Annotated in this window: 39 protein-coding genes (1 of these 39 only partly in view); 31 read left to right on the forward strand and 8 right to left on the reverse strand. The window is 62.5% G+C overall.

Annotated elements, in window-relative coordinates; genetic code table 11:
- The 9 genes from Q7J44_RS18650 to Q7J44_RS18690 form a co-directional block, all read left to right on the forward strand.
- Nucleotides 1–525, forward strand: the 3' portion of a protein-coding gene (locus Q7J44_RS18650; protein ID WP_304882497.1) for a glucokinase. Its footprint begins 444 nt before the window's first position; only the last 525 of its 969 coding nucleotides appear in the window; its start codon lies off the left edge, out of view; it ends in the stop codon at nt 523–525.
- Nucleotides 526–651: 126 nt separating this feature from the next.
- Nucleotides 652–1,380 (forward strand): response regulator, encoded by a 729-nt coding sequence (locus Q7J44_RS18655; RefSeq protein WP_304882499.1) that lies wholly within the window; start codon nt 652–654, stop codon nt 1,378–1,380.
- Nucleotides 1,381–1,423: 43 nt separating this feature from the next.
- Nucleotides 1,424–2,818: an ATP-binding protein gene (locus Q7J44_RS18660; protein ID WP_304882501.1), complete on the forward strand. Its 1,395-nt coding sequence runs from the start codon at nt 1,424–1,426 to the stop codon at nt 2,816–2,818.
- A gap of 221 nt (nt 2,819–3,039) precedes the next feature.
- Complete coding sequence (locus Q7J44_RS18665) at nt 3,040–4,293, forward strand: ABC transporter substrate-binding protein (protein ID WP_304882503.1); 1,254 nt, start codon at nt 3,040–3,042, stop codon at nt 4,291–4,293.
- A gap of 137 nt (nt 4,294–4,430) precedes the next feature.
- Entirely contained in the window at nt 4,431–5,339 is a 909-nt protein-coding gene (locus tag Q7J44_RS18670) for a carbohydrate ABC transporter permease (protein ID WP_304882505.1), read from the forward strand.
- Entirely contained in the window at nt 5,332–6,165 is an 834-nt protein-coding gene (locus Q7J44_RS18675; protein WP_304882507.1) for a carbohydrate ABC transporter permease, read from the forward strand. The genes Q7J44_RS18670 and Q7J44_RS18675 overlap by 8 nt, the downstream gene beginning before the upstream one ends.
- 9 nt (nt 6,166–6,174) lie before the next feature.
- The gene (locus Q7J44_RS18680) at nt 6,175–7,326 is read left to right on the forward strand and encodes an ABC transporter ATP-binding protein (RefSeq protein ID WP_304882509.1); all 1,152 of its coding nucleotides are present in this window, start codon (nt 6,175–6,177) and stop codon (nt 7,324–7,326) included.
- Nucleotides 7,327–7,425: 99 nt separating this feature from the next.
- A complete protein-coding gene (locus Q7J44_RS18685; protein WP_304882511.1) occupies nt 7,426–8,676 on the forward strand; it encodes a carbohydrate porin in 1,251 nt (416 codons plus the stop codon).
- Between the two features lie 159 nt (nt 8,677–8,835).
- Nucleotides 8,836–9,603, forward strand: a complete 768-nt coding sequence (locus Q7J44_RS18690; RefSeq protein WP_304882513.1) for a D-hexose-6-phosphate mutarotase — start codon at nt 8,836–8,838, stop codon at nt 9,601–9,603.
- A 219-nt stretch (nt 9,604–9,822) separates the two neighbouring features.
- Here the strand turns inward: Q7J44_RS18690 and Q7J44_RS18695 are convergent, their stop codons facing one another.
- Complete coding sequence (locus tag Q7J44_RS18695) at nt 9,823–10,692, reverse strand: MurR/RpiR family transcriptional regulator (protein ID WP_370693038.1); 870 nt, start codon at nt 10,690–10,692, stop codon at nt 9,823–9,825.
- A gap of 171 nt (nt 10,693–10,863) precedes the next feature.
- On the opposite strand from Q7J44_RS18695, the gene zwf reads away from it, so the two are divergent.
- The 4 genes from zwf (at nt 10,864) to Q7J44_RS18715 (ending at nt 14,735) form a co-directional block, all read left to right on the forward strand.
- A complete protein-coding gene (gene zwf, locus Q7J44_RS18700; RefSeq protein ID WP_304882515.1) occupies nt 10,864–12,333 on the forward strand; it encodes a glucose-6-phosphate dehydrogenase in 1,470 nt (489 codons plus the stop codon).
- Nucleotides 12,320–13,033, forward strand: a complete 714-nt coding sequence (gene pgl, locus Q7J44_RS18705; protein ID WP_304882517.1) for a 6-phosphogluconolactonase — start codon at nt 12,320–12,322, stop codon at nt 13,031–13,033. Before zwf ends, pgl begins: the two co-directional genes overlap by 14 nt.
- A 19-nt stretch (nt 13,034–13,052) precedes the next feature.
- Complete coding sequence (locus tag Q7J44_RS18710) at nt 13,053–13,724, forward strand: bifunctional 4-hydroxy-2-oxoglutarate aldolase/2-dehydro-3-deoxy-phosphogluconate aldolase (RefSeq protein WP_304882519.1); 672 nt, start codon at nt 13,053–13,055, stop codon at nt 13,722–13,724.
- A 147-nt stretch (nt 13,725–13,871) separates the two neighbouring features.
- On the forward strand, nt 13,872–14,735 hold the full coding sequence (locus Q7J44_RS18715) for an aldo/keto reductase family oxidoreductase (RefSeq protein ID WP_304882521.1): 864 nt from the start codon (nt 13,872–13,874) through the stop codon (nt 14,733–14,735).
- Nucleotides 14,736–14,928: 193 nt separating this feature from the next.
- Here Q7J44_RS18715 and Q7J44_RS18720 read toward each other — a convergent pair whose 3' ends face one another.
- Nucleotides 14,929–15,879 carry an arsenic resistance protein gene (locus Q7J44_RS18720; RefSeq protein ID WP_304882523.1) on the reverse strand — a complete coding sequence of 317 codons (951 nt, stop codon included), beginning with the start codon at nt 15,877–15,879 and terminating at the stop codon, nt 14,929–14,931.
- 123 nt (nt 15,880–16,002) lie between these two features.
- A complete protein-coding gene (locus tag Q7J44_RS18725) occupies nt 16,003–16,857 on the reverse strand; it encodes a hypothetical protein (protein WP_304882525.1) in 855 nt (284 codons plus the stop codon).
- Between the two features lie 515 nt (nt 16,858–17,372).
- Here Q7J44_RS18725 and Q7J44_RS18730 point away from each other — a divergent pair.
- Nucleotides 17,373–17,525 carry a DUF3309 family protein gene (locus Q7J44_RS18730; protein ID WP_370693040.1) on the forward strand — a complete coding sequence of 51 codons (153 nt, stop codon included), beginning with the start codon at nt 17,373–17,375 and terminating at the stop codon, nt 17,523–17,525.
- 392 nt (nt 17,526–17,917) lie between these two features.
- On the opposite strand, the gene Q7J44_RS18735 is transcribed toward Q7J44_RS18730, so the two are convergent.
- Together Q7J44_RS18735 and Q7J44_RS18740 are read right to left on the reverse strand one after the other, a co-directional pair.
- Nucleotides 17,918–20,014, reverse strand: a complete 2,097-nt coding sequence (locus Q7J44_RS18735) for a bifunctional diguanylate cyclase/phosphodiesterase (protein WP_304882528.1) — start codon at nt 20,012–20,014, stop codon at nt 17,918–17,920.
- 194 nt (nt 20,015–20,208) lie between these two features.
- A complete protein-coding gene (locus Q7J44_RS18740; protein ID WP_304882530.1) occupies nt 20,209–20,787 on the reverse strand; it encodes a BON domain-containing protein in 579 nt (192 codons plus the stop codon).
- A 461-nt stretch (nt 20,788–21,248) separates the two neighbouring features.
- Between Q7J44_RS18740 and Q7J44_RS18745 the strand changes: the two genes are divergently transcribed.
- Together Q7J44_RS18745 and pgm are read left to right on the forward strand one after the other, a co-directional pair.
- Nucleotides 21,249–23,639, forward strand: coding sequence for a phosphoketolase (locus Q7J44_RS18745; protein ID WP_304882532.1), 2,391 nt, complete (start codon nt 21,249–21,251; stop codon nt 23,637–23,639).
- 48 nt (nt 23,640–23,687) lie between these two features.
- Complete coding sequence (pgm, locus tag Q7J44_RS18750; RefSeq protein ID WP_304882534.1) at nt 23,688–25,340, forward strand: phosphoglucomutase (alpha-D-glucose-1,6-bisphosphate-dependent); 1,653 nt, start codon at nt 23,688–23,690, stop codon at nt 25,338–25,340.
- A gap of 86 nt (nt 25,341–25,426) precedes the next feature.
- On the opposite strand, the gene Q7J44_RS18755 is transcribed toward pgm, so the two are convergent.
- On the reverse strand, nt 25,427–26,755 hold the full coding sequence (locus tag Q7J44_RS18755; RefSeq protein ID WP_304882536.1) for a HAMP domain-containing sensor histidine kinase: 1,329 nt from the start codon (nt 26,753–26,755) through the stop codon (nt 25,427–25,429).
- Nucleotides 26,752–27,411 (reverse strand): response regulator transcription factor, encoded by a 660-nt coding sequence (locus tag Q7J44_RS18760; protein ID WP_304882538.1) that lies wholly within the window; start codon nt 27,409–27,411, stop codon nt 26,752–26,754. The genes Q7J44_RS18755 and Q7J44_RS18760 overlap by 4 nt, the downstream gene beginning before the upstream one ends.
- Before the next feature lie 137 nt (nt 27,412–27,548).
- Here Q7J44_RS18760 and Q7J44_RS18765 point away from each other — a divergent pair, with 137 nt between their 5' ends.
- From Q7J44_RS18765 to Q7J44_RS18780, 4 genes are all read left to right on the forward strand, one after another.
- Complete coding sequence (locus tag Q7J44_RS18765) at nt 27,549–27,863, forward strand: PepSY domain-containing protein (protein ID WP_304882540.1); 315 nt, start codon at nt 27,549–27,551, stop codon at nt 27,861–27,863.
- Nucleotides 27,864–27,977: 114 nt separating this feature from the next.
- Nucleotides 27,978–28,448, forward strand: coding sequence for a DUF2271 domain-containing protein (locus tag Q7J44_RS18770; protein ID WP_304882585.1), 471 nt, complete (start codon nt 27,978–27,980; stop codon nt 28,446–28,448).
- A 23-nt stretch (nt 28,449–28,471) separates the two neighbouring features.
- Complete coding sequence (locus tag Q7J44_RS18775) at nt 28,472–30,697, forward strand: PepSY domain-containing protein (RefSeq protein ID WP_304882542.1); 2,226 nt, start codon at nt 28,472–28,474, stop codon at nt 30,695–30,697.
- On the forward strand, nt 30,687–31,634 hold the full coding sequence (locus Q7J44_RS18780) for an FAD:protein FMN transferase (protein WP_304882587.1): 948 nt from the start codon (nt 30,687–30,689) through the stop codon (nt 31,632–31,634). Before Q7J44_RS18775 ends, Q7J44_RS18780 begins: the two co-directional genes overlap by 11 nt.
- Nucleotides 31,635–31,660: 26 nt before the next feature.
- Here Q7J44_RS18780 and Q7J44_RS18785 read toward each other — a convergent pair whose 3' ends face one another.
- Nucleotides 31,661–32,398, reverse strand: a complete 738-nt coding sequence (locus Q7J44_RS18785; RefSeq protein ID WP_304882544.1) for a serine protease — start codon at nt 32,396–32,398, stop codon at nt 31,661–31,663.
- Between the two features lie 363 nt (nt 32,399–32,761).
- On the opposite strand from Q7J44_RS18785, the gene Q7J44_RS18790 reads away from it, so the two are divergent.
- From Q7J44_RS18790 to Q7J44_RS18840, 11 genes are all read left to right on the forward strand, one after another.
- The gene (locus tag Q7J44_RS18790) at nt 32,762–33,829 is read left to right on the forward strand and encodes an ArsO family NAD(P)H-dependent flavin-containing monooxygenase (protein WP_304882546.1); all 1,068 of its coding nucleotides are present in this window, start codon (nt 32,762–32,764) and stop codon (nt 33,827–33,829) included.
- Nucleotides 33,830–33,996: 167 nt separating this feature from the next.
- On the forward strand, nt 33,997–35,001 hold the full coding sequence (locus Q7J44_RS18795) for a permease (RefSeq protein ID WP_304882547.1): 1,005 nt from the start codon (nt 33,997–33,999) through the stop codon (nt 34,999–35,001).
- Between the two features lie 18 nt (nt 35,002–35,019).
- Nucleotides 35,020–35,256 (forward strand): thioredoxin family protein, encoded by a 237-nt coding sequence (locus Q7J44_RS18800; protein ID WP_304882549.1) that lies wholly within the window; start codon nt 35,020–35,022, stop codon nt 35,254–35,256.
- Nucleotides 35,257–35,322: 66 nt separating this feature from the next.
- Complete coding sequence (locus Q7J44_RS18805; RefSeq protein WP_304882551.1) at nt 35,323–36,252, forward strand: DnaJ C-terminal domain-containing protein; 930 nt, start codon at nt 35,323–35,325, stop codon at nt 36,250–36,252.
- A 3-nt stretch (nt 36,253–36,255) separates the two neighbouring features.
- Nucleotides 36,256–36,555: a chaperone modulator CbpM gene (locus Q7J44_RS18810; protein WP_304882553.1), complete on the forward strand. Its 300-nt coding sequence runs from the start codon at nt 36,256–36,258 to the stop codon at nt 36,553–36,555.
- Nucleotides 36,556–36,779: 224 nt separating this feature from the next.
- Nucleotides 36,780–37,133 (forward strand): helix-turn-helix transcriptional regulator, encoded by a 354-nt coding sequence (locus Q7J44_RS18815; RefSeq protein WP_304882555.1) that lies wholly within the window; start codon nt 36,780–36,782, stop codon nt 37,131–37,133.
- A gap of 71 nt (nt 37,134–37,204) precedes the next feature.
- Nucleotides 37,205–37,561, forward strand: coding sequence for an arsenite efflux transporter metallochaperone ArsD (gene arsD / locus Q7J44_RS18820; protein WP_304882589.1), 357 nt, complete (start codon nt 37,205–37,207; stop codon nt 37,559–37,561).
- A 15-nt stretch (nt 37,562–37,576) separates the two neighbouring features.
- Nucleotides 37,577–39,343 carry an arsenical pump-driving ATPase gene (gene arsA, locus Q7J44_RS18825; RefSeq protein WP_304882557.1) on the forward strand — a complete coding sequence of 589 codons (1,767 nt, stop codon included), beginning with the start codon at nt 37,577–37,579 and terminating at the stop codon, nt 39,341–39,343.
- Nucleotides 39,344–39,345: 2 nt separating this feature from the next.
- Nucleotides 39,346–40,461: an ACR3 family arsenite efflux transporter gene (arsB, locus tag Q7J44_RS18830; protein WP_304882559.1), complete on the forward strand. Its 1,116-nt coding sequence runs from the start codon at nt 39,346–39,348 to the stop codon at nt 40,459–40,461.
- 158 nt (nt 40,462–40,619) lie between these two features.
- Nucleotides 40,620–41,492 (forward strand): VOC family protein, encoded by an 873-nt coding sequence (locus Q7J44_RS18835; RefSeq protein ID WP_304882561.1) that lies wholly within the window; start codon nt 40,620–40,622, stop codon nt 41,490–41,492.
- Between the two features lie 373 nt (nt 41,493–41,865).
- On the forward strand, nt 41,866–42,275 hold a 410-nt coding region (locus Q7J44_RS18840; protein WP_304882563.1), incomplete at its 3' end, for a hypothetical protein.

Consider the following 42,275-nt stretch of genomic DNA (forward strand, 5'->3'; position numbering starts at 1 on the left):
GACGGCAGCTGGCTGGCTTTACCCGGCGAGGGCGGGCATGTCGATTTGCCGATCGGCAGCCCGCGCGAGGCCCAATTGTGGCAGCAACTGTACAAGCAACTTGGTCATGTACGGGCCGAAGATGTCCTCAGCGGCAGCGGCTTGCTGTTGCTCTACCAGGCCATCTGCGCCCTGGATGGGCACGCGCTGCGTTTGAGTTCGCCGGCTGAGGTCACGGCGGCGGCGCTGGCCGGCGATGCAGTGGCGCTGGCGGTGCTGGAGCAGTTCTGCTGTTGGCTGGGGCGCGCCGCCGGTAATAACGTGCTGAGCCTGGGTGCGCGCGGCGGGGTGTATATCGTCGGCGGCGTGGTGCCGCGCTTTGCCGAATTCTTTCTGGCCAGCGGGTTTGCCAAAAGCTTCAGTGACAAAGGCTGCATGAGTGATTACTTTGCCGGCATCCCGGTGTGGTTGGTGACCGCCGAATACCCGGGGTTGATGGGCGCGGGCGTGGCTTTGCAGCAAGAGCATTGCCGTAGGATGGGGTGAGCGTAGCGATACCCATCGCTCGGACTTTTCCACCGTTGCCCGCCGGAATGGCGGACAAGCCTGCGGCATGTTCGCCCTATGATCTGGTGCGCACGGCGCACCCTACAACAATGAGGAAGGCCCGCTGTGAGCCAGCCCGGTAAATCGATTCTGCTGGTCGACGATGACCAGGAAATTCGCGAACTGCTGCACACCTACCTGAGCCGTGCCGGTTTTCAGGTGCGTACCGTCGGTGATGGCGCGGGCTTTCGCCAAGGGCTGTGCGCCGAGTCGGCCGACCTGGTGATTCTCGATGTGATGCTGCCCGATGAGGATGGTTTCAGCCTGTGTCGCTGGGTGCGCGAGCATCAGCGTTTTGCCCAGGTGCCGATCATCATGCTCACCGCCAGCTCGGATGAGACCGATCGGGTCATCGGCTTGGAACTGGGCGCCGACGACTACCTGGGCAAGCCGTTCAGCCCGCGTGAGTTGCTGGCGCGGATCAAGGCGCTGCTGCGCCGTGCGCATTTCACCCAGGAGCGTGGCAGCGAGGTGCTGGCTTTCGACGACTGGCGCCTGGACATGGTCAGCCACCGCCTGTTCCATACCGATGGCGAGGAGGTGATCCTCTCCGGTGCCGACTTCGCCCTGCTCAAGCTGTTTCTCGATCACCCGCAGCAGATCCTCGACCGCGACACCATCGGCAACGCCACCCGCGGGCGCGAGGTGATGCCGCTGGAGCGCATCGTCGACATGGCGGTCAGCCGTTTGCGCCAGCGCCTGCGCGATACCGGCAAGCCGGCGCGGCTGATCCGCACCGTGCGCGGCAGCGGTTACCAGCTGGCCGCGACGGTCGCGCCGCATAACCATGTCTAGCCTGCGCAAGTGGTTGTCGCTGCCACGCTCGCTGCTCGGGCGCATGCTGCTGCTGACCCTGCTGGTGGTGTTGCTGGCCCAGGCCTTGTCCAGCGTGATCTGGGTGTCGCAGTTGCGCGCCAGTCAGATGGAGGGCCTGCTCACCAGTTCGCGCAGCCTGGCCCAGTCGATGGCCGCCAGCGTCGGCTACTTCCGCTCGTTACCGCTGGGCTACCGGCCCATGGTGCTCGATCAACTGCGCAATATGGGCGGTACGCGCTTCTTCGTCTCGCTTAATGACAGCCCCTTGAGCATGCAGGTGTTGCCGGAAACCCCGCGCAAGCGCGCGGTGTTGAATGCGGTCGATGCGACCCTGCGCGAGCGTCTGGGCAATGATCTGGATCTGCTGGTGCAGTTCGTCAGCCCGGATGATCTGCGCATCTTCAATAGCGCATTGAAACTGGACGAGCTACCGCGCTCCTGGGCGCATTACGCCCTGAGTCTGGAGCCACTCAACCCGCCGGTGCTGGTGACCCAGATTCAGATCGCCCCGGGCGAATGGCTGTACCTCGCCTCCTTGATGCCCGAACCCTATGTCGGCCTGGAACAGCAGGGGCTGCCGGCACAGCAGCTGTGGTTCATCATCCTCACCAGCAGTTTTTTGCTGCTGTTCATCGGCATTCTGGTGCACTGGCAGAGCCGTCCGCTCAAGCGCCTGGCGCTGGCGGCGCGGGAAATGTCGCTGGGCAGCGAGGTCGAGCCGCTGGCCGAGGCGGGCGGCAGCGAGGTGGTCGAGGTCAGTCGCGCGTTCAACGCCATGCGCGAACGCATCGGTCGTTACCTGCGCGAGCGCAGCCAGCTGTTCAGTGCCATTTCCCATGACCTGCGCACGCCCATTACTCGCCTGCGTTTGCGTGTCGAGTTGCTTGACGACGAAGCCGTGCAGGCCAAGTTCGGCCGTGACCTGGATGAGCTGGAGATGCTGGTCAAAGGCGCCTTGCAGTGCGTCAAGGACACCGACATCCATGAAAATATCGAGCCGGTCGACCTTAATCAGTTACTTAACTGCGTAATCGAGCCCTACCTGGCGCCGGCCGGTAATGGTCGGGTGACCCTGGATGGCCAGGCATGCGCGGCTTATCCCGGCAAACCCCTGGCGCTCAAGCGCTGCATCGGCAACCTGGTGGACAACGCGCTGAAGTACGGGCAGAACGCCCACCTGCACATCGCGGACGATGGCCAGGCTTTTGTCCTGCATGTCGACGACGAGGGCCCGGGCGTGCCCGAACAGCGCCTGGAACAGGTGTTCGAGCCACATTTCCGCCTGGCCGGACAGCAGCAAGGCTACGGCCTGGGCCTGGGCATCGCGCGCAACATCGCCCACAGTCACGGCGGTGAGGTGAGCCTGCGCAACCTGCGTGAGGGCGGCTTGCGGGTGACCCTGAGTTTGCCGCGTTGATCGCCGTAGGCTGTGCGCTCCGCTTATATAGGGATGCCCGGGGCAATGGTGCGCACGGCCTAGGCGGCTTCGCACACCCTACGGTGCTCCTGCTTTGTAACCAGCCGGTGACCTTTGCGCATCCCTTCGTTACCCGCAGCGGCGCCGACCCTGTTTAGACTCAACCACAGCGCAAGCACCAGACTTGCCGGTGAATAACAACAAGAAAGGAACCTGCTCATATGAATGCGATTTCTCGCCTGTCCACCGCTGTTTCCCTCGCCGCCCTGATGCCGCTGACCGCCCTTGCCGGCGAAGTCGAAGTGCTGCACTGGTGGACCTCCGGTGGCGAAAAACGCGCCGCCGATACCCTGCAAAAACTGGTCGAAGACCAGGGCCACACCTGGAAGGACTTCGCCGTCGCCGGTGGTGGTGGTGAAGCGGCCATGACCGTGCTGAAGACCCGTGCCGTCTCTGGTAATCCGCCTGCCGCGGCGCAGATCAAGGGCCCGGACATCCAGGAATGGGGCGAGCTGGGCCTGCTTGCCGACCTTAATCAGGTGGCCGAGCAGAACGGCTGGAATGAGCTGTTGCCATCTCAGGTGATCGAGACGATGCAGTTCGGTGGCGACTACGTGGCGGTACCGGTCAACGTGCACCGGGTCAACTGGCTGTGGATCAACCCCGAGGTATTTGCCAAGGCCGGCGCCACGCCGCCAACCACCCTCGATGAATTCTTCACCGCCGCGGAAAAGCTCAAAGCCGCCGGCTTCATGCCTCTGGCCCACGGTGGTCAGCCTTGGCAGGACAGTACCGTATTCGAAGACCTGGCCCTGGCGGTACTGGGTCCGGATGACTTTCACAAGGCCTTCGTCGACCTGGACGAGTCGGTGTTGACCGGTGCCAAGATGGTCGAGGTATTCGCCGCCCTGCAGAAACTGCGCGGTTATGTCGATGCCAATGCCGCCGGACGTGACTGGAACAGCGCCACCGCCATGGTCATCAATGGCAAGGCCGGCATGCAGATCATGGGCGACTGGGCCAAAAGCGAATGGACCGCTGCCGGCAAGGTTGCCGGCAGCGACTATGAGTGCCTGCCGTTCCCCGGCACCCAGGGCAGCTTCGCCTACAACATCGATTCGCTGGCCATGTTCAAGCTGAGCAATGCGGACAACCGCAAGGCCCAGGAAGACCTGGCGCGCACCGTGATGGAACCGGAGTTCCAGCAGTTCTTCAACCAGAATAAAGGCTCGATTCCGGTGCGTATGGATCAGGACATGAGCAGCTTCGATGCCTGCGCGCAGAAGTCCATGATCGACTTCAAGGAAGCCGCCGCCAATGGTGGTCTGCAGCCGAGCCTGGCCCACGGCATGGCCGCCTCCAGCTATGTGCAGGGCGCGGTGTTCGATGTGGTGACCAACTTCTTCAATAGCACCAAGGCCGATCCGCAGAAGGCTGCCCAGCAGTTGGCTGCAGCCATCCGCGCCGTGCAGTAAAGCCAGCCCGGCCGCCGGTACGCCGGCGGCTAACCCACTACGTTTGACCTGCTTATCCCTGGCCCATGCCCTCCGGCGCGCGCCACGGGATCGGCCGTGCCGGATTTTTGTGGCGCAACACGCAACGGAGTCATTCCATGAGTTCAATCGCAGTTTTCACCAAAGCTTCACCATTGGATGCGCTGCAACGCTGGCTGCCCAAGCTGGTGCTGGCACCGACGATGCTGGTCGTGCTGGTCGGTTTCTATGGCTACATCCTCTGGACCTTTGCTCTTTCGTTCACCAGTTCGCGCTTTATGCCCAGCTATTCCTGGGTTGGCCTGCAGCAGTACGCACGCCTGTGGGACAACGACCGCTGGTGGGTGGCGAGCCAGAATCTGTTGCTCTTTGGCGGCCTGTTCATCGGCATCAGTCTGGTGATCGGCGTGCTGTTGGCGGTGCTGCTGGATCAGCGGATTCGCCGCGAAGGCTTTATTCGCACTATTTTTCTCTATCCCATGGCGCTGTCGATGATCGTCACCGGCACCGCCTGGAAGTGGCTGCTCAATCCCGGCCTGGGCATTGACAAGATGCTCCGCGACTGGGGCTGGGAAGGCTTTCGTTTCGACTGGCTGGTGGACCCTGATCGGGTGGTCTACTGCCTGGTGATCGCCGCGGTCTGGCAGTCTTCCGGCTTCGTCATGGCGCTGTTCCTCGCCGGCTTGAGGGGTGTCGATCAGTCGATCATCCGCGCCGCCCAGGTCGATGGCGCCAGCCTGCCGAACATCTACTTGCGCATCGTTTTGCCGAGCCTGGGGCCGGTGTTCTTCAGTGCCCTGATGATCCTCTCGCACATCGCGATCAAGAGCTTCGACCTGGTCGCCTCGATGACCGCTGGCGGCCCCGGTTACGCCTCTGATCTCCCGGCGATGTTCATGTACGCCCACACCTTTACCCGCGGCCAGATGGGCCTCGGCGCCGCCAGTGCGATCCTCATGCTCGGTGCGGTGCTGGCGATCCTGGTGCCTTACCTGTACTCCGAGTTGCGAGGCAAGCGTCATGACTAAGCCCGCTTTTAGCCTGAGCCGCGTGGCGATCTACGCCACCTTGCTGGCCGCCTGCGCGGTCTACCTGGTCCCGCTGGTGATCATGCTGTTGACCAGCTTCAAGAGCCCGGAAGATATCCGTACCGGCAACCTGTTGTCCTGGCCCGAGGTGTTCACCGCCATCGGCTGGCTGAAGGCCTGGGACGGGGTCGGCGGCTACTTCTGGAATTCGGTGAAGATCACCATTCCAGCGGTGCTGATCTCCACCGTGATCGGCGCGCTGAACGGTTATGTGCTGGCCATGTGGCGCTTTCGCGGCTCGCAGCTGTTCTTCGGTCTGCTGTTATTCGGCTGTTTCCTGCCGTTCCAGGTGGTGCTGCTGCCGGCGTCCTTCACCATCGGTCAGCTCGGCCTGGCCAACACCACCAGCGGTCTGGTGCTGATCCATGTGGTCTACGGCATGGCCTTCACCACGCTGTTCTTTCGCAACTACTACGTGAGCATTCCGGAGGCCCTGGTACGGGCGGCGCGGCTCGATGGTGCAGGCTTCTTCACCATCTTCGGACGCATCCTGCTGCCCATGTCGACCCCGATCATCATGGTCTGCCTGATCTGGCAGTTCACCCAGATCTGGAACGACTTCCTGTTCGGTGTGGTGTTCGCCAGCGGCGATACCCAGCCGATCACCGTGGCCCTGAACAACCTGGTCAACACCAGCACCGGGGCCAAGGAATACAACGTCGACATGGCCGCAGCGATGATCGCCGGGCTACCGACCCTGGTGGTCTATGTGCTGGCCGGTAAGTACTTCCTGCGTGGGCTCACAGCCGGCGCAGTCAAAGGTTAGGAGAACGATATGGCAACCCTCGAACTGCGTAACGTCAACAAGTCCTACGGCAGCGGCCTGGTGGACACCCTGAAGAACATCGAGATATCGATCGAGTCCGGCGAGTTCCTGATCCTGGTCGGTCCGTCCGGTTGTGGCAAATCGACCCTGATGAACTGCATCGCCGGCCTGGAAGATATCAGTGGCGGGGCGATCCTGGTCGACGGTCAGGACATCAGCGGCAAGAGCCCCAAGGACCGTGACATCGCCATGGTCTTTCAGTCCTATGCGCTGTACCCGACCATGACCGTGCACGGCAACATCGCCTTCGGCCTGAAGATGCGCAAGATGGCCCCGGCCGACATCGAGGCGGAAGTGGCGCGGGTCGCCAAGTTGCTGCAAATCGAACACCTGCTGGCGCGCAAACCCGGCCAACTGTCCGGCGGCCAGCAGCAGCGTGTGGCCATGGGTCGGGCGCTGGCGCGGCGGCCGAAGATCTACCTGTTCGATGAGCCGCTATCGAACCTCGACGCCAAGCTGCGCGTCGAGATGCGCACCGAAATCAAGCTGATGCACCAGCGCCTGAAGACCACCACGGTCTACGTCACCCACGACCAGATCGAGGCCATGACCCTGGGCGACAAGGTGGCGGTGATGAAGGACGGCATCATCCAGCAGTTCGGCACCCCCAAGCAGATCTACAACGACCCGGCCAATCTGTTCGTGGCGAGCTTTATCGGTTCGCCGCCGATGAACTTCATTCCCCTGCGTCTGCAGCGTCGCGATGGTCAGTTGCTGGCCCTGCTCGACAGCGGTCAGGCGCGTTGCGAACTGCCGCTGGGGGCGATGGAGGAGGGCTTCGAGAGTCGTGAGGTGATCCTCGGCATTCGCCCCGAGCAGATCCTCCTGGCCACCGCCGAGAGCCGCAATCAGTCGTCGATCCGCGCCGAGGTCGAGGTTGTCGAGCCCACCGGGCCGGACACCCTGGTGTTCGTCGAACTCAACCAGACCAAGGTCTGCTGCCGCCTGGCCCCGGACGATGCGCCGCAGGTGGGGCAGACCCTGGAGCTGCAGTTCGACCCGAGCAAGGTGCTGCTGTTCGACGCCAAAAGCGGCGAGCGCCTGCTGCCGGGAAAGCCGCAACCGCTTGAGCGCAAGGTGGCTCAATTCAAGGTCGGTTAGGTCGGTAGGGTGCGCTATGCGCACCAATAGCCCCACAGAATCCGCCGCTTCGGCGGTTACCCGCAGCACTTCACACAATAAAAACAATCAGGAGCAGCCATGAAGATCAGTTTCAATCCCCGGTCATTGCGTGTCGCCCGTGGTGCGCGCGGCGCACCCTACCTGCTGGCCTTGGCCCTGGCAGTGCCCCAGGCCCAGGCGCTGGAGTTCAGCGGCTATGTGCGCAGCGGTGCGGGCAGTACGGAGAACGGCGGAAGCCAGTCGTGCTTCCAGTTGCCCGGCGCGCAGTCGAAATACCGTCTGGGTAACGAGTGCGAGCAGTACATGGAGCTGGATCTGCGTCAGGATCTGCTGACCCTGGACGACGGCTCGGTGCTCAGCGTCGAGGGCATGGCCCAGCTGTACAACGCCTATGGCCACACGCCGAAATTCAGTGGCGACTATGGCTTCGCCAGGATGAACCAGATGTACGCCGAGTGGAGCAAGGTGCCAGCGCTCAATGGCGGCTCGCTGTGGGCCGGGCGGCGCTTCTACAAGCGTAACGATATCCATATCAGCGATTTCTTCTACTGGAACCAGAGCGCCACCGGCGCCGGTATCGAGGACTTCGCGCTGGGCGGGCTGAAATACAGCTACGCCTTCTCGCGCAAGGACAGCTACTTTCAAGACCCCTATATCAATCGCCATGACTTCAACGTCGCCGGCTTCAAGCCCAACCCGGGCGGTGAGCTGGAATTCGGCCTGAGCTTTATCGACAAGCCCGATAGCACCGACGCCAACAGCGGCTGGGCGCTAACCGCACAGCACAAGCAGGCCGATTTTCTCGGTGGCAGCAATACCCTGGCCCTGCAGTACGGTCAGGGTCCGGGCACCGGGCTGGGTTATACCGGCGATGTGACCCTTGATAGCGACAACAAGAGCTATCGCCTGGTGGAAATCTACAACTGGCAGGCCACGCCACGCTGGGGCGGCCAGGCACAGTTCGTCTTCCAGAAGGATGTGCGTCCCGATGGCAGCGATCAGGACTGGCTGTCGGTGGGTGGGCGTACCAGTTATGCCTTCACTGAGCAGTTCAAGCTGGTCGGCGAGCTGGGCTTTGATCAGGTCGACGCGGTGGATGGCACGCGCAAACTGAGCAAGTTCACCGTGGCGCCGACCTGGTCGCCGGCGGGTCAGGACTTCTGGGCGCGTCCGGAAATTCGCCTGTATTACACCTATGCCAGCTGGAACGAGGCGGCGCAACGTGCGGCCAGTTTGCTGGCGGCAGGCTCGGCACTGTCCGATAGCGGTGCCTTTGACAGCGCCCGGCATGGCTCCAACTTCGGTGTCCAGGTCGAATACTGGTGGTGATCGCCTGTTGTGAGCGGGTCGATGCTGCCGGCTAAGCCGCGGCGTTCGACTAGCGCGTCGACAACCCGGCCGGGGGCTGCTGCAGAGCATCCCCTGGCCGGGTTGTTTGTGTCGTGCGCCGGGCCAGCCTTGCGCTGGGTGACTCACCAGGAGCGTGAATTGCTGCTGGTCGAGCATGCGCGTTTCCAGGCCATATTCAGTCGCCAGGGCGGCCAATTGCTGCACTTCCAACCACGCGGCCAGCGGCCCTGGTTGTGGTGCGCCAGCCGTTGGCCGCGCGGCGGTGCGATTCGCGGCGGGGTGCCGGTGTGCTGGCCCTGGTTCGGTCGTCACCCCAGCGAAAGCGGTTGGCCGTCCCACGGCTGGGCACGGCTGAGTGACTGGCAATTGCTCGGCAGCGAGGTGGATGAGCGGGGCGTGCGGCTGAGCTGGCAGTTGCAGCTGTGCGACTGGACGGTGACCCTGGAAGTCGAACTAGGCGAACAGATGAAGCTACGCCTGCGCACCTCGCATCAGGACAGCGAGCCCTGCCAGCTCAGCCATGCCTTGCATGCCTACTGGTGCATCAGCGATGTTGCGCGGATGGCGTTACTTGGCCTGGATGGTGCCCAAGGCTACGACCTGCTGAAGCGCGGCGACTGTCAGCAGCGCGGCGAGTTGCGCATTGAGGATGGCTGTCACCAAATATTCGACCATGGCGCGCTGGTTCAGGTACAGGACCTGGCCTGGCAGCGGCGTCTGCTGGTCGATACCCGTGGCGGCGCCAACAGCGTGGTCTGGCATCCGGGTAGCCGGCCGCTGACCGATGTGAGTTGGCGCGAGGCGCTGGGGTTTGTCTGCGTCCAGGCCGCCAGTTGCCGCGCCGACAGCCTGACCCTCAAGCCGGGGGAGGAGGCCTTACTGGAGCTGAAGGCGCGCCTGGGTTGAGCACGCACAACCCGTAGATTCTATGTTCATCTGCAAGGTCTGCGGCATCGCTATTGGTGGATGAAAAAGGCGCCAGCTACGCGCCCCGAACCACCCTGCACCGCTCTCGTAGCTCGGGTGTAATCCTGGAGTCGTCCTTGAAAGTGGTCCCGGATTGCGCCAGGGCTTATTCGGGCTATGGGGCGGGTTTCTCGGGCAACGCTGCGGCCCTTGCGTGAATCAGCTCGGCTCCTCGTCCAGCGGATAGCGGCTGGCGTTGAGGCTTTCCTTGATCTTGCGCAGGTGCGGCTGGAAGTCCACGCCACGGCGCAGGGTCATGCCGGTGGCGAGCACGTCGAGCACGGTGAGCTGGATGATCCGCGAGGTCATCGGCATGTAGATGTCGGTGTCTTCCGGCAGCGGGATGTTCAGGCTCAAGGTGCTGGCCTGGGCCAGGGGTGAGCCGGCGGCAGTCAGGCCGAGTACCGAGGCGCCATTTTCCCGGGCCAGGCGTGCCACTTCCACCAGCTCGCGGGTGCGCCCAGTGTAGGAGATGATCACGAACAGGTCGCCGGTGTGCGCCACCGAGGCGAGCATTCGCTGCATCAGCACGTCGGCGTGGGCGGAGACGGCCAGGTTGAAGCGGAAGAACTTGTGTTGGGCGTCCAGCGCCACCGGGGCCGAGGCGCCGAGGCCGAAGAAGTGGATCTGCCGTGCCTGGATCAGCAGGTCGACTGCGCGGCTGACCAGCTGTGGGTCAAGGGACTGGCAGGCGCTGTCCAGCGAGGCAATGGCGCTGCCGAAGATCTTGCGGGTATAGGCCTCGGGGTCATCATCGGCTTCCACCGCACGGCTGACATAGGCGGCACCGCTGGCCAGGCTCTGCGCCAGCTGCATCTTCAGCTCGGGGTAGCCGCTGACGCCGAACGAGCGACAGAAGCGGTTGACCGTCGGTTCGCTGACCAGGGCGGCTTGCGCCAGGGCGGCGATACTCAGGCGGGTGGCTTGCTGCGGGTTGCGCAGAATCACTTCGGCGACTTTACGTTCAGCCTTGTTAAGGCTGTCGAGTCGGCCCTGGATCTGTTCCAGAAGATTGCGCACGCGGTCCATTGTTATTCCTTAGCCGGGGCTGAAATTGCTGGCCTATCGTACTGATGGGGCCAAGGGGCTACCACTGGAAAGTGTTTTTTAGCAAAATGTTGTTTTTATTACAACATATGGCCTTGATAAAATCCTGTGCACAGGGTATTTCTAGCTTAACTTGATAAAAGAACAAACATCATGCCTTCGATAACCGTTGAATCCTGTACGTTTGCCTTGTTCGGTGCGCTGGGCGATCTGGCTCTACGCAAATTGTTTCCGGCACTCTACCAACTCGATCGCGCCGGGCTGTTGCATGCCGATACGCGGATTTTCGCCCTGGCGCGCGAGAATGGCGAGGCGTCCCAGCATCTGGCCTCTATTGGTGAACACCTGTTACGCCATGTGCCCGCCCGCGAGATCGACCAGGTGGTGTTGCAGCGTTTCCAGGCGCGGCTCAGCTACCTGACCATGGACTTCCTCCAGGCCGACGACTATGACGCGCTGGCAGAGCAGGTTGGCACCAGCGAACGGCTGATCGCCTATTTCGCCACGCCGGCCTCGGTCTACGGCGGGATCTGCGCCAACCTGGCGCGGGTCGGCCTGACCGAGCGGGCGCGGGTGGTGCTGGAAAAACCCATCGGCCACGATCTGCAGTCATCGCGGGCGGTCAACGATGCCGTTGCGCAGTATTTTCCGGAAACCCGCATTTATCGCATCGACCATTACCTAGGCAAGGAAACGGTGCAGAACCTGATCGCCCTGCGTTTTGCCAACAGCCTGTTCGAAACCCAGTGGAACCAGAATCACATCTCCCATGTGGAGATCACCGTGGCGGAGAAGGTCGGCATCGAGGGTCGCTGGGGGTACTTCGACCAGGCCGGGCAGCTGCGCGACATGATCCAGAATCACCTGCTGCAGCTGCTCTGCCTGATCGCCATGGACCCGCCCAGCGAACTGTCCGCCGACAGCATCCGCGACGAGAAGGTCAAGGTACTCAAGGCACTGGAACCGATCACCTCCGCGCAACTCAGCCGCCAGGTGGTGCGTGGTCAGTACGTGGCTGGCAGCAGCGATGGCAAGGCGGTGCCGGGTTATCTGCAGGAGGAAAACTCCAACACCCAGAGCGATACCGAAACCTTCGTCGCCATTCGCGCGGACATTCGCAACTGGCGCTGGGCCGGCGTGCCGTTCTACCTGCGCACCGGCAAGCGCATGGCGGAAAAAATGTCGCAGATCGTCATCCACTTCAAGGAAACCCCGCACTACATCTTCGCCCCGGAGCAGCGCCAGTTGATCGGTAACAAGCTGATCATCCGCCTGCAACCGGATGAGGGTATCGCCCTGCAGGTGATGACCAAGGATCAGGGCCTGGACAAGGGCATGCAGTTGCGTAGTCACGCCTTGCAGTTGAATTTCTCCGACACCTACCGCAGCGCGCGGATTCCCGATGCCTACGAGCGGTTGCTGCTGGAAGTGATGCGCGGTAATCAGAACCTGTTCGTGCGCAAGGACGAAATCGAATGTGCCTGGCTGTGGTGCGATCAGCTGATCGCCGGCTGGAAGCAACTGGGCGATGCACCGAAACCCTATGCCGCCGGCACGTGGGGGCCGATGGGGTCGATTGCCCTGATCACCCGCGACGGGAGGTCCTGGTATGGCGATCTCTGATCTCGATTTACCGCTGGGCGTGGTGGCGCGCAGCCTGAGCAATCCGGCCCAGCTGGCCAAGGCTTTGGCCCAGGCGGTCGCCGAGGCGTTGCGCGTGGCGATCGAAACCCAGGGTCAGGCGACTCTGGTGGTGTCCGGTGGGCGCAGCCCGATAGCGTTTTTCGAGGCCCTGGCGCAGCAGCCGCTGCACTGGGCGCAGGTGGTGATCAGCCTGGCCGACGAGCGCTGGGTGCCGGTCGCCCACCCCGACAGCAACGAAGGCCTGGTGCGCCGTCACTTGCTCCGTGGCCCAGCCGCCGCCGCACGCTTTGTGGGCTTGTACCAGCCGGCTGCCAACCTGGAACAAGCGGCGCTGCAAGCCGATCAGGCCCTGGCCGAGTTGCCGCCGATCGACGTGCTGGTGCTGGGCATGGGCGACGACGGCCACACCGCCTCGCTGTTCCCGGAAAGCCCGAATCTGCACGACGCCTTGCAGGCCGACTGCTTGCGCCGCTGCCTGCCGATGCTGGCGCCCAGCGTGCCGCATCAGCGCCTGAGCATGACCTTGCCGTTACTGAGCTCTGCACGTTTGCCGCTGCTGGCCCTGCAGGGGCAAGGCAAGCTCAAGACCCTGGCCGCCGCCCTGGCTGAGGCCGAGGTGGCGAGCATGCCGGTGCGCGCGCTATTGCATTCCCCCCTTGAGATTTACTGGTGCCCCTAGGGCCGAAGGACCAGCCGATATGACGACCAACGACCAAAGCCCGCAGGCCCGCATGGCTGCAAAAATCGCCCAGATCGACAGCCTCTGCGCCCGCGCGCGGATCATGCCGGTGATCACCATCGCCCGTGAGGCGGACATCCTGCCATTGGCCGATGCCCTGGCGGCCGGCGGCCTGAGCGTGCTGGAAATCACCCTGCGTTCGGCCCATGGCCTGACCGCCATTCGCCTGCTGCGCGAGCAACGCCCTGAACTCTGTGTCGGCGCCGGCACCGTGCTCGACTTGCAGATGCTCGCTGCCGCCGAGGAGGCCGGTGCGCAGTTCATCGTCACCCCCGGCTCCACCGCCGAACTGCTCAAGGCCAGCCTGGACAGCCCGGTGCCGATGTTGCCCGGCACCAGCAGTGCCTCGGACATCATGCTCGGCTATGCCCTCGGCTACCGCCGCTTCAAGCTGTTCCCCGCGGAAGTCTGCGGCGGCACGGCGGCGCTCAAGGCTCTCGGTGGCCCCTTCGGTGATGTGCGTTTCTGCCCCACCGGCGGCATCAATCCCGACAACCTGCAGCGCTACATGGCCCTGGCCAACGTGATGTGCGTCGGCGGCACCTGGATGTTCGACAGCCAGTGGGTCAAGGACGGCGACTGGGCGCGCATCCAGCAGTGCAGTGCCGAGGCCCTGCAGTTGTTGGATTGAGGATGTGTAGGGTGCGCGGGGCTGTCTAGGCCATGCGCACCATCCTATGAGCGCAGCGTGCCCATTAGTGCGCACGGCGCACCCTACAGGTTGTATGGCGCCGCTGCGTTTGATCCGGATCGACCCTGCATTGGGATTGCCCCCACCATGACTGATTCCCCGATCGAGCAGCCGTTGCTGCTCGGCATGATGCGCCTGCTCGATTATCCCGAACTGGCGACCCCGCAGGCCCTGCTGGGCTTTGTCGAACGTTGCGTCGAGCGGGGCTTGAATGCGTTCGATCACGCCAATATCTATGGCCTGGGCCAGTGCGAAACGCACTTTGGCGCGGCCTTGCGCCTGCGCCCGCAGTTGCGCGGGCAGCTGCAACTGATCAGCAAGGCCGACATAGTGCCGGCGGCCCTGGACGGCTCGCGCTGGCAGGTCAAGCACTACAACAGCGGGGCGGCCTACCTGACCGCTGCAGTCGAGGCTTCGCTGGCGCGTCTGGGCGTCGAGCGCATGGATGGCTTTCTCCTGCACCGTCCCGACCCGCTGCTGTGCGCCGATGAAGTGGTGCGCGCCCTGCAGGCCCTGGTCGAGAGTGGCAAGGTCGGTTGGCTGGGGCTGTCGAATGCCGCGCCGCTACACTGGCAAAGCCTGGGTCGCGAGCTGCCGCTGCGCTGCAACCAGATCGAACTGTCGCTGTTGGCTCAGTCGAGCGCCTGGGATGGCCAGTTGCAGGCCATGCAAGCCGATGGCTTGCAGGTACTGGCCTGGTCGCCGTTGGCCGGTGGGGCTTTTACCCCGGCCTTGCAGCAGGCCCTGGCTGAGGTAGCGACAGCCGTGCAGGCAACCCCCAATCAGGTCGCCCTGGCCTGGGTGCGCCGTTTGCCGGGCAGCCCGCGGCCGATCCTCGGTAGCCTGCGCTGGTCGCGGATTGAAGAGGCGTTGAACGGCGCGGCGCTGCAGCTGGACGCCCCGACCTGGTTCTACCTGGCCGAAGCGGCACGCGGGCACAGGGCGCCCTGACGGGCCCTCCTATCAGGCTAAAAATAACCCGCTTTTATATATAGAAATTAAATCCACGCGGAGCCTTGTAGGAGCCAGCTTGCTTTTGATCTTTGCAGATCAAAAGCATCGTCGGAGCGCCGAACCGCAGCAAGGGCTAGGCGTCCCCCAGACCCCTACACAGTTTGCTGCGCGACAGCGGGCGGGCCAACTGCTAGCGAAACAGCCGGCGCGGCAGCCAGTACAGATACCCCAGCATGCCGAACAGTTCGACCAGCGACTGCACGACGATCACCACTGCCGCCACTTCCCAGCCGTGCGGCAAGCTCAGGGCAAAGGGCAGGACCACGAAGGAGTTGCGCGTGCCCAGGCTGAAGGCGAGGGTGCGCCCGTGGCTGGCGGGCAGCTGCCAGGCCAGCGCCAGCAGCTTGGCGATCACAGCTGCCAGCAGCAGGTAGGCGATAAACACCGGCAGCAATAGCGGTAGCAGCTCTAGGGCATTCTTTACCGCCGCGACCTGAGCACCTGCTATCAGTAGTACCACCAGGCCCAGCAGCGGTACCGGCCACCAGGCCAGGTGTTGACGCAGTGCGTCGCGCCCGGTCCGCGCCTCGAGCCAGCGCTCGCTCAGCGCCGCCAGCAGCAAGGGGACCAGCACAACCAGCAGCGCGGGTACTGCATCCCTGACTGTCAGTGCGCTGGTCAGTTGCGCGTCTGTCAGCAGCCACAGGTAGACGGGTAGCAGCAGCAATTGCAGCAGCAGGTTGATCGGGGTCACGGCCACCGCGCGCGGTACATCGCCGCCGCCCAGCTGGGTGAAGGAGATGAACCAGTCCGTGCAGGGCACCAGCAACACCAGCAGCACCCCCACGCGCAGTACCGGATCATCCGGCAGCCAGTGCAGCAGGCCCCAGACCAGCAGGGGCACGAGCAGGAAGTTGCCGACCAGCAAGGCGCTGATGAAGCGTCGATCAGCGAAGGCTGCGCGCAGGTGCAACAGTGGCACCTGGACGAAGGTCGTATAGAGCAACAGCATCAGCGTCGGCCACAGCATGGCTTGCAGGGTCGGGGCGATGCCCGGCAGCAGGCTGCCGAGCAGCAGCCCGGCGATGATGGCTGTCAGGTAAACCCAGACTTGCCGGCGTTCCAGTGTCAGACGATCCAATGCGGCGTTTCCGTAGGTTCTAGTGGTCGCGTGCGGCCAGCGGTTTGGCCGCGCCATCTTAGGCGGTTTTATTGCGCAAAGCCTTAGTCGTTGAAGGGCGCGCGCTGGCGCAGCGGTGGGCACTTATTCGCTAGCAGCGTCTGCCTGCTGGCGCTGGATCTCCTTGCGCTTCATCGTCAGGTACTGCTCGCGCTCGAGTTCGTGCAGTTGCGCCGGGTAGTGCTCGACAGCGTCGTACCAGAGTTGCAGGCGCTTTTCCTGGCGGGTTAGCGGCGGCTCCGGCAGGGCGTTCAGGTAGGCCTCGATCGCCAGGTAGTAACGCATGGTGTTGCGTTCGATCACCCCGCGCATGCCGCCGATGTAGACGGGCTGACCCGAGGCTGTCCGGCCGACGATGCTGAAGCCCACCTTGTTGCGTCCCAGTGTCGCCAGGTAGCTCTGCGTGGCCATGCGGGCTGCAACGCCATACGCATAGGAATAGGAGAGGTGGAGGAAGCTGCGCCGGTCATCGAGGGCTACTGCTTCGAGCGCGATGCGGTAGCTGCGGGTGCCCAGCGGCCCGTCCCTGGCCTCCAATAGCACCTGAAGAAACTCGGGCGTCGCCGTGACGACCCGGTAGGTAAATTCGAACAGGTAGGCATCGGCCAGGGCCTGCTCGAACTTGCGGCCGATATGCAGGCGCAGGACTTCTCCGCCCGGACCCGCTGAGGCGCGGCAGTTTTTCACATTCAGGTGCAGGATCAGGATGTCGCACCAGTGCGTACTGCCTTGTAATGCCATGCCGACCAAGGCAAAGGGCTGCTCGATCACGGCGTAGATATCGCCCTGCAAGGTGTTGGCGGTTTGCCGGGACTCGAGATGCAGTGGGCGTTTAAAGGGGGTTTCGCTGAGTTGCTCGGTAAGGGCGGTATGCCGGGCCTTGAGCGCCTCGGCGTCTTGTGCGTGGGTGTGGCCGGCAACCAGCAGCGCCACCAGCATGCTCGCGCGCAACCACTGCAAACAGCCAGCGCCGGGCAGTAGAAGACACCTTACCGCAAGCACACGAACAATCCCTTGGCTCTTGCGTCGAGCTGCAGCCATGGCGCATCAAGGGGCTGCATGTTCGGTATGCAGGTGCTCAGTGCCAGGCTGGGAGTGATGGCATTCCGGCAATATGCTACTTGCATTGGCTACCCTCCCAAGGAGGTCTGTCGCGCTGCCGCCAGCGGGCAGTCGCAGCGATACATTCGCCTGAATGTATAAGCTAAAGAATAGTCACGGCGCCCATTCAACAGACACGCCATTGGTCGCTGTTTGTGGCGGGGTGATTGCTATGTTTGACAGCGCACCGAACTGGGAGGGCTAACGGTTGAAACTGCCCGGGTGCCTACTCGCTATTATTCGATCAGTGATGCTCGAAGCGTATCGGCATGGCTTGCCGTGGTGAGCGTGATACCTCGTGTCGAGGTTTCTGCGCCAGCGAGCTCGAACCATTTATGGAGAACGCCATGGGCTTGGGAACGATTCTGTTGATCGTGCTGTTGTTGATGCTGGTGGGTGCCATACCCGCGTGGCCGCATAGTCGACGTTGGGGCTATGGTCCGACGGGTGGGTTGGGCCTGGTGTTGATTATCGTATTGATCCTGCTGCTGATGGGGAGGCTGTAAAAGTTGCCCTGCTCTCGTTTGATTGACCAGTAGCTCTGCCGCTGGTTTTTACTCTAATTCGAGCGCTTGCCAGCTGCTGGTCTGGTCACGCCCCAATGCCATCAACTTAAGCCGCCGGCCCTGGCCTCGGCAGTTACGGCCGGGTTCTTACTGTGTTTCTGCCGCTTGATCGGGGGCCGCGCGCTGCTGACGCCATACGTACAACAGCGAACAGGCAAGCTTGCGGCGGCCAATCGAACGGGCAAACAGGGGTGGCACCTTTCATTCTGTCGTTTGGCGATTGTATTGCGCTGCCGGGCGCTTAAGTTGGATTCCTGGCGTTAACCAACTGCTTGCAAGTCTGCCGCGGCGGGAGTTGCCACGCAGCCTCGCCTGTAGCGAGTTGAAGGGCATTACTTATAGGTTGTTGGGCAGATACCCGTTTGCAGCAGGGCAACGAATTGTTCTACCTGCAGCGGCCGGCTGAAAAAGTAGCCTTGTCCTTCCTCGCATAACTGTTCTTGCAGAAATGCCAGTTGCGACTGTTGCTCCACACCTTCAGCGATTACCCGGTGATTGAGACTGGAACCCATGGCGATCACTGCGCTGACAATGATGCCGGTGCCATCCGTACCGTCGATTTCCTGGACAAACGACTGATCGATTTTGAGCGTATCAAGCGGGAATCGGTTCAGGTAACTCAGGCTGGAGAAACCGGTGCCAAAGCCGTCCACTGCCAGCTGGATGCCCATGTCCTTGAGCTGGTGGAGGATTTCGATACTGGCCTTGGCATCGCGCATCAACACGCTCTCGGCCACTTCCAGTTGCAGGATGCCGGGCGCCAATCCGCTTTCGCTCAAGATGGTGCGAACCCCCGCGATGAAGTCCCGATGGCGAAATTCCTGGGCAGAGATGTTGACTGCAACCGTGGTCGGTCCTGCGCCCGCGGATTGCCAGCGCTTTGCTTGCGTGCATGCCTCGCGCAACACCCAGCGCCCTATTGGTACGATCAACCCACAATCCTCTGCAATCGAGATAAACCGGGCGGGTGATACCAGGCCCCATTGCGGATGCTGCCAGCGCAACAGTGCCTCGGCACCGGTAATGGCACCGCTGCTCAGATTGATTTTGGGTTGGTAGTGCAGGACGAATTGCTGTCGTTCCAGGGCATGGTGCAAATGGCTTTCGATGAGCTGTCGCTCGACCGCCCGCACATTCATGTCTTGGGTGAAGAACTGGTAGTTATTACGCCCCCTGTCCTTGGCTTGGTACATCGCAGTGTCGGCATTTTTGATCAGGGTTTCCGCGTCCCGGCCATCGGCCGGGTAGATGCTGATACCGATGCTGGTGGTGATATGCAGCTCATGTTGGCCAATGACATGGGGTCTGGTCAGCGCGGCGAGAATTTTTTCCGCAGTCAGGGCCGAGTCCTGTGCGTCATGTGCTTCGCTAAGCAGCACCACAAACTCATCACCGCCCTGGCGGCTTACCGTGTCGGAGTTGCGCACGCACTTACTCAAGCTGCGAGTGACAGATTGCAGCAATTGATCGCCAACGGCGTGGCCGAGTGAATCATTAATGTGCTTGAAGTTGTCCAGGTCGAGGAACAGTACGGCCAGGGTCGTGCCCTGACGCTCGGCCAAGCTGATCGCTTGTGCAATACGGTCGTTGAGCAGTACGCGGTTGGGCAGGTTGGTCAAGAAATCGTGTTGCGCCAGGTGGGCCATCTTGATGGTCATGGCTTGGGCGGCGGTAGTGTCATGAAACACGATCACTGCGCCCCTGATCTGCCCGCTGGAGTCGTGAATCGGTGCGGCGGAGTCTTCGATCACAGCCTCGCTGCCATGACGGCTGATCAGTATCGCTCCCGCCGCCAGGAGCTTGGCTTCATTGTGCCGCAGTACCGATTCGATCGGGTTTACCAGCGGCTCGCGTGTCGTACTGCTGATGACCTGCATCACCTCGGCGATGGGGCGCCCGCGGGCGTCTTCGCGCGACCATCCAGTGAGCGTTTCTGCGGCCACATTCAGGTAGTCGACATTGCCCTCCATATTGGTGCCGATAACCGCATCGCTGATCGAATTGAGGGTGATTTCGGCCCGTGCCTTTTCCAGAAAAACACTTTCCTCAACCGCTTTGCGCTGAATGATGTTGCGCAGTGATTGGGGCACCAGGTAGCTGCCAAAGTGGCCTTTGGACAGATAACCCTGCGCGCCTCGCTCTACGGCTTCGATGGCCAGTTCTTCATCATCGGCCTCGCTCAGCGTCATGATCGGCGTCTGTGGGGCGCAGGCGAACAGTTGATCGAAGGTCTCAATGCCTTGACTATCGGGTAGCGACAAGTCGGTCAGGATCGCATCGATGCGGCCGGTCCGCAGGCTCGCCAGGGCGGCGGCCAGGCTTTGCTGCCACTCGAGGATGAATGGGCCGTCCTTGGCTTTATTCAGCACGCTCTGCAGGATTGCGGCATCCTCGGCGGCCGCGGTAATAATCAGTACTCGATGGGGCATGTTGCACATTCACTCTAGTCGAACTGAAAATAACCCATTGTGTTGCACGGGTCCTTGCAGGAGCGGCCCCGCACGCCTCCAGCCTCCAGCATGCCGCGCGACAGCGCAGCGCAATCGCTGATTGAACACGCCTAAGGTCGGTACAAATAGTTGCTTGCATTGAGCCGGTGCAGGGTGCACGGGCGGTCATCGAGTTAAAACTTGAATCCTTCCCGATTATTGTCGCGGGCTGCCTCTCTGTCTTGCGCACGGCCAAAAGCTGGGGTCCGTTGCTCGGGGTTATCCGTGTCAGCGCTTGACCAGTCGTTGTTATCGCGGTTGTCCGGCAGTCCGGAATCGGCTGCTGCATGGGATGTGGAGAAAGACGACTTGTCGAGATTGGCAGTCCAGCTACCGCTCGGCGCTTGATCAGCGATATATGCCGGTTTTTCCGGGCGGTTAGACGGCTTTAGCAATGAGGGGGCAGTGTGCACAACGATCTGGTTATCCACTTCGACCACGCCCTCGACGCCCAGTGCGATGAGCTTGGCCAGGTATTTATTGAGCTGCCCTTCGACCCTGCCGGTGAGCGTGGCTTTGCCGTTGAGTACGCTCACTTCGAGGGTGTTGGCGCGCAAATATTGGCTTTGCGCATAGGCCCGCCACACTTGAGTCTCGCGCCGCGCATCGATGATTTGCTGCGACGATGTGTCTGCGCTGACTACGCTGCTCATGGCCGCTACAGCAATCGTGATCGCCGATGTGAATGCTGACGTGCGCGTATAGGTGGGCATGCTGTTCTCCACAGTGAAGCGGCCTCGAAGCTTGACGCAGCGGGGAGCAGGGTCGTTGTTCCGTAAACCCCCTGACGCTCCAGGCGTTCAGTGGTCAGGAAAGCGCATTGATTGATGCGGTGGCGCAAGAATGAGAAAGAATGAAAATGGCGTCCGTTCGCTAGCGCACTTATGGGGGCCGTAGGCGAGAAAATTCTGCAGTGCGCGCTGCGCTCGTTCTCATGCGTAATGGTGCTGTCAGGTTTGGCTCAAACGGTGGCCGCGGACAGACAACTTCCAAACCTGGCAGCAGACTGGGTTACCATTAATTGTCAGTCGCCTGGCAGCGCGCGTCGCCATTATCCGGCGAGCACCGCGCCCGCCAAGGCCTGGCGAGCAAACGCCGCCAACTGACAACGCTCTCGCCGGAGGCCGAACCCAGGTCTTGTGTGCGCTCTGCAACTCGCCAAGGATCAGTCGTCATGCTCAGCCAACAGACTCCGCTCAACCCCGCGCCACTTTCGCCCGAGCAGCTGCGCAAACTCGATGCCTACTGGGCCGCCAGCAATTACCTGGCGGTCGGGCAAATCTATCTGTATGCCAATCCGCTGCTCAAGCAGCCGCTGACTCTCGAGCACGTCAAGCCACGCTTGCTCGGTCACTGGGGCACCACGCCGGGCTTGAACTTCATCTATGTGCACCTCAATCGGCTAATCAAGCAGCACGAGCTGAACGTGCTGTATGTCGCCGGGCCTGGGCACGGTGGCCCGGCGCTGGTGGCCAATACCTACCTGGAGGGCAGCTACAGCGAGGTGTACCCGCACATCTCCCAGGACGAGCAGGGCATGCAGCGGCTGTTCAAGCAGTTCTCCTTCCCGGGCGGGATTCCCAGCCATGTGGCCGCGGAAACCCCGGGTTCGCTGCATGAAGGCGGCGAGCTGGGTTATTCGCTGTCCCACGCCTTCGGTGCGGCCTTCGATAACCCGGATCTGCTGGTCGCGTGCGTGGTCGGCGATGGCGAGGCGGAAACCGGCGCGCTGGCCACCAGTTGGCATTCCAACAAGTTTCTCAACCCGGCGCAGGATGGCGCGGTGCTGCCGATTCTGCATTTGAACGGCTACAAGATCGCCAGTCCGGCCATCCTTGCGCGGATCCCGCATGACGAGCTGTATGCGCTGTTCTACGGCTACGGCTATGCGCCGTATTTCGTCGAAGGTGACGACCCCGCGAGCATGCACCAGTTGATGGCGGCCACCATGGACGCTGCACTGGCCGACATCCAACGCATTCAGCATGAGGCGCGGGTCAATGGCGTGAGCACGCGGCCACGCTGGCCGATGATCATTCTGCGTTCACCGAAAGGCTGGACCGGCCCGGCGGAGGTCGATGGGCAGACGGTCGAAGGCACCTTTCGCGCGCACCAGGTGCCAATGGGTGAGATGAGCAAACCGGGGCATGTGCAGGTTCTCGAAACCTGGATGCGCAGCTATCGCCCTGAGCAGCTGTTCGATGAAAACGGCAAGCTGTTGGCCGAACTGGCCGAGTTGGCGCCCCAGGGCAAATTGCGTATGGGCGCCAACCCGCACGCTAATGGCGGTGTGTTATTGCGTGAATTGCAGCTGCCGGACATGCGCGACTATGCCGTGGCCCTGGAGCAACCGGGCGCGGTCAAGGCCGAGGCCACGCGGGTGATGGGGCGTTTCTTGCGCGATGTGATGCGGCTCAATCTGGCCAGTAACAATTTCCGCCTGTTCAGTCCCGACGAGAACAACTCCAACCGTTGGCAGGATGTGCTCGACGTCAGCCCGCGCACCTGGATGGCCGAGCAGTTCGACTACGACGACAAGCTTGCGCCTACCGGGCGGGTGATGGAGATGCTCAGCGAGCACCAGTGTCAGGGTTGGCTGGAAGGCTATCTGCTGAGCGGGCGCCACGGCTTTTTCTCCTGCTATGAAGCCTTTATCCATATCGTCGATTCGATGTTCAATCAGCATGCCAAGTGGCTGAAAAGCGCCAATCAAATTGCCTGGCGCCAGCCGATCGCCTCGCTCAACTACCTGCTGTCGTCCCACGTCTGGCGCCAGGATCACAACGGCTCCAGCCACCAGGATCCGGGCTTTATCGACCATGTGCTGAACAAGAAGGCCGAGATCGTGCGGGTCTACCTGCCGGCCGATGCCAATTGCCTGCTGTCGGTCACCGACCATTGTTTGCGCAGCCGCAACTACGTCAACGTGGTGGTCGCCGGCAAGCAGCCCGAGGCGCAGTGGCTGGACATGGACGCCGCCATCGCCCATTGCCGTGCCGGCATCGGCGTGTGGTCGTGGGCCAGTAATGAACAGGGTGGCGAACCGGATGTGGTGCTGGCCTGCGCCGGCGATGTGCCGACCCTGGAAGCCTTGGCGGCGGTGCAGTTGCTCTGGGAGCATTTCCCCGCGCTCAAGGTGCGGCTGATCAACGTGGTCGACCTGATGCGCCTGCAGCCGGCCAGCGAACACCCGCATGGCTTGCCCGACGCCGACTTCGATGCGCTGTTCACCACGGATAAACCGATCATCTTTGCCTATCATGGCTACCCAACGCTGATCCACCGCCTGACCTACCGCCGGCACAATCACGCCAACCTGCATGTACGCGGCTTCAATGAGGAAGGCACGACCACCACACCGTTCGACATGGTGGTGCTCAACCAGCTGGATCGTTTTCACCTGTTTGCCGAGGTGGTCGCACGCTTGCCGCAACTGGCTGAACAGGCCGCTGCAGCCCGGCAATTTGTCGATGCCAAGTTGCTGCAGCATCGCCGGTATATCGAGGAACACGGCGAAGATCTGCCGGAGATTCGCCAGTGGCGCTGGCTGGGCAAGGCGCAGTGAGCGGCAACAGAGCCTGACAGCCTGTACACATTATTCAGGGAGATTATTTTGAGTTCACGTATTCATCCTTTGGCCGGCAAGCCGGCACCAGCAGACATGCTGGTCGATATTGAGCAACTGCTGGCCGCTTATTTCGACCTGCAGCCTGACCCCAGTGTGGCGGCGCAGCGCGTGGCCTTCGGCACGTCGGGGCATCGCGGCAGTTCGCTGGCCGCCAGTTTCAACCAGTGCCACGTACTCGCCATCAGCCAGGCGATTTGCGATTACCGCAGCGCGCAGGGCATCGATGGCCCGTTGTTTATCGGCGCGGACACCCACGCGCTGTCGCAGCCGGCGCTCGACACGGCGCTGGAAGTGTTGGCCGCCAATGGTGTGCAGACCATGATCTCCGCTGGCGGCGAATTCACCCCGACCCCGGCGATCTCTCATGCCATTCTGGTGCATAACCAGGGTCGTAGCACGGGCCTGGCCGACGGCATCGTGATCACCCCATCACACAACCCGCCGGACAGCGGCGGTTTCAAATACAACCCGTGCAATGGCGGCCCTGCCGACAGTGACATCACCAACTGGGTGCAGAACCGCGCCAATGCCTTGCTCGAGGGCGGCCTCAAGGCGGTCAAGCGCATGCCGCTGGCCCTGGCGCGTCAGGCGGCCAGCACGCATGAATACGATTACCTGGCGGCCTATGTCGGCGACCTCGGTAGCGTGATCGATTTTTCGGTGATTCGTGCTGCCGGCCTGCGTATAGGCGTCGATCCGCTGGGCGGCGCGGGCGTGCATTACTGGTCGCGCATCGCCGAGCAGTACGCCATCGACCTGCAGGTGGTCAGTCAGGTGATAGACCCGCAGTTCGCCTTCATGAGCCTGGACTGGGACGGCCAGATCCGCATGGACCCCTCATCGAGCCATGCCATGCAACGGCTGATCGGGCTCAAGGATGGCTACGACATCGCCTTTGCCTGCGACACCGATTATGACCGCCACGGCATAGTCGCGCCGAGTGTCGGCTTGCTGCCGGCCAACCACTTTCTCAGCGTGGCCATCGATTACCTGTTTCAGCATCGTCCGCAGTGGAGCGCTACCGCAGCGGTAGGCAAGACCCTGGTCAGCAGTGCCATGATCGATCGGGTCAGCGCCCGTCTGGGCCGACCCATGCAGGAAGTGCCGGTGGGCTTCAAGTGGTTTGCCGGCGGGCTGTTCGACGGCTCGCTGGGTTTTGCCGGTGAGGAAAGCGCCGGCGCCACCTTCCTGCGCCGCGATGGTCGGGTCTGGACCACCGACAAGGACGGCATGGCGCTGGCTTTGCTGGCGGCGGAAATGACTGCCAACTGTGCTCGCGATCCCGGTGAACTGTACCGCGGCCTGACCGAGGAATTCGGCGCGATAGTGGCCGACCGCGTCGATGCGCCGGCCACCCCGGTGCAGAAAAAAGCCCTGAGCCAACTCTCGCCGGAGCAGGTGCGCAGCACCCAACTGGCTGGCGATGCGATCACTCAGGTGCTGGACAAGGCGCCGGGCAATGGTGCGGCGATTGGCGGGATCAAGGTGATCAGCGACGGCGGCTGGTTCGCCGCCCGACCTTCGGGCACCGAGGACATCTACAAGATCTACGCCGAGAGCTACCGCGACCAGGCGCACCTGCAGCGGATTCTTGGCGAGGCGCAGCAGATCGTCGATGTGGCGCTGAGCAAGGATTGAGCGCGTGTGAAAAAACGCTCGCCTACTGCGATCGCCCCCTAGCGTCCGCTGCTGGCGCGGCCGCAGAGATGGGGTCGCGCCAGCGCTCAAGCAGGTAAAAACTGCACGCTCACGGCAAACCCGTCGGGTTTTCCGGGTGCCGGCGAAGCAAACAGCAGGCTGGCGCCCACCCCCTGGGCGATAGTCTTGGTAATCGCCAGGCCAAGTCCCGATCCTTGCGCCTGGCTGTTGCCGCGCACAAAACGGCCACTCAGTTGCGCCAGCAGCGCCGGGGGAACCACCGGGCCTGCATTCACCACCTGTAGCAGGGCGGTGCTGGACAGACTCACCTCGATAGCCTGAGCGCTTGCGCCATGTTTCATGGCGTTCTCGATCAGGTTGCGCAGCAGAATGGCAAAGGCGTCCGGATCGATTGTCACGCGCACCGCCTCGGTGCTCGGCAACTGCAGCTGCAGACGCATGCCGGCGGTGCGGCGCAGGTCATCGACAACATGGGCGAGCAACGGCAGCAGGTCTTGCGGCGTCTCGGACAACAGGCCAGCGCCTTCGGCCTTGGCCAGTTGCATGAGTTTTTCTGAAAGTCGTGTCAGCTCGCGCAGTGACGCCTCGACCTGCGCGGCTCGTTCTTGCAGCGGACCTTCGGGGGCTTCGCGGCGCAGGCGTTGCACCTGAGCCAGGGTCGCCGCCAGCGGAGTGCGCAATTCATGGGCGCTGTTGGCGGTAAAGCTGCGCTCGGCCTCCAGCGCTCGGCGCAGTCGCTCCATCAGGTGGTTGACGGCGTCCGCCAGCGGGTTGATCTCGGCGGGTAACTGCGCCGCTTTGATCGGCGACAAATCACCGGCCCCACGGGTCTCGATGGCGTGCCGATAGGCCAGCACACTGCGCAGGCTCAGGCGCACCCATAGCCAGGTGCCGAGCAGGCTGAGCGGAATCAACAGCAGCAACGGCAGCAGCAGTGCCAAGGATGTTTCCCAGGCTGCCTCGCGGCGATGCGCCAGTGGCTCGGCGACCTCGATGAATACAGTTTCGCGCAGCGCGCTGGCAGCATAAAGGCGGTGCGTGGCGGTCGTGGAAAAGCCCTCGCGCGGCTGCGCATTGAACAGTGCCGGGTCGGCATCATGGGATTGCAGTAGGGTAGTGCCGTGGTTATCGCGCACCAGGTAAGTCAGGTACTCGTTGTGTGCTTGCAGCGAGGCAATATGCTGCAGCGCGTCAGGCTCCTCACGACTGACAATCTCGAGGACGGCCAAAGGCAGAATCCGCTGCGCGGTTTCCTCCAGGGCACTGTCGAAGGCTTCACCCAGCTCATGCTGCACAACCATGCCGGCGATGGCCGTGGCGATCAGCCAGAGCAGGGTAATACCCAGGGTCAGACCCAGCCCCAGGCGTTTTTGCAAACTGGCGCCAGCGTTCATTTCGCCCCCAGCCGATAGCCCATGCCGCGCACGGTTTCGATCAGCTCGCGGCCCAGTTTCTTGCGCAGGCGGCTGATGTACACCTCGATGGTATTGCTCTCGATTTCGGCGCCGAACGCGTATAGGCGTTCTTCAAGCTGCGATCTCGACAGCAGGGCGCCGGGACGCTGGATAAAGGCTTCGAGCAAGGCCCACTCGCGCGCCGTCAGATCCACGCCCATGCCGGCGCGCGCAACGCTGCGCGCAGTCAGGTCGATGTGCAGTTCGCCCAGCTGCACCTGCGGGTTGGGGTTGCCACTGTAGCGACGCGCCACTGCGGCGACTCGCGCGGACAGTTCGAACAGGTCGAAGGGCTTGACCAGGTAATCGTCGGCCCCGGCATTCAAGCCGGCGATCCTGTCGGAGATCTGATCGCGGGCGGTGAGGATGATCACCGGGGTGGCATCGCCCGCGCTGCGGCGCTGGCGCAGAAAGTCCAGACCACGCCCGTCTGGCAGCATCAGGTCGAGCAAGATCAGGTCGTAGGCGGTCGAGCGTACGCTCGCTTCGGCATGCGCGAGCCGTTGCACCCAATCCACCGCATGGCCGTCATCGACTATCTGTTCGCGTACAGCGTCGCCCAACCCTGGCGAATCCTCGACCAGCAATACCCGCATGTCACACCTCTTGTGCTCAGTGGCTGGGCTGCAGATTAACGGTTGTACCTGAAGGCAACCTGAAGGGCGGCCCTTCAGGTTGCCGTCAGAAAGCCGCGCTAGGGTAAGCCACACATGCCCAGGCAGGAGGAAACATCATGAACGCTGCGTTTTTTGTAAGTGTCGCGCTACTCGGTGCGCTGGTGAGCGGCAACGTGCTGGCCAGCGACGATTGTGTAGAGCCGGTAGCCGACTGGCAGCCGCGCGAGGTACTGCGCCAGCAGGTCGCGCAGTACGGCTGGACCGTGCAACGGATCAAGGTCGACGACGGCTGCTACGAAGTCCGTGGGATCGATCGCTGGGGTAACCGCTTCGAGGCCAAATTCGCCCCCGCCTCGTTGTCGATTCGCACCCTGGAAGTTGACTTCAGGCCCGACGGCGATGCCGCCGAATACCTGCAGAGCACTCAGTAAACCCAGTGTCCCGCCTACGCAACTTGCGGCAGCGCATTCAGCGTGCTGTCAGCTCTCGGCGCTAGGGTAGGGCCATAACCATTGAGCCGGAGATACACGATGAAACCCTTTGCCATGAAAAAGATTGCCGCCGCTGTTTGTCTGGCCGGCGCCATTGTGCTGCCAGGCGTTGCCCTGGCCCGCGAAGTGACCTTGACCACCGAGCTGAAAAGTTATCGAGGTAACGATGCCTACCTGGCGTTCTACCTCACCGATGCAGATGGCCAGTACCAGAGCACGCTCTGGGTCGCTGGCAAGAAGGCCAAGTATTACAAGCATCTGCGCGATTGGGCGCGTGGCAGCGGTTTGAGCGCCAGTGAGTTCGACGGCGTCACCGGTGCCAGTGTTGGCAGTGGGCAGACCCTGACAGTAACGGTTGAGCTGGCCGATGCGCTGATCGATGCCGGATATGAAATACGCGTGGACAGTGCGGTCGAGGACAAGCGCGATAACGGCGCTGAGATCAAAGTGCCGCTGACCAGCCAGGGTGCCGGCCAGCCAGCCAGCGGCAGCGGCTATATCGAGTCCTTCAGCTACGACCTGTAATCCACGTCCAGAGGAGGCACACCATGCTACGCCAGCTTCATTCACTGCCCGGCCTGTTTGCCGCTCTGCTGGTCATGTTGCTGGCGCTCAGCGGTGCAGTGCTGTCGATCAGTCCGGCGCTGGATCGGCTCGCCGCCAGCGTGCCAGCTGCCGGCCAGATCAGCGTCGCCGAGTTGGCAGGGCGGGTGGCGCAGCACTATCCGGGCGCCGAGCAACTGCAGCGCAGACCTTCCGGCACGCTCATCGTTTATTACAGCGAGCACGGCCAGGCCGGTGCAGTACGCATTGACCCGCGCACCGGGCAAGGTATTGGCGCCTATGCCCCGGCGGATTTCTTGCCCTGGATGAAGGAGCTGCATCGCTCGTTGTTGCTCGATACCCCGGGGCGTGCGGTCTCCGGTGTTGCCGCGCTGCTCATGCTGCTGCTGTCGATCACCGGGGCCGCCTTGCTGGCCAAGCGCCTGGGTGGCTGGCGCCTGATGCTGCGCCCATTGCATGGCGGCTTCAGCCAGCGCTGGCATGCTGAAGTTGGCCGCCTGGCGGTGTTGGGTCTGCTGCTGTCTGCGCTGAGCGGGATCTATATGTCGGCGGCGACCTTCGGCCTGATTGCCGATGGCATGCAGCGTGAACCCGACTTTCCGCAAGCAGTGGACGCGGGTCCTGCTGCTTCGGTGGCAAGCCTGGCGGCGCTGCGGGCTACCGATTTGAATGACCTGCGCGAACTGGTGTACCCCAATCCAAACGATTCCAGCGATGTCTATTCGTTGCGTACCGCCCAGGGCGATGGCTATGTCGATCAGGCCAGTGGTGCGCTGCTGTCTTACCAGGCGCATGACACCGCGCGTCGCACCTATGAGTTGATCTACCAGTTGCACACCGGGGAAGGCCTTTGGTGGCTCGGTCTGCTGTTGGGCGTATGTGCGCTGAGCGTGCCCCTGCTGAGCGTTACCGGCGCGCGGCTCTGGTGGCTACGCCGCCAGGCCATGCCGCGGCTGGCCAATAACTGCGGCGCGCAATTGGCCGATACGGTGATTCTGGTCGGCAGTGAAAGCAACAGCACCTGGGGTTTTGCGAAAACCTTGCACGACGCCCTGCACCAGGCTGGCCTGCGCGTGCACACGGCGGCAATGAATCAGCTGGCGAGCGAATACCGCCACGCGCAGCGCCTGTTTATCCTCACGGCAACCTATGGCGATGGCGATGCGCCGGCTTCGGCCCGGCAATTTCTGGCGCGGCTGGCCAAGACTACGCTCAGACCCGGGACAGGTTTCGCCGTGCTGGGCTTTGGCGATCGACAATTCCCGCAGTTCTGTGCGTTTGCCAAGGCGACTGAAACGGCTCTGCTTGAGCGGGGCTGGCCGCGGTTGCTGGCGCTAGAGACCATCGACCGTCAATCCACTCAGGCGTTTGCCCGTTGGGGCCATGCAGTCGGCCAGTTGCTCGGTCAGGAGCTGGCGCTGGTGCACACGGCCGTGCGTCCGCGCTGTCAGTCCTGGCAGTTGGTGGAGCGGGTTGAGTATGGCGAACAGGTGCAGGCGCCTACCAGTGTGTTGCGCTTCAAGGCGGCAGCGCCGGTGGGTAAGGTCGGCTGGCTGAAGCGCAGGCTCGGGGCTAATGCCCTTGGCCATTTCGAAGCCGGCGATCTGCTTGGCATCGTGCCGCCGGGCAGTCCTGTGCCGCGCTTCTATTCGCTGGCCAGTGGTTCGCGTGACGGGGTGCTGGAAATCTGTGTGCGCAAGCACCCCAATGGCCTGTGTTCCGGGTTTCTGCATGGCATGCCCCTCGGCGCCAGGATGGACGCCTTTATCCAGCCCAACCCGGATTTCCGTCCGGCCTCGGGTAAGGCCCCGGTGATCCTGATTGGCGCGGGCACAGGCATCGGGCCCTTGGCCGGCTTTATCCGCAATAACCACGCCAGGCACCCGATGCACCTGTACTGGGGCGGGCGCAATCCGGCTTCCGATTTTCTCTATGAGCCAGAACTCAACGACTACCTGGCAGATCGGCGCTTGACCCGCCTGAATGCGGCTTTTTCACGGGTCAATGACTGCAGTTATGTACAGGATCGGATCATTGGCGATGCCTTGCAGATACGCCAGCTGATTGCAAAAGGCGCGCAGATCCTGGTCTGTGGCAGCCGCGAGATGGCGAAGAGCGTGATGCAGGCGCTGGATCAGGTGTTGCTGCCGCTCAACCTCAATGTGCTGACGCTCAAAACGCAGGGACGATACCGTGAAGATGTCTACTGATACTGCCGCGTTGCAGCGCTACAGCCTCAACGGCGCAACCATGGGCACGCGCTACAGTGCCCTATTCTTCGCCGCGCCAGGGTTGGATGAAGTGGCTATCGCGGCCAGCCTGTTCGCCGCTGTTGACCAGGTGGACCGGCAGATGTCCACCTGGAAAGCCGACTCGGATCTGAGTCGGCTGAACGCCGCGCCCGAGCAGCAATGGCTGGAGATCCCGAAAGAACTGCTCAGCGTGCTGACGATGGCGCTGCGCATCGGCCGCCAGTCCAATGGCGCGTTTGATATCGGCGTCGGCGACCTGGTAAATACCTGGGGTTTTGGCCCCGTCAGGCAAGTACCGACCGATTTACCGGCACAGCGGCGGCGCCAGTCAGCGGCAGAGCTGCTGGAGATCGATCAACTGCACCGCCGTGTGCGTAAGCGCGCAGCGATCACCCTGGATCTGTCAGGCATCGCCAAAGGCTTTGGCGTCGACCAACTGGCCCGCTGCCTTGCTGGCTGGGGCATTAGCCGTTACCTGGTCGGGATCGATGGCGAAATGCGCGCCTGCGGCCTGAAAGCGGATGGGCAACCCTGGGCGATTGCCGTCGAGAAGCCAGTGCGAGGTGTGCGCGAAGTCATGGGCGTGATGGAGCTCAGCGATGTCGCCATCGCTACCTCGGGTGATTATCGGCACTGGGTCGAGATTGCCGGTAAGCACTATGCCCACAGCATGCATCCCGCGTTGGGCGCGCCTGTCTGCAACAAGCTGGCGGCGGTAACGGTGCTGGCATCCAGCTGCATGCTCGCCGATGCCTGGGCGACGGCATTGCTGGTGCTGGGTGAGGTGGCCGGGCTTGCACTGGCAAAGGCGCGCGGTATGGATGCGTTGTTCGTCGTGCGCGGTGATCAGGGTTTTCGCCAGCTGTCCATTGTCGGTGGACAGCTGCAGGCGTAACTCCGGCGACCATGACCGGTTGGCCCTCAGCTCTCGGTAAGGGTCATCAGGATGTCGGCATACCAGGTGCAGTTGAGCCCGAGTGCTTCGTCCAGTTGCAGGTCGCGAGTGCCCACATCGAGGCGCGCCGAGTGCACGCCCAGGAGCATCCATGGCAGATCGCCAAGGCCATTCTCCGGGGTGTCGGCGACGCGCGTGACCACGGGCGCGCCGCTGATGCCGCGGTGGGTGCGCGCATCGCTGAGAAAGTAGCCTTTGCTCTGAAAACGCAAGCCGAACGACGAGGCGATCACCGCCTGGCGTACCACCGGCATGTGGTGCAGCGTGTCGTGGAAACCCAGAGGGAAGCCGACCACCAGCAGGGAGGTGCCGACCTCGACCTCGGCGGTCGGACCATACAGGTGTTCAGGGGTAAAGGCGCGGTAGAGCGCGTTTGGGGGCAAGGCGGCGCGATCCAGTTCGATCATCGCCACATCGATTTCCCCGGTGGTGTCCAGGCCCTGGCGCCACAGGCTTTCGCCGTCGCGGTAGAGCGGAATCGAAATGCCGATGGACTGGGCGAGATTGTCCGGGTCGGTATGCAGTTCGATCTCGATGCGATCCGGGAAGTGCTGATTTTGCGCGTCGATCATCACGTGCCGGCTGGTCACCAGGAACAGGCGCTCGTCGCGGGCGAAGAAAAAGCTGCTGGCATTGGTCAGCTGCTGTTGCTCGTTGAAGGTGCACAGGCGGGCTGCGGTGAGCAGCAAAGGTTCGATGATCATGCTGTCCTTGGATTATCCGGGTTGGCTGCTGCAGCGGCGCTTAGCTGGAGGGCTCTGGGGGCTGCGGGAAGCGGGTGGCTGTGTCTGTCCTGAGGCAAGCGTACGCCACCCTTTGCATGCCTGATAGGCGCATTATCAAGTTATGCATGGGCGATGCCATCACAGCCCAGTGCCGGCTTGTGCTCCTTGATCCGGCCCTGGCTGGCACGCCGCGCCACTGAACTATCGAGTAAGGCCTGCAACAGGCGCTGGAAGCGCAATGCCTCGCCGGCGGTTAACCCGGCCGGGACTGCCCTGGATCATCATCGCTGGCAGCCGTTCGGTTATATTTTGCGGTACTGAATACAACAAGGCCCTATCTCTATGCTCGATCAGCAGACCCAGGCAGTCGACGTGGTCATCATCGGCGGTGGTCAGGCGGCGTTGTCTGTCGCCTATTTCCTGCGACGTAGCGAACTGTCCTTTGTCATCCTCGATGGTGAACCGGCCCCAGGTGGTGCCTGGCGTCATGCCTGGAATTCGCTGCGGCTGTTTTCGCCGGCGACCTGGAGCTCGATCCCCGGCTGGATGATGCCGCCGATGGCGCAGGGTTATCCGACCCGCGAGCATGTGATCGATTACCTCAGTCAGTATGAGCAGCGCTATCAATTTGCGCTGCAGCGCCCGGTCTGGGTCGATGCCGTGCAGCGCACGGGCACCGGGCTGCGGGTGCAGGCTGGTGAGCGTTACTGGGACGCCAGGGCGGTGGTCAGTGCTACCGGCACCTGGCGTAACCCGTTTATCCCGGTGTATCCGGGGGCCGAGTTGTTTGCTGGCGAACAACTGCATTCCGCCGACTATGTCGAGCCGCAGGCGTTTGCCGGCAAGACAGTGCTGGTGGTCGGTGGCGGCAATTCAGGGGCACAGATTTTCGCGGAAGTGTCTACGGTCGCCAATGCCACCTGGGTGACGCCGAGCGAGCCGCTGTTTCTGCCAGACGAAGTCGATGGGCGGGTGCTGTTCGAGCGCGCCACCGCGCGCTGGAAAGCCCTGCAGGAGGGGCGAACTATTGAACAGCCGGTTGGTGGTCTGGGTGATGTGGTGATGGTGCCGCCAGTGGTCGAAGCGCGCGAGCGCGGCGTGCTCAAGGCAGTGCGGCCATTCACCCGTTTCACCCCCACTGGCGTGGTCTGGGCCGACGGTACGCAGGCACAGGTGGATGCGGTGATCTGGTGCACCGGTTTTCGTCCGGCACTGGCTCATCTGGCCACGCTGCAGGTGCTCAATGAGCAAGGTACGGTGGATGTCGAGGGCACTCGTTCACTCAAGGAGCCTCGGCTCTGGCTGGTCGGTTATGGCGAGTGGACGGGCGCAGCCTCGGCCACCTTGATTGGTGTTACCCGCACCGCGCGCTCTAGCGCCGCAGAAATCGTCGAGGCCTTGCAGCCATGAGCATGGGCGCGGCTTACCCCGTCGCTACAGCGCACCCGTGCAAGTAAGGTGAATGCAGGTATCCCAGGAATAATCCCGTGCTTGTCTGTTGTCGCGAGTGGCGTCGCCCCAGTTCAATCCCGTGATGGCTGCAGTCGCGGGTTAGGCAATGCAGTAGAGGATTATTGATGGCGTTTTTCGGCTGGTTGAACGATCAATTGCTGCGCATGGACTGGCTGGCCTATCTGGTACGCCTGCTGCTGGAAGAGGGTTTTGGCCTGGATACGCTGAGCCGGGTTGGTGCCAGCCTGCATTTCTTCATCTACGACGTGATCAAGATCTTCATCCTGCTCGCGGTGCTGATCTTCAGCATCTCCTGGGTGCAGAGCTATTTTCCGCCGGAACGTACGCGGCTGATTCTGGGGCGCATGCGCGGTGTGCGCGGCAACCTGATGGGCGCGCTGCTTGGCACCATCACGCCGTTCTGTTCGTGCTCGTCGATTCCCTTGTTCATCGGCTTTACCGGCTCGGGCTTGCCGTTGGGGGTGACCTTTTCCTTCCTGATCTCTTCGCCTCTGGTCGACCTGGCGTCGGTAATCCTGCTGGCCAGTATCTTCAATTGGTCGATTGCCATCGCCTATGTGCTGGTCGGGATCGTCCTGGCGGTGCTCGGCGGCAGCCTGATCAGTCAGGCCAGGATGGAGCGTTATGTCGAGGGGTTCGTGCTGCACAGCAAGATTCTCGACCTGCCGCCGACGCAACTGACCCGGCGTGACCGCCTGCGATTCTCCTGGGAGCAAGTGTGCGACGTGTTCAGCCGTGTCTGGCTGTATGTGCTGATTGGCGTGGGCATCGGCGCCGCTATCCACAACTGGATTCCGCAAGAACTGATCAGCAGCTTGATCGGCGATGCCAACTGGTGGTCCGTGCCCTTGGCCACGCTGGTCGGCGTGCCCATGTATGCCGATATCTTCGGCACCCTGCCGATTGCCGAGGCGCTGGTGGCCAAGGGCGTTGGCCTCGGCACTGCGCTGGCCTTCATGATGGCGGTGACGGCGCTGTCGTTGCCGTCGCTGATCATGCTCAAGAAAGTAGTCAAGGGGCCGCTGCTGGCGCTGTTTTTTGGCATCGTCCTGGTCGGCATCGTCCTGATCGGCTATCTGTTCAATAGCTTTGCCTATTTGTTCATCTAACCTGCAAGGTGCATCGCCATGATTATCAAGATTCTCGGTAGTGGCTGTAAGAAGTGCGTCAGCCTGAGTGAAAACACGCATCAGGCATTGCGCAATCTAGGTCTGCAGGCCGAGGTGCTCAAGGTCACCGATTTTGCTGAAATCGCTGCCTTCGGGGTCATGTCGACGCCCGCTCTGGCGATCGACGACAAGGTGGTGTCGGTCGGTAAGGTGCTGAATGCCGGTGAGATAGCGGCCTTTCTGCAAGCCCAGTGATGCAAACTGCCAGGTAGTTCGTATTCAGCACGGGCTAGCCATCAACCAGCAGAGGAGCGCGACCCATTGGAATTCAAGGATTACTATCAGGTTCTCGGCCTGGACAAGAGCGCCAGCGAGGCTGAGATCAAGAAGTCCTACCGCAAGCTGGCGCGCAAGTATCATCCGGACGTGAGCAAGGAAGCGGATGCCGAGCTGCGCATGAAGGACGTCAACGAGGCCTACGCAGTACTCGGCGACCTGGAAAAACGTGCCGCCTACGATCAGTTCGGCAGCCGCTACCGCGATGGTCAGGAGTTCCAGCCACCACCGAACTGGAATGGCGGTTCTGGCTTTTCCGGCGCCGACATGGGCGAGTACAGCGACTTTTTTGCCAACCTGTTTGGTCAGTCTGGCCAAGGCCGTGGCGGGCGTGCCGGGCCACGACCACGGCGTGGTCAGGACCATCACGCCAAGATCGTCATCGACCTGCGTGATGCCTATGAGGGTGCGCCACGCACCATCACATTGCGTGGTGAACGGGCCGATGCCCAAGGCCGCGTGAGCGTGCAGGAGCACAGCCTCACTGTGCAGATCCCCAAGGGCGTGAGGGAGGGCCAGCAGATCCGCTTGGCCGGTCAGGGCAGCCCGGGCAGCGGCGGCAGCGCAGCGGGGGATTTGTTCCTCGAGGTGCATTTCAAGCCGGATCCGCACTACCGCGTAGATGACCGTGACGTGTACCTGACCCTGCCAGTAACCCCGTGGGAGGCCGCCTTGGGCGCCAGCATCGAGGCGCCAACCCCATCGGGCAAGGTACAGGTGAAAATACCCGCCAATTCGCAGAGTGGCCGCAAGTTGCGCCTCAAGGGCCGCGGTATTCCCGGCGCGCCGGCGGGCGATCTGTATCTGCTGCTGGAGATCGCGCTGCCGCCTGCCGACACCGACAAGGCGCGGCAACTCTATGAAATGATGGCGCGGGAGATGGCCTTCAACCCGCGCCTAGCCATGGGAGTCTGAGCCATGCCACGCATTGAAATTGTCACCGGTATTGTATTGGACGAGGTTGACCTCGATGAGCTGGCCCAGGCCTGCTCGGTCGATGCGCTGTGGATCGTCGAGCGGGTCGAGGCCGGGCTGCTCGGCGAAGTCGCCCAGCCGCAGCGCTTCAGCAGCGCCGAACTACTGCGCGCCCAGCGCCTGCTGGCGATCGAGCGCGATTTCGATGCCAACCCCGAACTGGCTGCCCTGGTGGTGGATCTGATCGAGGAAGTCGGGCGGCTCAAGGGCCGACTCAGGGCCGCGGGCATCGACGACAAGTAGCCGCGGCTGGGCTTTCCGAGTGCAGGGGTGAGTTCGCGCAATAAGACTCACAGAATCGGTTGTGAGCCGGCTTGGCTTCGCTGATTGTTCCTGCTGGCGAGCAGGAGGTTATCGCGTAAGTGACTGCAGTGCCTGAGCAGGTTGTTCATGGGCGTGGTATCGACGGCAATCTTGAGCGCTAATTCTTTATTCCAATACTTCAACAATAGTTGTAGTGTTGGAGCATGGAAAAGATAACCGCCACCAGCATCTTCGAATCCCTCTCATCCGGCCTGCGCCTGGATGTGTATCGGCTATTGGTCAAGCAGGGCAGCGCAGGTCTGGTCGCCGGCGAGATAGCCGCGACCCTGGATGTGCCGCCGACCAATCTTTCGTTCCACCTCAAGGCGCTGACCCAGGCCGGGTTGCTGTCGGTGCAGCAGGAAGGTCGTTTCCAGCGCTATCGCGCCAATATCCCGCTGATGCTGGACCTGATCGCCTACCTCACCGAGGAGTGTTGCGCCGGTAACCCGGAGCAATGCGCCGGCCTGCGTGCCCAGTCCAGCTGCGCGCCTGCAGTGCTGCCACCGCTGACCTGAGTCAACGTTGAGCATGAGACGCTGTGCTCTATTTCATTCGACAACGTTTCAATAATTGTTGGAGAGTTAAAGTGAAGGCCATTGAGGTTTTTGATCCTGCCCTCTGTTGCAGCACCGGCGTGTGTGGCATCGATGTCGACCAGGCGCTGGTCAGTTTTTCGGCTGACGTGGCGTGGGCCAAACAGAACGGCGCGCAGATCGAGCGTTTCAATCTGGCCCAGCAGCCGCTGATGTTTGCCGAGAACGCCACGGTCAAGGCCTTCTTGCAACGCTCTGGCCAGGAGGCGCTGCCGCTGATTCTGCTTGACGGCGAAGTAGCTCTGGAGGGGCGCTACCCGAATCGTTCCGAACTGGCGCGCTGGATAGGCGTTAGCGAGTCTGCCGAAGTCGAACCGCAAACTGCTTGCTGCCCTGGCAGCCGCTGCTGAGCTCAGGAGAGCCTCATGCAATTTCTCGATCAACCACCACGCTTTCTGTTTTTTACCGGCAAGGGCGGGGTGGGCAAAACCTCGATTGCCTGCGCCACTGCCGTGCGCCTGGCTGCCGAAGGTAAGTCCGTGCTGCTGGTGAGTACCGACCCAGCCTCCAATGTTGGCCAGGTATTCGGCGTCAGCATCGGCAATCGGATCACCCGCATCCCTGCGGTGGCGAACTTGTCGGCACTGGAAATCGACCCGCAGGCGGCTGCCCAGCTGTATCGCGACCGCATCGTCGGTCCGGTGCGCGGCGTGTTGCCCGAAGACGTGGTGAAGAGCATCGAGGAGCAGTTGTCCGGTGCCTGCACTACGGAAATTGCCGCCTTCGACGAGTTCACCGCGCTGCTCACCGATGCGGCGTTGACCCAGGACTACCAGCACATCATCTTCGATACCGCGCCCACCGGGCACACCATTCGCCTGCTGCAACTGCCCGGCGCCTGGAGTGGTTTTCTCGAAGACGGCAAGGGCGATGCCTCCTGCCTCGGCCCACTGGCCGGCCTGGAAAAGCAGCGCAGCCAGTACCAGGCCGCGGTAGAAGCCCTGGCCGACCCACGGCGAACTCGCCTGGTACTGGTGGCCCGCGCACAGGCCTCGACCCTGCGCGAAGCTGCGCGTACCCATGAGGAACTGGCCGCGATTGGCTTGCGCCAGCAGTACCTGGTGATCAATGGCGTGCTGCCCGCTGCCGAGGCGGCAGAGGATGAGCTGGCTGCGGCGATTTACACCCGCGAACAGGCGGTCATTGCGGCGATTCCTGGCGTGTTGCAGGCGCTGCCCCGTGACCAGATCGCGCTCAAGGCATTCAATCTGGTGGGGCTCGACGCGTTGCAGCACCTGCTCGATAACGACGCACCGCCGATTGCCGCCGCGGATCTGCAACAAGCACCAGCGCTGGATGCGCCAACGCTGGCGGCGATGGTCGATGAAATCGCCGCCGACGGCCATGGCCTGATCATGGTGATGGGCAAGGGCGGGGTGGGTAAAACCACCCTGGCTGCGGCCGTCGCGGTCGAGCTTGCGCAGCGTGGCCTGCCAGTGCACCTGACCACCTCGGACCCGGCTGCGCATCTGAGCGAAACCCTCAGCGAAGCCCTGGACAACCTGCGGGTCAGTCGCATCGATCCCCATGCAGAAACCGAACGCTACCGTCAGCAGGTGCTGCAGAGCAAAGGCGCCAAGCTCGACGCCCAGGGCCGAGCCATGCTCGAAGAAGATCTACGCTCGCCCTGCACCGAGGAAATCGCCGTGTTCCAGGCCTTCTCGCGGATCATCCGCGAAGGCGGCAAGCAGTTCGTGGTGATGGATACCGCACCGACCGGCCACACCTTGCTGTTGCTCGACGCCACCGGCGCCTACCACCGCGATATCGCCCGGCAGATGGGCGACAAAGGGGTGCATTTCACCACGCCGATGATGCAGCTGCAGGACCCCAGACAGACCAAGGTGCTGCTGGTGACCCTGGCCGAAACCACCCCGGTGCTGGAGGCGGCCAGCCTGCAGGACGACCTGCGCCGTGCCGGTATCGAACCCTGGGCCTGGGTCATCAACAACAGCATCGCCGCTGCCACCACCCGTTCCCCACTGTTGCTGCAACGCGCCGCCAACGAGCGCCACGAGATCGCTGCCGTGGCCAATCTGCACGCCCGCCGTTATGCCCTGGTGCCGCTGCTCAAGCACGAGCCGGTGGGCATCCGCAACCTGCGCGCGCTGGCGCATAGAGAAGAGGTTTGAGTATGAGTGCGACACAGCCGATTGGCTTTTTCGAGCGCTACCTGTCGGTCTGGGTGGCGCTCTGTATCGCCGCCGGGATTGGCCTGGGCAGCCTGTTTCCACAGCTGTTCCAGAGCATGGCCAGCCTTGAGTACGGTTCGGTCAACTTCATCGTCGCGGTGCTGATCTGGCTGATGGTCTACCCGATGATGGTGTCGGTGGACTTCTCCAGCCTCAAGCGTATTCACGAACGGCCCAAGGGGCTGATCATCACCCTGACGGTCAATTGGCTGATCAAGCCGTTCACCATGGCCGGCCTGGGTGTGTTGTTCTTCCATTATTTCTTTATCGACTTGATCGACCCGACTGACGCCAGCCAATACATCGCCGGTTTGATCCTGCTCGGTGCCGCGCCCTGTACCGCCATGGTCTTCGTCTGGTCGCAACTGACCCGCGGCGACGCCACCTACACCCTGGCCCAGGTGGCGCTGAATGACGTGATCATGATCTTCGCCTTCGCCCCGCTGGTTGCCCTGCTGCTTGGGGTTACTGATATCGAGGTGCCCTGGGCAACCTTGATTCTCTCGGTCGGGCTCTACGTGCTGATTCCGCTGATCGCCGGGGTGTTCACCCGCCTGAAACTCAGTGCCGGCGCCCGCAGCGCCGTCGAAGCGGAGCATGCGGTTACGCGCTTCAATGCGCGGGTCAAACCCCTGTCGGTGCTCGGCCTGCTGGCTACTGTGGTGCTGCTGTTCGGTTTTCAAGGGCAGATCATTCTCGATAAGCCGCTGCTGATTGCCTTGATTGCCGTGCCCTTGCTGATTCAGTCCTACGGCATTTTTGCCATCGCCTACGCGGCGGCGCGGCTATGGAAGGTGCCCTTTAATGTGGCCGCGCCCTGCGCCCTGATCGGCACCTCGAACTTCTTCGAGCTGGCGGTGGCGGTGGCGATCGGTTTGTTCGGCCTCAACTCCGGCGCCGCTCTGGTCACCGTGGTCGGGGTGCTGGTGGAAGTGCCGGTGATGCTGTCGCTGGTGGCCTTTGCCAACCGCACTCAGGGCTGGTTTCCCAAGGAAGCCGTGAAGATAACGCCCACCGCCTCGGCAGTCCCTGCTCCAGGAGAACAAACCAATGTTTGAGAAAGCACTGATCGCGCTTGATCTGTCGCCAGCCTAACAGCCGATTCTCGCGTGCCTGCCAGCGCTACAGCAGTGGTCGCTTGTTGCACGGCAAGCCTCCAGTGAAATCGCCGGGCGACCGGTGTTGATGGTTCCCTGAAGCAATCGGAGAGCGCGTTGTGATAAGCAGAATCCTGTTTTTATGTGTCGCCAATTCATCCCGCAGCCAGATGGCCGAAGGCTTGGCACGCCAGCTTCTGGGCTCAGGTGTCGAGGTGCTGAGCGCCGGCTCACAGCCCTCCCGGGTCAACCCCCATGCCATCGCCGCCATGGCGGATGCTGGCGTCGATATCAGCCAACAGACATCGAAATCGGTGGACACCATCGACCCAGCCAGCATTGACCTGGTGGTGACCCTCTGCGCCGAAGAGGTCTGCCCGATTCTGCCGGGCAAGGTGAAGCGCCTGCATTGGCCCATCGTCGACCCGGCCGGTGAACATGCCGAACTGAGCGAGGAACAGATCCAGGCGCGCTTCCGCACTGCGCGCGATCAGATCAAGGTGCGTATCGAGATATTGGCGGGTCTGCTCAACGTGCCAGAAGGGCCGCAGTCAAAGGAGTTTCACGGCAGTATCCGAGTCAATAATCTGCCTGAAAGCGTGCGTTTTTATGCCTGGCTACTGAATACTTGGCCCAAGGAGTGGACACACCGCTATGCCACGTTTATCCGGCCGGACCTGAACCTGAACTTCGTGCTGCTGGTCGCCGACGACCACAGCCTGCATCACGACACTCTCTATCACCTGGGTATCGGCGTAGCAGATCGCCAGGCTGTAATCGAGGCCTATGCGCGGGCGATCAACGCTGATGCCCATATCGAGAAACCGCCACGCACCACCTGGAAGGGTACGCCCCTGCATGAGCTGTGGTTGAAAGACCCGGACGGTACCCTGATCGAGGTCTATGCCCGGCTCAGCGATGCCGAGCTTGCACTGAAACCGCAGGATGAAGCGCCGGTGTTTCTGGTGGAGGGAACGGCGCCAAGGCCATAGTCGAGTCATACCTCTGCGCCTGTGGGCGTTTCTCAACCCTGGTGCGGTTTTCCTGAGGCCTTAGTCATCCGGCGTTCTCCGGGTGCGTCCTGTCTGGGGCATGCCGTTACTGGTCGAGGCAATGCCATTGACGCCTGGCCAGGGCAGTGTGCCGCTTACTCTTCAGGGGCCCAGGGATGGGTTGTCTTGCATTGATTCAGCCGGTCGCAGACCGTCGTCGGTCGACGGCTGAGGCTCTGAAACAGGCGGGTTGCAGAGCATTGATCGACGTATCGGCATGCTTTGGCTCGGGCGTATGCTCCGCGATTGTGTTGATAGCTTATGCAAAGAAAACGCCCTGGCTTCTGTGAACCCTCCAGTCCCGAGAGCTGCCATGACCAAGCCGCTGCTGCCCCTGTGTGAAAACGACGCGCGCTCTATCTCGACTGCTGCTGCCCTGGCCGGGGTTTCGATCGAGACGCTGAACAGCCGCTGCTTCTGCATCAGCCTGGATGCCGCGGCGCTGCGCGATGCCCTGGAATCGACCCTGGGCCAGCCGGGGCTGTTCGAGCTGGTGCAGCAGCGCTGTCCCTATCTGTTTGCCGCCCATCCGGTGTTTATTGCCCCGGCGCACTTGCAGCGCATGGCCGCGGTGATTCGCGCCATCGAGTCGGTGGTGGCGCTGCCGGCCTATCGCGAGCGGGTCTTGTCGCGCTCGCCGGCCATCGCGGCGCATGATCCGGGCGGTGCCAAGGGGGTGTTCTTCGGCTACGACTTCCATGTCGCCGACGACGCTTTCGGCCT

The sequence above is a fragment of the Pseudotabrizicola sp. genome, assembly GCF_030656345.1.
Taxonomy (GTDB): Bacteria; Pseudomonadota; Alphaproteobacteria; order Rhodobacterales; family Rhodobacteraceae; genus Pseudotabrizicola.

What these genes read in the sequence shown, in the direction of transcription:
- Q7J44_RS18660 (WP_304882501.1), top strand. Translation starts at nt 1,424, where the DNA reads ATGCTGCTGCTGACCCTGCTGGTGGTGTTGCTGGCCCAGGCCTTGTCC.
- Q7J44_RS18665 (WP_304882503.1), top strand. Translation starts at nt 3,040, where the DNA reads ATGAATGCGATTTCTCGCCTGTCCACCGCTGTTTCCCTCGCCGCCCTG.
- Q7J44_RS18670 (WP_304882505.1), top strand. Translation starts at nt 4,431, where the DNA reads ATGAGTTCAATCGCAGTTTTCACCAAAGCTTCACCATTGGATGCGCTG.
- Q7J44_RS18675 (WP_304882507.1), top strand. Translation starts at nt 5,332, where the DNA reads ATGACTAAGCCCGCTTTTAGCCTGAGCCGCGTGGCGATCTACGCCACC.
- Q7J44_RS18680 (WP_304882509.1), top strand. Translation starts at nt 6,175, where the DNA reads ATGGCAACCCTCGAACTGCGTAACGTCAACAAGTCCTACGGCAGCGGC.
- Q7J44_RS18685 (WP_304882511.1), top strand. Translation starts at nt 7,426, where the DNA reads ATGAAGATCAGTTTCAATCCCCGGTCATTGCGTGTCGCCCGTGGTGCG.
- Q7J44_RS18695 (WP_370693038.1), bottom strand. Translation starts at nt 10,692, where the DNA reads ATGGACCGCGTGCGCAATCTTCTGGAACAGATCCAGGGCCGACTCGAC.
- zwf (WP_304882515.1), top strand. Translation starts at nt 10,864, where the DNA reads ATGCCTTCGATAACCGTTGAATCCTGTACGTTTGCCTTGTTCGGTGCG.
- pgl (WP_304882517.1), top strand. Translation starts at nt 12,320, where the DNA reads ATGGCGATCTCTGATCTCGATTTACCGCTGGGCGTGGTGGCGCGCAGC.
- Q7J44_RS18710 (WP_304882519.1), top strand. Translation starts at nt 13,053, where the DNA reads ATGACGACCAACGACCAAAGCCCGCAGGCCCGCATGGCTGCAAAAATC.
- Q7J44_RS18715 (WP_304882521.1), top strand. Translation starts at nt 13,872, where the DNA reads ATGACTGATTCCCCGATCGAGCAGCCGTTGCTGCTCGGCATGATGCGC.
- Q7J44_RS18725 (WP_304882525.1), bottom strand. Translation starts at nt 16,857, where the DNA reads ATGCTGGTGGCGCTGCTGGTTGCCGGCCACACCCACGCACAAGACGCC.
- Q7J44_RS18735 (WP_304882528.1), bottom strand. Translation starts at nt 20,014, where the DNA reads ATGCCCCATCGAGTACTGATTATTACCGCGGCCGCCGAGGATGCCGCA.
- Q7J44_RS18740 (WP_304882530.1), bottom strand. Translation starts at nt 20,787, where the DNA reads ATGCCCACCTATACGCGCACGTCAGCATTCACATCGGCGATCACGATT.
- Q7J44_RS18745 (WP_304882532.1), top strand. Translation starts at nt 21,249, where the DNA reads ATGCTCAGCCAACAGACTCCGCTCAACCCCGCGCCACTTTCGCCCGAG.
- Q7J44_RS18755 (WP_304882536.1), bottom strand. Translation starts at nt 26,755, where the DNA reads ATGAACGCTGGCGCCAGTTTGCAAAAACGCCTGGGGCTGGGTCTGACC.
- Q7J44_RS18760 (WP_304882538.1), bottom strand. Translation starts at nt 27,411, where the DNA reads ATGCGGGTATTGCTGGTCGAGGATTCGCCAGGGTTGGGCGACGCTGTA.
- Q7J44_RS18765 (WP_304882540.1), top strand. Translation starts at nt 27,549, where the DNA reads ATGAACGCTGCGTTTTTTGTAAGTGTCGCGCTACTCGGTGCGCTGGTG.
- Q7J44_RS18770 (WP_304882585.1), top strand. Translation starts at nt 27,978, where the DNA reads ATGAAAAAGATTGCCGCCGCTGTTTGTCTGGCCGGCGCCATTGTGCTG.
- Q7J44_RS18775 (WP_304882542.1), top strand. Translation starts at nt 28,472, where the DNA reads ATGCTACGCCAGCTTCATTCACTGCCCGGCCTGTTTGCCGCTCTGCTG.
- Q7J44_RS18780 (WP_304882587.1), top strand. Translation starts at nt 30,687, where the DNA reads ATGTCTACTGATACTGCCGCGTTGCAGCGCTACAGCCTCAACGGCGCA.
- Q7J44_RS18785 (WP_304882544.1), bottom strand. Translation starts at nt 32,398, where the DNA reads ATGATCATCGAACCTTTGCTGCTCACCGCAGCCCGCCTGTGCACCTTC.
- Q7J44_RS18790 (WP_304882546.1), top strand. Translation starts at nt 32,762, where the DNA reads ATGCTCGATCAGCAGACCCAGGCAGTCGACGTGGTCATCATCGGCGGT.
- Q7J44_RS18795 (WP_304882547.1), top strand. Translation starts at nt 33,997, where the DNA reads ATGGCGTTTTTCGGCTGGTTGAACGATCAATTGCTGCGCATGGACTGG.
- Q7J44_RS18800 (WP_304882549.1), top strand. Translation starts at nt 35,020, where the DNA reads ATGATTATCAAGATTCTCGGTAGTGGCTGTAAGAAGTGCGTCAGCCTG.
- Q7J44_RS18810 (WP_304882553.1), top strand. Translation starts at nt 36,256, where the DNA reads ATGCCACGCATTGAAATTGTCACCGGTATTGTATTGGACGAGGTTGAC.
- Q7J44_RS18815 (WP_304882555.1), top strand. Translation starts at nt 36,780, where the DNA reads ATGGAAAAGATAACCGCCACCAGCATCTTCGAATCCCTCTCATCCGGC.
- arsA (WP_304882557.1), top strand. Translation starts at nt 37,577, where the DNA reads ATGCAATTTCTCGATCAACCACCACGCTTTCTGTTTTTTACCGGCAAG.
- arsB (WP_304882559.1), top strand. Translation starts at nt 39,346, where the DNA reads ATGAGTGCGACACAGCCGATTGGCTTTTTCGAGCGCTACCTGTCGGTC.